A 57671-nucleotide genomic window follows, 5' to 3' on the forward strand; every position below is an offset into this window, starting at 1 on the left:
AACTTCGTGGACAGCCTGGAGCTGTTCCTGAAGGACCCGGAGACCGAGGGCATCATCATGATCGGCGAGATCGGCGGCGACGCCGAGGTCAAGGGCGCGGAGTTCATCCGCGACTCCGGGACCAGGAAGCCGGTCGTCGGCTTCATCGCCGGACGCACCGCGCCTCCGGGCCGCCGCATGGGCCACGCCGGCGCGGTGATCTCCGGCGGCAACGACACCGCCGACTTCAAGATCGAGTTCATGAAGTCCGTCGGCATCGCCGTCGCCGACAGCCCCGCGAGCCTGGGTTCCACCATGCTCAAGGTCTTCAAGGGCTGATAAAGCGTGGGCGGGACCCCATATTCCCGCCCACTGCCGAAGGACCGGCGGCCCCGTGTCTCCTCCCGGAGATCCGGGGCCGCTCGGAGCCCAGCGACAAGCAAAAAAACTCTCTGAGGGAACCGGGCAAACGCCCGAGGCAAACATATGTCCGCTAATCTGGAGAAGACCTCGTTCCTGTTCGGCTCGAACGCCGAATATGTCGCGGAGTTGTACGCGCGCTTCCTGAAGGACCCCTCCTCGGTGGATTCGAGCTGGAACGGCTTCTTCAGGGAGCTGGACGACGACTCCCGCGCCGTCCTGAACGAGCTGAACGGCCCGTCCTGGAGCCTGGAGGAGGGCACGCTCGCCAACGGCGCGCTCGACCCCGTCGCCGCCTCGCTGGAAAGCGTCGGCGCCCCGGCCGCCACCAACGGCAACGCCGGCCTCGTCGCCCACGCCCAGCAGGTCTATGGCGGCATCAGCCACCAGCAGCTGCGCGCCGCGACGCTCGACAGCATCCGCGCGCTGATGCTCATCCGCGTCTACCGCGTGCGCGGCCACATGAACGCGCATTTCGACCCGCTGGGTCTCGAGAAGCGCGAGCCGCACCCGGAACTCGATCCGGCGACCTACGGCTTCGGCCCGGGCGACATGGACCGCCCGATCTTCCTGAACTACTCGCTGGGCCTGGAGACGGCGTCGCTGCGCCAGATCCTGGAGATCCTGCAGAAGACCTACTGCGGGAACATCGGCGTCGAGTTCATGCACATCCAGGACCCGGAAGAGAAGGCCTGGATCCAGGAGCGCATCGAGGGCGGCCGCAACCACACCGACTTCACGGTCAACGGCAAGCGCGCCATCTACGAGCGCCTGATCGCCGCCGAGGGCTTCGAGAAGTTCCTGCAGCTCAAGTACACCGGCACCAAGCGCTTCGGCCTTGAGGGCGGCGAGTCGATGATCCCCGCGCTGGAGCAGATCCTGAAGCGCGGCGGCCAGCTCGGCCTCAAGGAGGTCGTCGTCGGCATGGCCCACCGCGGCCGTCTGAACGTGCTGACCAACTTCATGGGCAAGCCCTTCGCCGCGGTCTTCTCGGAGTTCCAGGGCAACCCGTCGAGCCCGCAGGACGTGCAGGGCTCGGGCGACGTGAAGTACCATCTGGGCACCTCGTCGGACCGCGACTTCAACGGCAACATCGTCCACCTGTCGCTGACCGCCAACCCGTCCCACCTGGAATGGGTGAACCCGGTCGTGCTGGGCAAGGTGCGCGCCAAGCAGGCGCAGCGCAACGACCTGGAGCGCGAGCAGGTCATGGGCGTGCTGATCCACGGCGACGCCGCCTTCGCCGGCCAGGGCATCGTGGCCGAGACGCTGGGCCTGTCGGAGCTGCGCGGCTACCGCACCGGCGGCACCGTGCACTTCATCATCAACAACCAGATCGGCTTCACCACGAACCCGACCTATTCGCGGTCCGGCGTCTACTGCTCGGACATGGCGAAGATGGTCCAGGCGCCGATCTTCCACGTCAACGGCGACGACCCCGAGTCCGTCGTCCACATCAGCCGCATCGCCGCCGAGTTCCGCCAGAAGTTCAAGCGGGACGTGGTGATCGACATGGTCTGCTACCGCCGCCACGGCCACAACGAGGGCGACGAGCCGGGCTTCACCCAGCCGCTGATGTACAAGAAGATCCGCGCCCACGGGACCACGCGGGAGCTGTACGGCAAGCAGCTCGTCGAGGAGAACGTCCTCACCCAGGCCGAGTCCGATCAGATGATCCAGGACTTCATGAAGAAGCTGGAGGGTGAGTTCGAGGCCGCCAACTCCTTCAAGCCGAACAAGGCCGACTGGCTGGAAGGCAAGTGGTCGGGCCTGGAGGCCGCGAAGACCGACGACGAGCGCAAGGGCAACACCGGCGTGGCGATCGACGTGCTGCGCGAGGTCGGCAACAAGCTCTGCGAGTATCCGAAGGACTTCGCGATCAACTCGAAGATCGCCCGCCAGCTCGAGGCCAAGAAGAAGTCGCTGGAGACCGGCGAGGGCATCGACTGGGCGACGGCCGAAGCGCTGGCCTACGGCACGCTGCTGGTCGAGGGCAACGGCGTCCGCCTGTCGGGCCAGGATTCCGGCCGCGGCACCTTCTCGCACCGCCACGCGGTGATGTACGACCAGAACAACGAGAACAAGTACATCCCGCTGAACCATCTGCGTCCCGACCAGGGCCCGTTCGAGGTCCATGACAGCCCGCTGTCCGAGGCCGCCGTGGTCGGCTTCGAATACGGCTATTCGCTGGCCGAGCCGCACAGCCTGACCCTGTGGGAGGCGCAGTTCGGCGACTTCGCCAACACCGCCCAGACCATCATCGACCAGTTCCTCTCGTCGGGCGAGTCGAAGTGGCTGCGCATGTCCGGCCTCGTGCTGCTGCTGCCGCACGGCTACGAGGGCCAGGGTCCGGAGCACTCCTCGGCCCGTCCGGAGCGCTTCCTGCAGATGTCCGCCGAGGACAACTGGCAGATCTGCAACCTGACGACCCCGGCGAACCTGTTCCACGCCTTCCGCCGCCAGATGCGCCGGCCCTTCCGCAAGCCGCTGGTGCTGTTCACGCCGAAGTCGCTGCTGCGCCACAAGCTGTGCATCTCCAGCCTGTCGGAGCTGGCTGAGGGCACGAACTTCCGCCGCGTGCTCGGCGAGACGGCCACCGACCTGCTGCCGAACGAGCAGATCCGCCGCATCGTCGTCTGCACCGGCAAGGTCTATTACGACCTGCTGCAGGAGCGCACCGCGCGCGGCATCAAGGACGTGGCGCTGGTCCGGCTGGAGCAGCTCTACCCGTTCCCCCGCTCCGCCCTGACCGAGGAGTTCGCCCGCTACCCGAACGCCGAGGTGGTGTGGTGCCAGGAGGAGCCGGAGAACCAGGGCTACTGGGCCTTCGTCGACCGCCGTCTGGAAGGCGCCCTCACCTCGATCGAGCACAAGGCCTCGCGCCCCAGCTACGTCGGCCGCCCGGCCTCCGCGTCGCCGGCCACCGGCCTGCTCAAGCGTCACAACCAGGAGCAGGCGAAGCTTCTGGAAGACGCGCTCGTCATCCGCTGACTCGACGCCCAGGCGTAGAACAAGAAAGTACGAGAGGAACTTATGGCTACCGAAATCAAGGTCCCCACCCTGGGCGAGTCCGTCTCCGAGGCGACCGTTGCCCGCTGGCTGAAGAAGGTCGGCGACGCGGTCGCCGCCGACGAGGCGCTGGTCGAGCTGGAGACCGACAAGGTCACGCTTGAGGTGAACGCCCCGTCCGCCGGCACGCTGGCGGAGATCGTCGCCGCCGACGGCGCCAACGTCGGCGTCGGCGCCCTGCTGGGCGTGCTGGGCGAGGCCGGTGCCGCCGTGGCCGCCCCGGCCAAGGCCGCCGCTCCCGCCGCCGCCCCGGCTCCGGCCGCCGCTCCGGCCCCGGCGGGCAACGCCGCCCTGGCCGACGCCGGCCCGGCCGCCCGCAAGATGGTCGCCGAGAAGGGCCTCGACGCCGCGCAGATCGCCGGCACGGGCAAGGACGGCCGCATCACCAAGGGCGACGTGATCGACCACGCCGCCAAGCCGGCCGCGGCCCCCGCCGCCGCTCCGGCCGCCGCCCCGCAGAAGTACCAGTGGACCGCCGGCACCGCGGGCGACCGTCCGCGCGCCGCGCAGGAGGAGCGGGTCCGCATGACCCGCCTGCGCCAGCGCATCGCCGAGCGTCTGAAGGAGGCCCAGAACAGCGCCGCCATGCTGACCACCTTCAACGAGGTGGACATGACCAACGTCATGGCGCTGCGCAACGAGTACAAGGACTTCTTCGAGAAGCGCCACAAGGTGCGTCTCGGCTTCATGTCCTTCTTCGTGAAGGCGGCCATCCAGGCGCTGAAGGAAATCCCGGCGGTCAACGCCGAGATCGACGGCACCGACCTCGTCTACAAGAACTACTACGACATCGGCGTCGCCGTCGGCACGCCGCAGGGTCTGGTGGTTCCGATCGTCCGCGACGCCGACAAGCTCGGCTTCGCCCAGATCGAGGGCAAGATCGGCGAGCTGGGCAAGAAGGGCCGCGACGGCAAGCTGTCGATGGACGAGCTGACCGGCGGCACCTTCACCATCTCCAACGGCGGCGTCTACGGCTCGCTGATGTCGACCCCGATCATCAACCCGCCGCAGTCGGCCATCCTGGGCATGCACAAGACCCAGGAGCGCCCGGTCGTCGTGAACGGGAAGATCGAAATCCGTCCGATGATGTATCTGGCCCTGTCCTACGACCACCGCATCATCGACGGCAAGGAGGCGGTGACCTTCCTCGTCCGCATCAAGGAGAACATCGAGGACCCGCGGCGCCTGCTGCTGGACGTCTGAGAAGCATGAAGGGACTGCGGGGGGCACCGTCCTCCCGCGCCCGACCAGCGGGGGCTGCGGTCCCCGGACCTCAAAAAAGGCGCCTCACGGCGCCTTTTTCTTTGCCGCCCGGACGCCGGACGCCCGTCCTAACAGGCCTCACACCAGCGCGGCGGCGATCCTCGCGGCGGTGTCCTCCGGCTTCATCACCCGCTCGGCGGGCAGGCGCAGGGTCATGGTGGTCCCGGCGCCGAGCGTGCTGTCGCAGGTCAGCGAGCCGCCGTGCAGCTCCATGAAGTTCTTGGAGATCGACAGCCCCAGCCCGGTGCCCTCGAACTGGCGGCTGGCGGAGTTGTCGGCCTGCCGGAAGGGCTGGAACAGATGCTCCATGAACGCCTTCGGAATGCCGATGCCGGTGTCGGCCACCGAGAGGGCGAGGGCGCCGTCCTCCTCGACGCGGGCGGCCAGCGTGACGCTGCCGCCGTCGGGCGTGAACTTCACCGCGTTGGACAACAGGTTCAGAAGCACCTGCTTGAAGGCGCGGCGGTCCACCCAGACGGCGGGAAGACCGCTCGTCACGCCGTTGCGCAGGTCCACCCCGCTGTCAGCGGCGCGGTCGCGGACCATGGTCAGGCACTGGGCCACCGCCTCACAGGGGTCGATCACCTCTTCGGACAGCTCGTAGCGGCCGGCCTCGATCTTCGACATGTCGAGCACGGCGTTGACGATGTCCAGCAGATGCTTGCCGCTGTCGTGGATGTCCTTGGCGCAGGACTTCTGGCGCTCGTTCAACGAGCCGAAGAACTCGCTGTCGAGGATTTCCGAGAAGCCGATGATGGCGTTCAGCGGCGTGCGCAGCTCGTGGCTCATGTTGGCCAGGAATTCCGACTTGGCGCGGTTGGCCATTTCCGCCTGGCTCTTGGAGGCGAGAAGCTCGGCCTCCTGCTGCCGGCGCTTGGTGACGTCGCGGATGACGCCGACGAAGACGCGCCGTGCTGCGCCATTCTCCTCCGGCCCGCCTTCGCCGTCCGGCCCGCCCAGCCGCAACGCGCTGACCGCCAGATTCATCGGGAAGGTGCTGCCGTCGCGGCGCAGCGCCAGAACCTCGCGGTCGTTGCCGATGATGCGCGAGCCGGCGTTCGGGCGATACTCGGCCATCGAACGGTCGTGGCCGGCGCGGAAGCCTTCCGGCAGCAGGATGTTGACGCTCTGCCCCACCACCTCCGCCTCGGCATAGCCGAACATGCGCTCCGCCGCGGGGTTGAAGGTCTCGATGATGCCGCGCGAGTCGATGGTGACCACCGCGTCCACCATGGAGTCCAGGATGCCGCGGGTGCGGCGGGAGGCGCGCTCCAGCCGGGTCTGGTCCTGCTCCCGCCGGGACTGCTGCCGCTCCACGTACCAGGTGAGCAGGGCGATCACCACGGACATGGCGAGGCCCATGGCGATCCACACCGCGCTGTCGCGCTTCCATTCGCCCAGCGCCTCGGCCTTCGGCAGGGTGGCGGCGACGGTGAAGGGATAGTCGGCGACGCGGCGGACGCTCGCGATGCTGGGGCGCCCGTCGGTGGGGAGCACGGTGTCCAGCGTCGCCGCGTCCCGCGTGCGCAGCGCGGCATCGACCTCCGGCCAGTCGGCCAGCGTGGCGAGGCGCCGTCGGCCCTCGTCCCACGGGCGGTGGATCAGCACCGTGCCGTCGGCCAGCGCCAGGGTCACCGTGCCCTCCAGCCCCAGCCGCAGCCCCTCGAACCCCGCCCCCAGCCGCAACGGGTTGATCATGGCGACCACCACCCCGGCGAAACTGCCGTCCGGGTGGGACCAGCGGCGGCTCATCGGAATGACGTAGGTGCCGGGGAAGGCCATGCTGGGGATCGGCACGCCGACGTGAAGCCCGCCGTCCGACGCGCCCTCGTCCCGGTGGGCGGCGAAATAGGGCCGGCTGGTCAGATCGAAGGCCGGCGGGCTGCTGTCGGCGGAGTGGTGCAGGACGCGGCCCTGCTCGTCGACCACGATCAGGCCGGAGATCGGGCCGATGGCGTCGCGGCGGTTGCGCAGCAGGGCGTTCACCGACGGCGCCGCCACGGTGCGGGCCTGCGGGTGGGTGTCCAGGACGGTGACCAGATCGGACAGCAGCAGGTCCACGCTGAACACCGTGCGGACGGCCTGTTCCTCCAGGATGCGGGCGAGGTTGCGGGTCGAGCGCTCGGCCCCCTGGACGGCCTCGGTGTGGCGCTGCCAGACGCCATAGCCGATCATCGCGTTCACCACGACGATGAAGGCGACGCCGGACGCCCTCATCAGGAAGCGCACCGACCCCAGAACCTCGAACAGCCGTTCTCCCAATCCAGAGGGCGGCAAGGTCGCGTCGCGAACCGGATTGCGGCTGGCCATGGCTGTAAACAATTCTCCGCACGCAGTGCAACAGGGCCGTTGAGGGACCGCCCGCGTGGCATTACCCAACGTAAGACGGTACCGCCCCCGGTCACCGCCAATCTCGCGCGAAAACCATAATGGAAGTTTAACCTTAATGCATCAATGAGCCCGATCAGCCGCACGAACGATTGTCGCTTTGCCTGACGGTCTCCGGGCGTTAAGAATTCGGACGGGTTGGAGACGGTTGCGCAAAGGAACAGGGACGATGGACAGCCAGAAAGACCGCAAGGCCGCGATCCTCGCCGCCACGCTGTCGTCGCTGTGGACGGACACCGAACCCGCCGTGCGCGAGCGCGTGACGGCCATCGCGCTCGGCGACGCCGACGCGATCTCCGACGTTTTCTACGCGATCCTGCTGGACCGTCCGGACAGCAACGCCTTCCTCAGCCACGCACTGGTCCAGGAACGGCTGCGCCCCTCGCTGGCGCGCTGGATCACGGCACTTTTCACCGCCTCCTCCGACGAGGCGATCGCGGCTGTGCTGGAGCAGAACTACCAGGTCGGGCTGATCCATGCCCGCATCAACATCCCGCTGACCCTGGTCAACGCCGGGGTGCGGATCATCAAGAAGGAGTTGTCCGCCCGCCTGCTGGCCGCCGACCTCAGCCGTGCCCAGACCGCCTCCGCCATCCTGTTCGTCGGCGAGTTGCTGGACACCGTGCTGGACAACATGCACGAGGCCTATCTGGGCGACCTGCTGGGCAACGTCCGCCACCAGCAGTCGTTGAAGATGTTCATGAGCGGTCCCAACTTGGCGCTCGAAGGCGAGCGGCTGAAATCGTCGCTGTTCGACTGGCTGCGCAACACGGTGGTGTCCTTCTACGCGCATGAGGACAGCAACCACGCCAGCCCGCCCGCCATCGAATCCTCCGATTTCGGCCTGTGGCTGAACCACAAGGCGGAGCTGACCTTCGGCCGGGTGACCGAGTTGGACCTCATCCGCGACCGCACCAACCGCATCAGCGCCAAGGTGTCCGCGGCGGTGGAGGGCGGCTGGGTCACCCCCGCCTTCGTCAAGGAGCTGAACAACGACGTCACGGAGATCGCCTACGTCCTCGGCACCATCATCGAGAAGGCGATGGAGATCGAAAGCGGGCGGGACCCGCTGACCCGCCTGCTGACACGGCGCTTCATGCCGGCGATCTTCCAGCGCGAGGTGGCCATCAGCCTGCGCCACGGCAAGCCCTTCGCCGTGCTGCTGATGGACGCCGACCATTTCAAGACGATCAACGACACGCTGGGCCATCAGGCGGGCGACTCCGTCCTGTCGGACATGGCCGAACTGCTGCACACCCACGTCCGGGCCGGCGATTTCGTCTTCCGCTACGGCGGGGAGGAGTTCCTCATCCTGCTGACCGAGATGGACGAGGCGGCGCTGCGCGTGAAGGCCGAGCGGCTGCGCCGGACGGTCGAGGAGCACCGATTCAGCGGGGCCGGGAACGGGCTGCGGGTCACCGCCTCGATCGGGGCGGCCCTGCACGAGGGGCACCCGGATTACGAACACACCGTCCGCCGCGCCGACGCCGCGCTCTACGAGGCCAAGCGCCAGGGCCGCAACCGCGTGGTGATCGCCTGACTGGTGATCGCCTGAGCGCATCTGCATCCCGGGATCGGGCGTTGCCCCGCGGGGACGCATCGGCTACGTAAGACCTTTCCCTGCCGAGACCCGCGAATTCCATGTCTGACGGACCGCTTTCGCTCTACCGGGCCCGCCGCGGCACCGGGACGCTGCGCCCCGACCCCGACCAGGAGTTGGCCGCCGAGAAGCTCCAGAGCCTGTACAAGGCGCTGACGGGCTACAGCCCCCAGCCCGCCGGGAAGGCCGGCGGAGCGAAGGCCGGCTGGCTGGAGCGGTTCGGGCTGGGCCGCCCGCGCTCCGAACCGGCGGAGGCGCCGCAAGGCCTCTACATGTACGGCGGCGTCGGGCGCGGCAAGTCGATGCTGATGGACCTGTTCTTCGACACCGCCCCGGTGGAGAAGAAGCGCCGCGTCCATTTCCACGAGTTCATGCTGGAGGTGCACGAGCGCATCCACCAGCACCGCCAGTCGGGCAAGAGCAAGGGCAAGGACGCCGACGACGCTCTGCCGGAACTGGCCCGCGCGCTCGCCGACGAGGCGTGGCTGCTCTGCTTCGACGAGTTCCACGTCACCAACGTCGTGGACGCGATGATCCTGGGCCGGCTGTTCACCAGCCTGTTCGACCTGGGCGTGGTGGTGGTCGCGACCTCAAACTGGCCGCCGGACATGCTCTACAAGGACGGGCTGCAGCGCGAGCTGTTCCTGCCCTTCATCGCGCTGCTCAAGGAAAAGCTCGACGTCCTGGCGCTGGAAGGGCCGACCGACTACCGGCTCGACCGGCTCCAGGGCAAGCCCGTCTATTTCTGGCCGCTCGGCCCGGAGAGCGACGCCAGGATCCGCCAGACCTTTGAGACGCTGACCGACGGCGCCCGGGGCGAACCGACCCATCTGTCGGTCCAGGGTCGGAAGGTGGAGATCGCCTGCGCCGCCAAATGCGTCGCGCTGGTGGATTTCTGGAGCCTGTGCGGCAAGCCGCTGGGCGCCGCCGACTACATCGCCATCGCGACGCATTTCCACACCGTGCTGATCCACGGCGTGCCGACGATGAAGGACGAGTTGCGCAACGAGGCCAAGCGCTTCATGACGCTGATCGACGCGCTCTACGAGCACAAGGTCAACCTCGTGGTGGCCGCCGAAGGCCCTCCGGAACGGCTGTACCCCGAGGGCACCCACGCCTTCGAGTTCGAACGCACGGTCAGCCGCCTGATGGAGATGCAGTCCGAAGATTACCTGCGCCAGCAGCACCTGACCTGAGGGGGCCGGGGCGCCGCGCCCCCGCCCGTGTTACCACGGCGATGCCGCCCTACTCCCGTTTCGCGCCGAAGATAAAGGGGCGCCCGACGTTGTATTGCTGAACGTCGGTCCAACGGCGAGGGAGAGGGCGAAGCATGCCTTGGCGGTCCCGGTGCGGTGCACTGACGCTGGCGCTTTTTCTGACGGCACCGATCCAGCCTGCCCCTGCCGCCGGGACGGGCAGCGTCGACTGCTGGCTGCTCGACGGGGACGCGCTGACCCAGGCGCGCGACAGCGGCTGGTGCAAGGACGCCTTCTCCCGGAATTCGCAGACCGGGGCGGCGCCCGCCGTCACGGTCACCGCGGCCCCCCTGCCCGCCCGCAAGCCCGACCCGCCCCCGAAGAAGCGGGTCGTCACCGTCCAGCGCAAGGCGAAGGCCCAGCCCGACTCCCAGGCCGCGGCCATCGTCCGCCCCGCCACCCGCGGCCACGCGGTCGCCGAGGCGGACTTCGGCACCCAGTTCAAGCGCGACTGGAACGCCCTGATGAAGAAGCTCTTCGAGCCCTGAGGACTTGCCGGGACAGGTGTGCAGACAGGGTCAGGTGCGGGCCTCGTCCAGCCACTTCCGCACCGCCGGCGGCTCGTAGGCGGCGAACGCGTCCAGGATGCCCGGCGCGGTGTCGCGGACGATCAGCATCTCGCGGTGCTTGGGCTGCATGAAGCGCTCCCCCGCCACATGGTCGAGAAAGCCGGCCAGCCCATCATAGAAACCGGAGGCGTTGAGCAGGCCGCAGGGTTTGTCGTGGCGGCCGAGCTGCGCCCAGGTCCACACCTCGAACAGCTCCTCCAGCGTGCCGATGCCGCCGGGCAGCGCGATGAAGCCGTCCGACAGCTCGGCCATCAGGGCCTTGCGCTCGTGCATGGTGGCGACGATCCGCAGTTCCTGGAGGCCCTGGTGGCCGACCTCCTTGTCCATCAGGAATTGCGGGATGATGCCGGTGACGGTGCCGCCGGCCGCCAGGACCGAGTCGGCGATCCGCCCCATCAGGCCGGTCCGCCCGCCGCCGTAGACGAGGCCGATGCCCCGCTCCGCCATGTGGCGGCCAAGCTGCTCCGCGGCCTCGCCATAGGCCGGGTTGGTGCCGGGGTTGGACCCGGCATAGACGCAAATCCGCATGTCGTTCCTCTGTGCGCGCCGTCCCTTGGGCGCGTGGTCGTAAGGGGCTTACCGGACGCGGGTGGCCGTGAAGCGCTGGCTGGGGTTCACGAACTCGTCCTGCGCCGCGATCAGTTGCAGTTCCCGCGTGCCCATCCGGCGGGTGGTCTGGAAGATAGCGTAGATGGCCGCCGCCGCCTGCTCCAGCGCTTCGGCCGGGTCGAAGGCCTTCAGGTAATGGGCCAGGAACAGGGCGGCCACCGCGTCGCCCGACCCGTTGGGCGGCGGGTCCAGCGGCAGGCGCGGGGTGGAGACCAGCCACGCGCCGTCGCGGTCGTCGGCCAGCATCTCGATATGGCCGGGGTCGGCCTCCTTGCGGGTCAGGCTGGTCACCAGGACCAGCCGCGGCCCACGCTCCCGCAGGGCGGCGGTGGCGGCCAGCGCGTCGTCCAGCGTCTCCACCGTCCGGCCGGTCAGATATTCCAGCTCGAACTGGTTGGGGGTCATCAGGTCGGCGGCGGGAACGGCATGGTCGCGGATGAACTCCGGCAGGCCGGGGCGCACGAAGAAGCCGCGCCCGACGTCGCCCATCACCGGGTCGCAGGTGTAGACGGCGCGCGGGTTGGCGGCCTTCAGCCGGGCCGCCGTTTCGACGATGACCCGGCCCAGCCCGACGTCGCCCATGTAGCCGGAGAGCAGCGCGTCGCAGGTGGGCAGGACGCCGCGCGCGGCGACTCCGTCCATCAGGTCGGCCACATGCTCCGCCGTGAAGACCTGCCCGGTCCATTCGCCGTAGCCGGTGTGGTTGGAAAACTGCACCGTGTTCACCGCGATGGCGTCGCAGCCCAGACGTTGCAGCGGGAACACCGCGGCCCGGTTGCCGACATAGCCGTACGCGACGTGGGACTGGATCGAAATGACGGTCTTCATGGGCGGACGATCCGAAAGGTTGGGCGCGCATCCTAAACCGTCCGTGCCACACGCTGGGGATGTTTCCATGCAGACCAGAGTTTCACGTCTTACGCGCCGCATGGACAGGGGGATCGGACGCGGCTAATCCTGCGGCAACGACACAAGACCGCCTGAGGGAATGCCATGGCCGCCACCGCCCGCCCGCGCCGCAGCGTGCTCTACATGCCCGGCTCCAACGCCCGCGCCCTGGAGAAGGGGCGTAGCCTGCCCGCCGACGGGCTGATTCTCGACCTGGAGGACGCCGTCGCCCCCGACGCCAAGGCGGAGGCCCGCGCCACCATCAAGGCGTCCATCGCCGCCGGTGGCTATGGCGGGCGGGAGCTGGTGGTCCGGACCAACGGGCTGAACACCCCCTGGGGCTACGACGACCTCGTGATGGCGGCCACCAGCGGCGCCGACGCGGTGCTGCTGCCGAAGGTGGAGAGCGCCGACATGGTCCGCCAGGCCGAGGCGGTGCTGCGCGCCAACGGCTCGCCCGACGGGCAGACCATCTGGTGCATGATGGAGACGCCGCTCGGCATGCTCAACGCCAAGGAGATCGCCGGGGCCGGCCCGAAGCTGGGCGGGCTGGTGATGGGCACCTCCGACCTCGCCAAGGATCTGCACGCGGCCCACACGCGCGACCGGCTGCCGATGCTGACCAGCCTTGGCCTCTGCCTGCTGGCCGCGCGGGCCTACGGCCTCGCCATTCTCGACGGGGTGCATCTCGACCTGAACGACGACGCCGGCTTCGCCGAGTCCTGCGCGCAGGGGCGGGAGCTTGGCTTCGACGGCAAGACGCTGATCCACCCCAAGACCATCGCGGCCTGCAACGCCGCCTTCGCGCCCGGCGCGGAGGAGGTCGCCCAGGCCCACCGCATCATCCAGGCCCATGCCGAGGCCGTTGCCCAGGGCAAGGGGGTGGTGCTGGTGGATGGGCGGCTGGTGGAGAACCTGCACGTCAAGAACGCCCGGCGCCTCGTCGCGATGGCCGAGGCGATCAACGCTCTTTCTTCGTAAAACCAGCACCCTACAGGGCACATGGCTTGTTAGGCATCAACACACATCTAAATACGGAGAATATAATTGAAATGGCAACCAAGAATATAAAGCGTAAAGAAAAATTATTAAAGACATTAAACCCGACATTAAACGAGGACGAAATAGCTTATGCAAATGATTTCTGCGGCCTGTATTATATGTACTACATAAATGAAGACGATGCAAAACTTCGTCGCGCTGTCGCTCTGATATGGATTAAGAAAATATCAAATACTTTATCAATGGAGTTTTCCTTAAAGTCGTATACATCAGTGTATTATGGATTCTGTCTTTACCGAAGATTCATGGTAAATGCAGGAGATATCGTCAGCTGCATCACCCTTGTTGGTTCCCAAGAAGAAGAGCAGAAACCAGAAGGACGGGCGGTGGGCGATAACTCCGCGACCTCAGGCTTGGTCACATTTGAAGTCCATGATGAAAAACTCCCCCCGACACACTTCGAAGCCGATTCAAACACCGTTTTTTATGAAGGTGCCATGATTTTCCGGTCTGTCGGCCGTCTTGATCCGATACGGAAAAGCTCAAGCCACGTCAGCGCCAAGAAGTTTGTTCTCGAGAAATTAAATAAAATAGGAACCTCTTCTAATGACGGAGATATTTTTGCCGAATTTGATAAATCAGGGCACTCATTTGAGAAGAATTTCAGTGAAATTTCCGGATACGAACGAAAAATATACAACTATCTGGTAAATTCATACACTAGATTTGGCGCACTTATCGTGGGACGATAAAAACCGTATCAATGATCATAATATCACCAAAGGAAAACCTCCAATATACAACAGCGTCAGATTTTCATTAAGAACAGCCGGCAACGGAAGCGGCGGGCTGAACACCCGCCGCTCCGGCTTCGTAATGCTGGATCAGGAATCGCGGCGCGCCTGGGCGTCCTTGACAAACTGCGACACCCGACCGATCTCGCGCGGGTCGGTCTCGACCGTCCGACGGCCGCTGGGGATCGGGCGCATGCCCTTGCGCGGGGTGCGTCCCGGGGACGGGTGCTGGGGCTCCGCGTCCTTCCTGCGCTTCAGGGCGTCCTGAAGGTTGGCCTGGATGATCTCGCGCCGCCGCTCGGCGCGGAACCGCTCCAGCCGCCCGTTCACCCGTTTCAAGGCCCGCGCGTAGACCTGCTTCTTGGCGGACAAGCCGCGCTCGCTGGCGTCGGCCGATTGCTGGCCGGTGCCGCTGGCCTTGCCCCGCCGTCCGCGGCGGCGCGAGGCGATGATGTCGCGCGCCCGGTCGCGCTCCCCGCGCAGCCAGCGGGCAAGCGTCAGGGTCTCATCGGGCGGCAGGCCCTCCAGCTCCGGGTAATGGCTGCGGCGGACCTGCTCGAATTCCTTCTCGGACAACAGCCGTCGTTCGGCCGTAAGTTCGACTCCCATCGTTGAACCTCTCTGCTTCGTGGTCCCGCTTCGGCTTACCCCCGTCCGGTCAACCGATCGGGACACGAAGCGTTCCCCAACACTGTCGGATGCGTCCCGCTGCCACTTACGGGTGCCGAAGGAATCGGAATCACGACCTCACCGGAACCAAGTCGCCCCCCATCGGTTTTCCGACATGTGGCAGAGGTGGAGGTTGAAGATGGCCTCGAAAGACAACGGCCAAAGCGAAGTCCAAACCGGGAGCGGTCGCACATCGAACCGCGGCTTCGCGTCGATGGACCGTGACCGGCAACGCCAGATCGCCAGCAAGGGCGGGGAAAGCGTGCCAGCCGACAAGCGCAGCTTCTCCAAGAACCCGGAACTCGCCGCGGAGGCGGGGCGGAAGGGGGGCCGGAGCGTACCGGCGTCCTCCCGCAGCTTCTCCAAGAACCCATCCCTGGCCGCCGAAGCGGGGCGGAAGGGTGGGCAGGCGAGCCATGGCGGACGCGGGGCCGCCCTGCGCCCGGGCGAAGGCGACTGACGGCATTAACGAGAAAAGCCCCTCTCCGGAACCGGAGAGGGGCTTTCTTTTCGCCGCCCGCTGGTCAGCGTCCTCCAGCCCGCCGGGCCGGAGGCGCAACCGGTCAGGAGGCCAGCTTGTCCAGCTCGCGCAGGATCGAGTCGCCCATGACGGTCGTGGAGCAGCGGGCCATGCCCGGCGCCATGATGTCCGCCGTGCGCATGCCGCCCGAAAGCACGTTCTGCACGGCCTTCTCCAGCATTTTCGCCTCCTCGTCCATGTTGAACGAGTAGCGCAGGCACATGGCGAAGGACAGCAGGGTCGCGCAGGGGTTGGCGAGGTCGCGGCCGGCGATGTCCGGGGCGGAGCCGTGCACCGGCTCGTAGAGAGCCTTGCGCTGGCCGTTGGCGTCCGGGGCGCCGAGCGAGGCCGACGGCAGCATGCCGAGCGAGCCGGTCATCATCGCCGCCTCGTCCGACAGGATGTCGCCGAACAGGTTGTCGGTGACGATCACGTCGAACTGCTTCGGGTTCTTCAGCAGCTGCATGGCGCCGTTGTCGGCGTACATGTGCTCCAGCGTGACGTCGGAGAACTCCTCCTGATGGAGCTTCGTGACTTCCTGGCGCCACAGGAGGCCCGACTCCATCACGTTGGCCTTCTCCATCGAATGGAGCTTGTTGCCGCGCTTGCGCGCCAGCTCGAAGGCGACGCGGGCGACGCGGCGGATCTCGCTGGTCGTGTAGACCTGGGTGTTGACGCCGCGGCGCTCGCCGTTGCCGATGTCGGTGATGCCGCGCGGCTCACCGAAATAGACGCCGCCGGTCAGCTCGCGGACGATCAGGATGTCCAGGCCCCTGATGACGTCGGCCTTCAGGGTCGAGGCGTCGACCAGGGCGTCGAACACCACCGCCGGGCGCAGGTTGGCGAACAGGTTCAGCTCCTTGCGGAGCGACAGCAGGCCGGCTTCCGGACGCTTGGTGTAGTCGGTGGGGTTGTCCCACTTCGGGCCGCCGACGGCGCCCAGCATCACCGCGTCCACCGCCAGCGCATCGGCCAGCGTCTCGTCCTTCAGGGGAACGCCGTAGGCGTCGATGGCCGCGCCGCCGACCAGCCCCTCGGTGACGTCGAAGGTGACGTTGCGCTTGCGGTCGAGCCAGTCGATGACCCGGCGCACCTGGCGCATGACCTCCGGACCGATCCCGTCGCCGGGCAAAAACAGAAGCTTCTTGTTGGCGGGCATGGCGCACGCACTCCCCATTGGAGACTTTATCAGTGTTGTCTAATCCGCGGACCGACAGGCCGGAAGGTGGGTCCCGCTCCGCCGGTCCGCAAGGCCGTCACGGCCTGATGCCATTGGGCCGCTGATAGGGTCGGGCCGGATCAGCCCCACAGCCAGGGCTGGCCGCCGCGCTGCTTGCCTTCATACTGGTCGATGAAGGCGGCCTGCTGCATGGTCAGCCCGATGTCGTCCAGCCCGTTCAGCAGACAATGCTTGCGGAAGGGGTCGACCTCGAAGCTGATCTTGCCGCCGTCCGGACCGGTGATCTCTTGGCGATCCAGATCCACCGAGACGATGGCGTTCGACCCGCGCGACGCGTCGTCGAGCAGCAGGTCCACCTGTTCCTTCGGCAGCTTGATCGGCAGGATGCCGTTCTTGAAGCAGTTGTTGAAGAAGATGTCCGCGAAGCTTGGCGCGATGATGCAGCGGATGCCGAAATCGGCCAGCGCCCACGGCGCATGCTCACGCGAGGAGCCGCAGCCGAAATTGTCGCCCGAAACGAGGATCTTGGCGCTGCGGTAGGCCGGCTTGTTGAGGACGAATTCCGCGACCTCGGCGCCGTCGGGGGTGTAGCGCATCTCGTCGAAAAGATGCTTGCCCAGCCCGGTCCGCTTGATGGTCTTCAGGAATTGCTTGGGAATGATCATGTCGGTGTCGACGTTGATCATCGGCAGCGGCGCCGCAACACCGGTGAGAACCGTAAACTTTTCCATCGCCAGAATCCTGTCGCGCAAAAGAGGCGCAAGCGTGTGCATGCGGAGTTCGGTGAATAGCAGACCCGTCCCGCCATTGCCAGAGGAAGCTTGCCGCAAACGCCGCTCGCAGCGCGCGATTCCGCATCCCGGAACACAGCCGGACGCAACGAAATTGCTCCCGAATTCCCTCCGCCACGGCCTTTGCGGGGGCCGGCCCGGCATGCCGTCCTTGCTGCGGAGCGTCCCCTCGCCTACCAAGGGGCCGACGCTTCCCTGGGTTCCGCGACCTCCATGACCTTGCTCCCCACCGCCCGCCGCCCGCGCACCGCGGCGCTCGCCTTTCTGCTGCTGGCCCCGCCGCTCTACGGCCTGCTCGGGCTGGCGCTCGGCATGGACGCCAACTGGGACCTGCGGAACTACCATTGGTACAACGCCTACGCCCTGCTGACCGGACGGCTGGGCATGGACATGCTGCCGGCGCAGATGCCCAGCTTCTACAACCCCCTGCTGGACGTGCCCTTCTATCTGCTTGCCAACCATCTGCCGGCGCGCGCGGCGGGATTCGTCTGGGGGACGCTGCACGGGCTGAACCTGGCGCTGGCCTTCCTGCTGGCCCACGCCACGCTGCGCGTCGGCGGCGCGGGGCAGCGGGTGGCCCTGGCCGCCCTGCTGGCGGTGATGGCCGGCTTCGGGGGCGGCACGCTGGGGCTGCTCGGCACCACCTTCCACGACAACATGGTCAGCCTGGGCGTGCTCGGCGCGCTGGTCGTGGTGGCGGGATCGCTGCCGCGGCTGGTCGACGGACCGGCGCCGGGCGCCGTCGCGCGGGTGGCCGCGGCGGGGATGATGGCCGGAGCAGCGATGGGCCTGAAGAACCCGACGGTGATCTACGCGGTCGGGCTCTGCCTCGCCTTCCTGGCGCTTCCCGCACGCCCCTGGCGGCGGCTGTGGCTGGCCGTCGTCTTCGGCGTCGGGGTGCTGGGCGGGCTGGCGCTGTGCGGCGGCTTCTGGATGGCCCATCTGTGGGTGGAGTACGGGAACCCCGTCTTCCCGCACATGAACCAGATCTTCAAGTCGCCCTTCGCCGCGCCGTCCGGCTACGTCAACGTCGGCTTCTTTCCGGACTCGCGGCTGGAGCGCCTGTTCTTCCCACTGGTCTTCCCCTTCGCACCGCTGAAGGTCGGCGAGGTTCCCTTCTTCGACCTGCGCGTCCTGGTGCTGTTCCTTCTCGTGCCCGTCGCCGCGGCGCTGGCGTTGCTCGGGCGGGTCTTCCAGCAGCCACCGGCGGGCCTCACCGGGAAAGCCGCCACCCGCTACCTGCTGACCGCCATGGCGGTGACCTACGCGCTGTGGGTGGGGATGTTCTGCATCTACCGCTACCTGGTGCCGCTGGAGATGCTGGCCCCGCTGGCCATCGTCATGGCGGCGGGCCTGCTGCCGGTGCCGCGCCGGGCGGCGCTTGTCCTGGCGGCGGCGCTCCTGCTGCTGGTCCAGGCCACCGCACGGCCCGCCGACTGGGGCCGCGTGCCGTGGAGCGAGCGCTGGGTCGAGGCCGCCGTTCCGCCCATCGCGGACCCGGACGACACGATGGTGCTGATGGCCGGCTACTGGGCGATCTCGCACGTCATCCCGGCCTTCCCGCCGCGCATCCCCTTCGTGCGCATCCAGTCCAACTTCCTCCAGCCGGACTCGGTCGGCAACGGCTATCTCGCCCTGATGCAGGACAAGGTGGGGGCGCACCGCGGGCGCTTCCTGATGCTCAGCACCATCCCCGACACGCCCGGCGCCGCGAGGGCCGCCGCCCTGCTCGGACTGCGGGTGGAACAGGACAATTGCCGGGTCATTCCCAACAATCTGGGCGAGCCGCTGAACCTCTGCGCCGTGCAGCAAACGGAGGTCCATAAAAGGTGAGTGGATTAAATCCGGCGACTGTGCTGTTTAACCCGACATCGGCACTGTTTCGAAGCGCATCGCCATGACCGTCTCCACCATCGATCGACCGGCCGGCCATCAGGCCGACACCCCCGCAGCGTCCCTGGCCCCGGCCCCGGGACCGGATACGGTTCCCGTGGTGGCTCCCGTGGTGGCGGTGCTGATCCCCTGCTACAACGAGGAGGCGGCGATCGCCGCGGTCGTGCGCGACTTCCGGGCGGCCCTGCCCGACGCCACGGTCTATGTCTACGACAACAACTCCTCCGACCGCACGGTGGAGGTCGCCCGCGCCGCCGGCGCGGTGGTCCGCCACGAGCCGCTGCAAGGCAAGGGCAACGTCATGCGCCGGATGTTCTCGGACATCGAGGCGGACATCTATGTGCTGGTGGACGGCGACGACACCTATCACGCCCCCTCCGCCCCGCTGATGGTCAAGCGGCTGTGGGACGACCAGCTCGACATGGTCAACGGCGCCCGCGTCACCGAGATCGTCAAGGCCTACCGGCCCGGCCACCGCCTGGGCAACAAGCTGCTGACCGGCATGGTCGCGCGCATCTTCGGCGACCGCATCGGCGACATGCTGTCGGGCTACCGCGTCTTCTCGCGCCGCTTCATCAAGTCCTTCCCGGCGCTCGCCAGCGGCTTCGAGACGGAGACCGAGCTGACCGTGCACGCGCTGGAGCTGAACATGCCCATCGCCGAGATCAAGACGCCCTACAAGGACCGCCCGCCCGGCTCGCACAGCAAGCTCAACACCATCCGCGACGGCATCCGCATCCTGCGCACCATCCTCAATCTGGTGAAGGAGGAGCGGCCGCTGCCCTTCTTCGCCGCCTTCGGCGCTCTGCTCGCCGCGGTGGCCGTCCTGCTCGCCTGGCCGGTGGTGACGACCTTCGTGCACACCGGCCTCGTGCCGCGCCTGCCCACCGCCGTGCTGTCCACCGGCCTGATGCTGCTCGCCTTCCTCAGCCTGACCTGTGGCCTGATCCTCGACACCGTCACGCTGGGCCGCCGCGAAGCCAAGCGCATGCATTATCTCTCCATCCCGGCGCCGGGCGTCCATCCGGTCCGCGGATCGACCGGGACCTGACCATGGGCGGTCTTCCCGGCGCCCTGCCCGACAGCCGGCTCAGCCGGCTGGTCGTGCAATTCGGCAAGTTCGGCCTCGTCGGCGTGATCGGTCTGGTGGTGGACACGGCGGTGGTCTACGCACTGGTGTTCGGCCTCGGGCTGGAGTTCTTCGCCGCCCGCATCCCGGCCTATCTGGCTTCCGCCACCACGACCTTCGCGCTGAACCGCGCCTTCACCTTCCGCGGGGCGGCCGACGCGCCGCTCTACCGGCAATGGGCGACCTTCCTGGCGGCCAACGCCTTCGGGGGAGTGGTGAATTACGGCGTGTCGGTCGGGCTGGAGGCCGCCCTGCCGCTGGCCGAGGCCCATCCGGTGCTGGCCGTCGCCGCCGGCTCGCTGTCCGGCATGGTGCTGAACTTCGCCGCCTCCAAGCATCTGGTCTTCAAGGGCGCCTGACGGCTGTCCTTCTCCATCCGGACATCTCCCAAAGTCTCATTGTGCGCCGCCGCGGACACCCGAAGTCCATGGAATGGGGCGCATCCGATGGGAATGGCCCCGACACCGACCTGCCTTGGCAAGGAGCCGGGAGGGAGCCATGAACAACAGCGACGTGCTGTGGGCCTGGGTGGCGGGAGTCACCGTGTCCGTGGCCTTGCTGGTCGGGCTGTCCCGCGCGGACGGTCCGCCCACCCACGCCGGGGAGGGGCATTTCGCGCTGCCGGACATGGCGATGGGCGCTGCGGGTTGGGATTACGAGGCGTGGGAGCGGACCGGCGGAACCCCGCCGCGGCCCGAGTCAGAGGACACCCTCGCCCGGATGCTCGACCTGTTGGAAGGCATCCCCCCGGCATCGGGCGCCACCCTGCCCGACGGGGACACGGCCGACACCGGCGGCGCCGAAACCCAGTGACCCCGTGAACTGTTTGCCACGGCCCCCCGTGCGGCCATGGACTCCGCGGGCCCGGTCGCCATATAACGGCGGTCATGACGCGCGAATTCCTGAAGATGCACGGGCTCGGCAACGACTTTGTCGTGATCGACGCCCGCAACACGCCGTACACGCCGGCCGAGGCCGAGGTGCGTGCCATCGCCGACCGCAAGACCGGGGTGGGCTGCGACCAGTTCATCGTGATCGAGCCGGCGAAAACGAACGGCACGGCGGGCTTCATGCGCATCCGCAACGCCGACGGCGGCGAGGTGTCGGCCTGCGGCAACGCCTCGCGCTGCGTCGGCTGGCTGCTGATGGAGGAGGCGGGGGCGGAGCGCGTCGCCTTCGAGACCAACGCCGGCGTCCTGCGGGCCAGCCGCGCCGACAACGGGCGCATCACCGTGGACATGGGTCCGGCCAATCTGGACTGGTCGCAGATCCCGCTGGCGGAACCGGCCGACACGCTGCGCCTCGACGCGGTGTCGCACGGCGGCTTCGCCGGCCCCACCGCGGTCAGCATGGGCAACCCGCACGCCGTCTTCTTCGTGGACGACGCCGAGGCGGTGCCGCTGGCCGAGGTCGGCCCGGTGTTCGAGAATCACCCGGCCTTCCCCGAGCGCACCAACGTCGAGTTCGTCCAGGTGCTCTCCCCCACCACCGTCCGCATGCGCGTGTGGGAGCGCGGGGCCGGCGTCACCCAGGCCTGCGGGACCGGCGCCTGCGCCACCGCGGTCGCGGCGATCCGCCGCGGGCTGACCAACCGCAAGGTCGACGTGATCCTCGACGGCGGCACCCTGACCATCGAATGGCTGGAGGACGGCCGCGTCCTGATGACCGGCCCGGTCGCCCTCAGCTACACCGGGCGGCTGTCTGCGGAGTTGGCGGCCCCCTGAATGGCCGCCCGTTAGGCTGAAAGAGCATGAGCGACACTGTGACCAACGAGCCGGAGATCGTCACCTTCGGCTGCCGCCTGAACACCTACGAATCCGAGGTGATGCGCACCCACGCCCGCAACGCAGGGCTGGAGGACGTCGTCATCGTCAACACCTGCGCGGTGACCTCGGAGGCCGAACGGCAGGCCCGCCAGACCATCCGCAAGCTGCGCCGCGAGCGGCCCAACGCCCGCATCGTGGTGACCGGCTGCGCCGCCCAGATCGACCCGCAGCGCTACGGCGCCATGCCGGAGGTCGATCAGGTGCTGGGCAACCAGGAGAAGCTCCAGCCCGAGAGCTGGGGTCTGGCGCCGGCGGAGAAGGTGCTGGTCAACGACATCATGTCGGTCAAGGAAACCGCCGGCCATCTGATCGGCGGGTTCGAGGACCGGGCGCGCGCCTTCGTCCAGGTCCAGCAGGGCTGCGACCACCGCTGCACCTTCTGCATCATCCCCTACGGCCGCGGCCCGTCGCGCTCCGTCCCCATCGGGGCGGTGGTGGAGCAGGTGCAGGCGCTGGTGAAGGCCGGCTACAACGAGGTTGTGCTGTCCGGCGTAGACATCACCAGCTTCGGCCCCGACCTGCCGGGCACGCCGACGCTGGGGCAGATGGTGCGCCGCCTGCTCGCCCTGGTGCCGGAGCTGCCGCGGCTGCGCCTGTCCTCGCTCGACTGCATCGAGATCGACGACGATCTCTGGCGGCTGATCGAGACGGAACCGCGGTTGATGCCGCACCTCCACCTGTCGCTCCAGGCCGGCGACGACATGATCCTGAAGCGCATGAAGCGCCGCCACAGCCGCGCCGACGCCATCGCCTTCTGCGAGCGCGTGCGCTCCCTGCGCCCCGACATGGTGTTCGGCGCCGACTTCATCGCCGGCTTCCCCACGGAAACCGACGAGATGTTCGAGAACACGCTGCGGCTGGTCGAGGAATGCGGCCTGACCTGGCTGCACGTCTTCCCCTACAGCCCGCGCCCCGGCACCCCGGCTGCCCGCATGCCGCAGGTCGACGGCGGCCTCCGCAAGGAGCGCGCGGCCCGTCTGCGCGCGCGCGGCGCCGAGGCGGAGGCCCGCACCCTGGCTTCGCTGGTCGGGCGCGAGGTGTCCGTGCTGGTCGAGAAGGACGATCTCGGCCGCACCCAGCATTTCGCCGAAATCCGCCTGGGCACGCCCCGGCCCCCCGGCTCCGTCCTGCGCGCCACGGTCACCGGCGTGGCCGGCGGCGCGCTGACCGGCACCCCCCTTTGAGAACAGTGGACACGCCATGATCCTGCGTTGGTTCGGCCGCAAGAAGCCCGAAGAGCAAGCCCGCAAGGACGAGACGGCCGCCCCGCTCCCGGAAGCGGTCCCCGCCGAGCCTGCGCCCGCGGAGCCGGTCGCCGAAGAGCTGGTCCAAGAGACGCCGGTCCAGAAGCCGCCTGTCCCGGAACCGGTCGCCGAGGAACCGCCCCTGGTGCCCGAGCCAGTGCCGGAACCCGAATTGCCGCCCCCACCCGCGGTCGAGACCCCGCCCCCGCCGCCCATCGCCCCGCCGTCCGGGCCGGAGGAGCGCGAGGACGCGCCGGAGATCGTCCGCAACGACCTCCCCGCGGCCCTGACCGCCGAGGAGGAGAAGCCCAAGAAGGGCTGGTTCGCCCGGTTGAAGGACGGCCTGTCCAAGTCCTCGTCCAAGCTGACCGAGGGCATCTCCGGCATCTTCACCAAGCGCAAGCTCGACGACGAGGCGCTGGAGGAGCTGGAGGAGCTGCTCATCACCGCCGACCTCGGCCCGACCACGGCGGCCAAGGTGACGGCGGAACTGGCCCGCACCCGCTTCGGCAAGGAGGTCAGCCCCGAGGAGGTCAAGGCCACGCTCGCCGCCGAGGTCGCGAAGATCGTCGGCCCGGTCGCCAAGCCGCTGGAGATCGACGCCACGCTGAAGCCCCACGTCATCCTGGTGGTCGGCGTCAACGGCACCGGCAAGACGACGACCATCGGCAAGCTGGCCCGCCAGTTCCGCGCCGAGGGCAAGACGGTCATGCTGGCCGCCGGCGACACCTTCCGCGCCGCCGCGGTCAGCCAGCTGAAGATCTGGGGCGAGCGCACCGGCTGCCCGGTGATCTCGCGCGACACCGGCGCCGACGCTGCCGGCCTCGCCTTCGACGCGCTGGAGGAGGCGCGGCGCCAGGGCGTGGACATCCTGCTGATCGACACCGCCGGCCGCCTGCAGAACAAGGCCGGCCTGATGGAGGAGCTGCGCAAGATCGTCCGCGTCATCAAGAAGGTGGACGAGAGCGCCCCGCACACCACCCTGCTGACGCTGGACGCCACCACCGGCCAGAACGCGCACAATCAGGTGGAGGTGTTCCGCGACATGGTGAACGTCTCCGGCCTGATCCTGACCAAGCTGGACGGCTCGGCGCGCGGCGGCGTGCTGGTCTCGCTGGCCGAGCGCTTCAAGCTGCCGGTGCACGCCATCGGCATCGGCGAGGGCGTCTACGACCTGCGCCCGTTCGACGCCGACCAGTTCGCCAAGTCGCTGATGGGGCTGCCGTCGCAGTAACGGCGCCCCGGCGCGGGCCGGCGGCGGGACGAGAAAAGGGCTTCCGGCCGCCACGCCCAAGCCCTATCTGAAGACTATGACGGCTGCCAAGACCTCCCCCTCCCCCGTGCCCCCCGGTCCTGTCGAGCGCTTCACCGACGCGGACGCCGCCCTGGCCCTCGTCCGGGATCTCTACGACCGCAACACCGCCTATCTGCGCGACCGCTTCGCCGCCTTCACCCGCGGCGAGGACGGCGGACGGCGGGAGCAGGCCCATTACCCCTACGTCCGCCTCTCCACCGCCTCGGCGGCCACGGTGGACACGCGGCTGGCCTACGGCTTCGTCGAGGGGCCGGGCACCTATTCCACGACGCTGACCCGCCCCGACCTGTTCGACCGCTATTACCGCGAACAGCTCTCGCTCCTGCTGCGCAACCACCATGTTCCGCTGGAGGTCGGGGTCAGCGACGAGGCCATCCCCATCCATTTCGCCTTCCCCCAGGGCATGCATGTCGAGGGCGACCTGACGCCGGAGCGGCTGGCCGGCCTGCCCGACCTGTTCGACCTGCCCGACCTCGCCCGCATGGACGACACCATCGTCAACGGCACCTACGAGGAGTCGCTGGACGCGGTGAAGCCGCTCGCGCTGTTCACCGCGCCGCGGGTTGATTTCTCGCTGCACCGGCTGCGCCACTACACGGCGACGGCGCCGGAGGATTTCCAGAACTTCGTCCTGTTCACGAACTACCAGTTCTACGTGGACGAGTTCATCCGCATGGCCCGCGAGATCATGGAGCCCGCCGCCGATCCCGAGCTGGCCGCCTACCGCAGCCAGTACGACCGCTTCGTCGAGCCCGGCGGCGTCATCGTCCAGAACGCCAATCTGGGGGGCAGCACCGGCGAGGCGCCGACGAACGGCGCGCGGCTGCTCCGCCTGCCGCAGATGCCCGCCTACCACCTGACCCGCCCGGACGGCAACGGCATCACGCTGGTCAACATCGGCGTCGGTCCGTCCAACGCCAAGACGATCACCGACCACATCGCCGTGCTGCGCCCGCACGCCTGGATCATGCTGGGCCACTGCGCCGGGCTGCGCAGCACGCAGCGGCTGGGCGACTATGTGCTGGCCCACGGCTATGTCCGCGACGACCATGTGCTGGACGCCGACCTGCCGACCTGGGTGCCCGTCCCGGCGCTGGCCGAGGTGCAGCGCGCCCTGGAAACCGCGGTGGAACGGGTGACCGGCCTGTCCGGCTACGCGCTGAAGAGCATCATGCGCACCGGCACCGTGGCGACCATCGACAACCGCAACTGGGAGCTGCGCGACCACCGCGAGCCGCTGATGCGCTTTAGCCAAAGCCGCGCCGTCGCGCTGGACATGGAAAGCGCCACCATCGCCGCCAACGGCTTCCGCTTCCGCGTTCCCTACGGCACGCTGCTCTGCGTTTCCGACAAGCCGATGCACGGCCAGTTGAAGCTGCCGGGCATGGCCGACCGCTTCTACCGCGAACGGGTGGACCAGCACCTGAAGATCGGCGTGCTGGCCATGGAGCTTCTGCGCGAGCACGGCATGGAAACCCTGCATTCCCGCAAGCTGCGCAGCTTTGCCGAGGCGGCCTTCCAGTAAGCCACCCTCCGTAAACTATTTTGCCTCACCCGAAAGTGCAGGCGCCAATGGGCGCCTGCGCCTTATCTTAGGGTGCTCGGCAACGAAGGGAATTCAACCATTATGGCCGTGCGTGCAGGTTGGAGCGTCATCGCCGCCCTTTCTCTCGGGCTGGCGGCAGGACCGGTGCTGGCCCAAAGCGCACCGGAAGCGGACCCCATCCCGACCAAGGACACCGCTCCGCCGGCAGAAACCGCCCCCCGGTCCGGCCCGTCCATCGGCGCCTGGGTCGACAACGACCTGTTCGGCGGCGGAACGGACCGTTATTACACGAACGGTGTCCAGTTCTACTACGTCTCCGGCGACCGCCCGACCTACGGCAACATCGACTGGCTGGCCAACCTCGTCCCCTGGATCGGGGAGCATGGGGTGCGGCGCTACGGCATCGCCTTTGGCCAGAACATGTACACCCCCAGCGACATCACCAAGCCGATCCCCGACCCCACCGACCGCCCCTACGCCGGCTGGCTGTACGGCCGCCTGTCGGTGATCTCGGAAGAGACGCGGCAGGTGGACCGCATCGACCTGGACTTCGGCATGGTCGGCCCGGCCTCGCTGGCGGAGCAGACCCAGAAGGCGGTGCACCGCATCGTCCCCGGCGCCCGCTGGCCGGAGGGCTGGGATTACCAGCTCAAGAACGAGCCGGGCATCATCCTCAGCTACGAGCATGTCTGGCGCGCCGAGCGCCCGGCCCGCATCGGCCCCTTCGAGGCGGACTTCAGCCCCCACGTCGCCGGCAGCGTCGGCAACGTCCTGACCTTCGGCGGGGCCGGCGTCACGATGCGGCTGGGCGGCAACATGGCGCCGCCGGTCGGCGCGCTGATCCTCCGCCCGACCGCCAGCATCCCCTACCAGGACAGCGTGGCCGCGGGAGAGCCGCGTCCGCCCTTCTCCTGGTACGTCTACGCCGGGGCGGAGGGGCGCGCGATCGCCCGCAACATCTTCCTGGACGGCAACAGTTTCCGCGACAGCCGGTCGGTGGACAAGCACAACTTCGTCGCCGCCTTCCAGCTCGGCGTGGCGCTGCGCTACGGCCCGTTCGGCATTTCTTACGCCCAGAATTTCCTGTCGCCGGAGTTCGAGGGGCAGAAATCCTACACCAACTACGGCTCGATCCGCGCCTCCTACCGGTTCTGACCGGACGCGGGGAGCGCGCCCCCGCTTCCCTCTTTATCCCAGGCCCGGTTCGGTCTATGTGAGGATCATGAACCAATACGCCCGACTGCTGATCGAAGCCGGCCCGCTGGCGGCCTTCTTCATCGCCAATTCCCAGGCCGGCATCATGATCGGCACCGCCGTGTTCATGGTGGCGACCAGCATTTCCGTCCTGATCTCCTGGCGGTTCGAACGCAAGGTGCCGGTGATGCCGGTGGTCGGGGCGGGTTTCGTCCTGCTGTTCGGCGGGCTGACCCTGTGGCTTCAGGACGACCTGTTCATCAAGATCAAGCCGACGCTGGTCAATCTGCTGTTCGCCGCGGTCCTGTTCACGGCGCATCTGACACGGCGCAACGTGCTGAAGCACGTCCTGGGTTCGGTGCTGAACCTGTCCGACGCGGGGTGGCGCACGCTGGCGATCCGCTGGGCGTGGTTCTTCCTGCTGCTGGCCGCGCTGAACGAGGTGGTGTGGCGCACCATGACCACCGACGCCTGGGTGAACTTCAAGGTGTTCGGCATCATGCCGCTGACCCTGCTGTTCAGCGCCCTCCAGGCCCCGCTGATCCTGCGCCACCAGATGCCGGAGGAGCCGCCGGCCGAGAAGTCCTCCTCCGCCTCCTGACCGCACTCTCATTCCTACGGAGCGCACCCGCCATGTCCCACGATTACCCGCGCGACCTGATCGGCTACGGGTCCCGTCCGCCGCACCCCTACTGGCCGGGCGGGGCGCGGGTGGCGGTGCAGTTCGTCATCAACTACGAGGAGGGCGGGGAGAACTGCGTCCTGCACGGCGACGCCGCGTCGGAGGCCTTCCTGTCGGAGATCGTCGGCGCCCAGCCCATCGTCGGCATGCGGCACATGAACATGGAGTCGATCTACGAATACGGCTCCCGCGCCGGCTTCTGGCGGCTGCACCGGATGTTCACCGAGCGCGGCCTGCCGGTGACCGTCTACGGCGTCGCCATGGCGCTGGAGCGCAACCCGGACGCCGTCCGCGCCATGCAGGACGCCGGCTGGGAGATCGCCACCCACGGCTACCGCTGGATCGACTACCAGCATCTGCCGGAGGAGGTGGAGCGCGAGCACATGCTGCGCGCCATCGACATCCACACCCGCGTGACCGGCTCCCGCCCGCTCGGCTGGTATCTCGGGCGGTGCAGCCCCAACACCTGGAAGCTGGTGTCGGAGGAAGGCGGCTTCCTCTACAACGCCGACAGCTACGCCGACGACCTGCCCTACTGGGACGACCGCTTCGGCCGGCCGCAACTGATCGTGCCCTACACGCTCGACGCCAACGACATGCGCTTCGCGACCAACCAGGGCTTCAACACCGGCGAGCAGTTCTTCACCTACCTGAAGGACAGCTTCGACGTGCTCTACGCCGAAGGCGAGGACCAGCCGAAGATGATGTCGATCGGGCTGCACTGCCGTCTGGTCGGGCGCCCGGGACGCGCCGCGGCGCTGGCCCGCTTCCTCGACTATGTGCGGGGCCACGACAAGGCGTGGGTCGCCACCCGGCTGGACATCGCCCGCCACTGGATGGCCGAGCATCCCTATCGACCGGCCCCCTGATCCGGGACGAAGCGCCCCGGGCGCGTGTCCGCGCCCAACTTTCTCACGCCAATTCGTCGCATCGGCGTTTGAACGAACGTCGAAATACAGTAGAAGGTCTTTGGATCGCGGCGCGGCCCTTTCGGGGCCGCGGTCCCGTGACTGCCGATTCCTTGCGATCTTCAACTGGGTGCGCACGCCGCCGTGACGTTCAAGGATGAGATGAAGGCCGCCGGCCAGACGGCGGATACCCCCGCCGCCGTGACGGAGCCCGGGGATGACATCGCCCGCCTTCTGCGCGCCCTCAACGACGATCTGAAGGCCGATCCGGCGGAAGACGACGACGATCTCCTGTCTCCGGACACCGGACGGAAGGCGGAGCGGCACCTGCCCATCGGCAAGATCGCCGCGGCGCTCGCCGCCGCCATCGGCATCGGAGCGGTCGTCGTGATGCTGGACCAGGGCGGGGAGGCGCCGTCCGCGCCCCCAGCGCCACTCATCACCGCCGTCCCCAGCGCCCCGGCCCCCGGCGGCGCCTCGCCCGGCACCGTGACTCCGGCAAAACCGGAAGCGTTGATCACCCGCACGGCGCCCGCTCCTGCACCGTCCCAGCAGACGCCGATGCAGACGCAAACCATCGTCGCACCGCCCACGGTGGTCACGCCACCCATGGCGCTGCCGCAGATTCCGCCGCCGGCGCTGAAAGTGCCGGAACCGCCGGTCCTGCCGTCGCCCGCTCCCGCCGCCGCCAAGCCGGCCGAACCCGCGCCGCACCCCGTGGAAACGGTGGAGAGCGCGAAGCCCCCGGCGCATCCGCCGGCTTCGACCATCGCCCCGCCCCCGGCCGAGCCTGCCAAGGCGCCCGCTCCCGTGAAGTCCGCGGAAACGGCGGAGCTTCAGGCCATGCTGTCGGCCCCGCCCCCGCCGGGCGCCGGCCAGCGTCCAGCCGCCGCCCGCCCGGCGCCGCAGCCCGCCAAGCCGACGCCCAGGACCGCCTCAACGGCGCCCGCCACGGCGCCCTCTACGGCGCCATCGTCGGGCGTGCTGACACCGCCGGCGTCCGCCAGCGCTCCGGACGGGCGCTACACCGTGCAGGTCGGGTCCTTCCAGCAGGCCGACAACGCCGAAGGGCTGGTCCGCCGCCTGCGCGGTCTCGGCTTCAACGCCTACGCGCTGGACTGGACCGACGCCGAGCAGCGGTCCTGGCACGTCGTCCGCGTCGGCGGCTACGCCGACACCGCCGCCGCCCGTCAGGCCGCCGCGTCGCTGAAGGGCAAGGTGGAAGCGCAGCCCATCGTCGTCTCGACGCGCTGACCGCAGGCAACGGCGGCGCCGCGACAAACTGTCGCTTCCCTCTATTCCGCTTCTTTCCTTTCGGAACGCCCGCCCGCAATTTCGGCATTGCAGGCGGGCTGCGTCTTGATCTGTCCTTCTCCTTGCCGCTAACATGGGATTGAACAGGCACGCATATTAGAACAAGCGCAGCCGCAAGAAGCCGGCGCATCAGACCGGCGAACCGGAGGAAACCCTGGTATGAAGCCGACGATCCTGGTCGCCGACGACGAGCCCAGCATCGTCCTGTCCCTGCAGGTCCTGCTGCAGAAGGCGGGCTTTGCCGTGCGCATCGCCCGCAATGGCGAGGAAGCCCTTGAATCGGTTGCGGAAAGCACGCCCGATCTGATCCTGCTGGACGCCATGATGCCGCGGCGCGACGGGTTCGACGTCTGCCAGTCGCTGCGGGCCAACCCCGCCTACCAGTCGCTGCCCATCATCATGCTGACGGCCAAGAGCCGCGACGTGGAGCGTCAGAAGGGCATGGCGCTGGGCGCCACCGACTACATCACCAAGCCCTTCTCGACCCGCGACCTCGTCACCACCGTCCGCAAGTACCTGACCCCCGAGAGCAACCGGGACAGCGCGCCGGGCGGAACCGCGGAGCCTCAGCCATGAGCGCCCCGGCGACCGCCGGAAGTGCCGGAACCGCCGCTCCGGCAGCCACCCCGGCGGAGCCGCGCCGGATCATCCCCCTGGCCTTCCGCGCCGCGGGTGTCGGCCTGCCCCTTCTGTCGGCGGGGGCCGCGGTCGGCTTCAGCGCCAACAACGACCCCAACGCCTTCGTCACCTACGCCGTCACCATGACCGCCGCCGTCACCGCCGCGGTCTGGGGCCTGTGGAGTCTGGTCGACCGGCGTCTGCTGCGCGCCTCGGAGACGCTGAGCCGCGAGGCCGGGCTGATCGCCCATGGCACCGCGGACGGCAAGACCGGAGCGCGCATTCCGCTGGCCCGCTACGGCGACCTCGCCCCGGTGGCCAAGGCGGTCAACGAGCTGTCGGACAAGCTGGCCGCCGCCCGCCGCGACACCGCCCGCACCGTCGCGGAGTCGACCGCCAAGGCGGAGGAGCAGAAGACCCGGCTGGCCGCCGTCCTGCGCGACCTGCATGAAGGCGTCCTGGTCTGCAACCTCAAGCACCAGATCCTGCTCTACAACCAGACGGCGCTCGACATCCTGCATCTGGCCGGCGACCTCGGGCTGGGCCGTTCGCTGCTGCATTTCGTGGTGGCGGAGCCGGTCATCCACACGCTGGAGCGGCTGACGCTCCGCGTGCGCGAGGGACGGCACGTCAACCACGAGCACGGCACCACCGCCCAGTTCGTCGGCGCCACCACCGACGGGCGCACCCTGCTAGCCGGGCGCATGAGCGCCATCCTGCAGGACCCGCCGGAGGGGTCGGACGAGCCGCCGACCATCACCGGTTACGTCATCACGCTGTCGGACGCGACCAGCGAACTGGCCGCGCTCGGCCAGCGCGACGCCTTGCTGCGCGAGGCGACGGAGGGCTTCTGCGCCCCCATCGCCAACCTGCGCGCCGTGCTGGAGACGCTGGACGACACGCCGGAGCTGGGGCCGGAGGAGCGCGCCGCCTTCCAGGCCGCGCTGATGGAGTCGTCCAACACCCTGTCGGAGCGGCTGGCCCGCGTCACCAACGAATACCGCAGCGTCGTCACCGGCTCCTGGCCGATGAGCGACATCCACTCCACCAACCTCATCAACCTGATCCGCCACCGGGTCGGGCCGGAGGCGCAGTACGGCGTGACGCTGACCGGCCTGCCGCAATGGGTGCACGGCGACAGCTACAGCCTCGTCATCCTGTTCGGCTATCTGATCGAGTACGTCTACGCGCTGACCGGGGTTCCCGCCTACGACCTGTCGGTGGAGCCGGGGGACAGCTGGGTCTATCTGGACATCACTTGGCGCGGCCCGTCGGTGCCCAGCGGCATCGTGGACAGCTGGCTCGACCACCCGCTGCCCGACGCGCTGGGCGGGCTGACGGTCGGCGACGTCCTCCAGCACCACAAGAGCACGATGTGGAGCGAGCCGGTGAAAGGGCCGGGGGCGGAAGGCGAGCTGCTGTCGCGCCTGCGCGTGCCGCTGCCGCCCGCGCTGAAGCCGCCCTCCGCCCACATCGCGGCGCGCGGCGGGGCGCGGCCGGAATTCTTCGACTTCAACCTGCTGCACCAGCCGCTGGCCACCAGCGAACTTGGCCGCACGCCGCTCGACCAACTCCATTACGTGGTCTTCGACACCGAGACGACGGGCCTGTCGCCCAGCACCGGCGACGAGATCATCCAGATCGCCGCCGTGCGCGTCGTCGGCGGGCGCATCCTGACCGGCGAGACCTTCAACACGCTGGTCAACCCGAAGCGGACCATCCCGCCGGAATCGATCCCCTTCCACGGCATCACCGACGCGATGGTCGCCGACAAGCCGACCATCGACAAGGTGCTGCCGCAGTTCCGCGGCTTCGTGTCGGGCGCGGTGCTGATCGCCCACAACGCCGCCTTCGACCTGAAATTCCTGAAGATGAAGGAGCGGGCCTCGGGCGTGCGGTTCGACAGCCCGGTGCTCGACACCATGCTGCTGTCGCGGATGCTGCTCGGCGAAGGCGGCGACCACACGCTGGACGGCATCGCCGAGCGGCTGGGGATCGAGGTGGTGGACCGCCACACGGCGCTGGGTGACAGCCTCGTCACCGCCGCGGTCTTCCTGCGCATGGTCGAGATGCTCAAGGAACGCGACGTCCGCACGCTCGACGACGCCATCCGCGGCGCCAACATCATCGTCGAGTTGGCGGCGCGGGAGCGCGCCTTTTGACCGGGGGTCCTGCCCCGCAACCCGCACCCCCTCCACCGCGCCGGGCGGGCGCCGACCGCCTGATCGCGCTGTTCCTGTTCGGCGTGGTCGCCTTCAACCCGCCGCTGCTGCGCGTCTTCGGCGCCGGGGACACGCTGTTCGGCCTGCCCCTGCTGTACGTGTACGCCCTGGGGGTGTGGGGCGGGGTGATCGCGCTGTCGGCGGTGCTTCTGGAACGCAGGGGGCGTTGAGATGCCCTGGCCCACCATCGTCGCCGCCAGCTTCGCCTACCTGCTCCTCCTCTTCGCCATCGCCTGGTGGGCGGACCGGCGGGCCGATGGCGGGCGCAGCGTCATCGCGTCGCCGTACGTGTACGCGCTCTCGCTGGCGGTCTACTGCACGACCTGGACCTTCTACGGCTCGGTCGGGCGGGCGGCGTCGCTGGGCATCGGCTTCCTGCCGATCTATCTCGGCCCGACCCTGCTGATGCTGCTGGGGCCGCTGGTGCTGCGCAAGATCCTGCGCATCGCCAAGGCGCAGCGCATCACCTCCATCGCCGACTTCATCGCGTCGCGCTACGGGCGCAGCCAGGGGCTGGGCGGGCTGGTGGCGCTGACCGCGGTGATCGGGGTGACGCCCTACATCGCCCTGCAGCTCAAGGCCGTGGCGGTCAGCTTCGACGTGCTGTGGGGCACCGACCCGTCCGGCGCCACCGGCGGCCTGTCCCTGCCCGTCGTCCTGGACAACGCCTTCTACGTGGCGGTGGTCATGGCGGCCTTCGCCATCATCTTCGGCACGCGCCACATCGACGCGGCGGAGCATCACGAGGGCATGGTGGCGGCCATCGCCTTCGAATCGGTGGTCAAGCTGGTGGCCTTCCTGGCGGTCGGCGCGGCGGTGGTCTGGGGGCTGCACGACGGCCCGACCGAGCTGTTCGCCAAGGCGGCGGAGCATCCGGAGATCCGCACCCTCTTCACCTCCGCCCCGGCGCTGGCGGACGGGTCGTGGCTGACCATGACGCTGCTGTCGATGGCGGCGGTGCTCTGCCTGCCCCGCCAGTTCCAGGTGACGGTGATCGAGAATGTGGACGAGCGGCACCTGACCCGCGCCCTGTGGCTGTTCCCGCTCTACATGCTGCTCATCAACCTGTTCGTCCTCCCGGTGGCGGTGGCCGGGCTGATGCGGTTTCCCGACCGGGCGGTGGACCCGGACATGTTCGTCGTGGCGCTGCCGCTGGCCGCCGGGAACGAGTGGCTGGCCCTGCTCGCCTTCATCGGCGGGCTGTCGGCGGCCACCGGCATGATCGTGGTCGAGGCCATCGCGCTGTCCACCATGGTGTGCAACGACATCGTGATGCCGCTGCTGCTGCGCGCCCGCAGCGCCCGGCTGGAGCGGCTGCATGACCTGTCGCCGCTGCTGCTGACCATCCGGCGCGCCGCCATCCTGGCGATCCTGCTGCTCGGCTACCTCTATTTCCGCATCGCCGGCTCGGCCTACGCGCTGAGCGCCATCGGCCTGATCTCCTTCACGGCGGTGGCGCAGTTCGCCCCGGCGCTGATCGGCGGCGTCTATTGGGCGGGGGCGACGCGGCGCGGCGCGCTGGCCGGCCTCGGCACCGGCATCCTGATCTGGGCCTACACGCTGCTGCTGCCCAGCTTCGCGCGGTCCGGCTGGCTGCCCGCCTCCTTCATCGACCAGGGGCCGTGGGGCGTCGCCCTGCTGCGGCCCTACGCCCTGTTCGGGCTGGACGGCATGGACCCGCTGACCCACGCCCTGTTCTGGAGCATGCTGCTCAACATCGGCCTCTACGTCGTGGTCTCCCTGCTCGACCGGCCCGGCCTGGGCGAGCGGGCGCAGGCCACCGCCTTCGTCGAGGTGTTCCAGCACCGCGACACCCCCCTGCCCGCCGGCGTCTGGCGCGGCACCGCCACGGTCGGCGACCTGCAACGGATCGTCGCGCGCTTCCTCGGTCCGCAGCGCGCGGAGGCCGCCTTCGCCCAGTATGTCCGCCGCAACGGGCCGCTGGAGCCGGACCGCCGGGCCGGGGCAGAGCTGGTGCGCTTCGCCGAACGGCTGCTCGCCGGTGCGATCGGCGCCGCCTCGGCGCGGGTGGCGCTGGCCTCGGCGGTGGAGGGCGGCGAGGTCAGCTACCCCGAGCTGATGCGGATGCTCGACGAGACCAGCCACGTCATCGAGTACAGCCGCCAGCTCGAACACAGGACGGCGGAGCTGCAGCGCGCGTCGGCCGCGCTCCGCGCCGCCAACGAGCGGCTGACGGAGCTGGACCGGCTGAAAGACGAGTTCCTGTCCACCGTGACTCACGAGCTGCGCACGCCGCTGACCTCCATCCGCGCCCTGACCGAGGTCCTGCACGACAACCCCGACATCGAGTTGGAGCAGCGGCAGGAGTTCCTCGGCCTCGTCATCACCGAGAGCGAGCGGCTGACCCGCCTGATCAACCAGGTCCTCGACATGGCGAAGATCGAGGCCGGAGAAATCGACTGGCAGGTCCGCCCGATGGACCTCGGGGCCGCGCTGGAGCAGGCGGCGGCGGCCACCGCCCGGCTGTTCCACGAGCGCGGCATCGCGCTGGCCGTCACCATCCCGCACGGCCTGCCGCCGGTGCGCGGCGACCATGACCGGCTGGTCCAGGTGGCGGTGAACCTGCTCTCCAACGCCGCGAAATTCACCCCGGCGGGCGGCCGGGCCGCGCTGGCCGTCGCGGCGGAGGGCGACGCCCTGCGCGTGTCCGTCACCGACAGCGGCCCCGGCATCGCCGCGGAGCATCAGGCCATCGTCTTCGACCGCTTCCGGCAGGTCGGCGACACCATGACCGACAAGCCGCAGGGCACCGGTCTGGGGCTGGCCATCAGCAAGCGCATCGTCGAGCATCTCGGCGGCCGCATCCGGGTCGACAGCGTCCCCGGCCAGGGCGCCACCTTCGCCTTCACCGTTCCTTTGGCGACAGCGGCAACAGCCGTGTCACAAAACGATCAACTTGCGAAAGAACCGGACCACACCGCCGGAACGCGCTCCGGTTGACACAGGTCAGTCCAGTTGCCTTAACGAATCCTTATACGTGTTTCAGGCAGGTTTTTTACCAAATGCCGGACATGATCAGTCTTCCGGACGGGGCGTTGCCCGGTCGGGTTGCAAGGAGACGGGCGGTGACTTTGATCAAGTGGAGCGACGAGGGGGGAACGGTGCGGCTGGGCCTGCCCAGCGACCTCGACCTCGCCATGGCGCAGCCCCTGCTGGACAGCCTGCGCGCCGGCTTCGCCGCGTCCCAAACCGTCATCGCCGAGGCCTTGGCCGTGGAACGGGTCAGCACCGCCTGCGTCCAGGCGCTTCTGGTCGCCTCCCGGCACGCCGCCGAACAGAACCGTACGTTCGCCATCGCCCAGCCGTCCGAGGTCCTGGCGGAAGCCTGCGAGGATCTGGGGCTGGACGGCTGGTTGAAGCAATGGAGCCAAGCGTGAAGAAGAAGGTACTCACCGTCGACGATTCGCGGACCATGCGGGACATGGTCTCCTTCACGCTGAAGGGCGCCGGCTACGACGTGGTGGAGGCCGCCGACGGCCAGCAGGCGCTGGGCGTCATCGGCGCCAACAAGGTGGACCTCGTCATCACCGACCTGAACATGCCGGTGATGGACGGGCTGACCCTGATCCGCCGCCTGCGCGCCACCCCGGCGCACCGCACGCTGCCCATCCTGATGCTGACCACCGAGGCCGACGAGAAGAAGAAGTCCGAAGGCCGCGCGGTGGGGGCGACCGGCTGGATCGTGAAGCCCTTCAACCCGGAGAAGCTGATCTCCGTCGTGCAGAAGGTGTGCGGCTGACGCCGCGTCCTGGCTTGTGAGGGGGCGCCCGTGGAAGACCTGAGCCGGTTCAAGCAAACCTATTTCGACGAAAGCGCGGAGCTGCTGGAGGTCGCCGAGTCCGGCCTGCTGCGGCTGACGCCGGGCGAGGTCGATTCCGACGAGGTCAACGCCATCTTCCGCGCCGTCCATTCCATCAAAGGCGGTGGCGGCGCCTTCGGCTTCACCGAACTGGTCGCCTTCGCGCACGAGTTCGAGACGGTGATGGACGGGGTGCGCAACAACACCGTCCCCGTCACGACGGAGCTTGTGGACACGCTGATCCGCGCCAACGACCTGCTGGGCCAGATGCTGGCCTACGCGCGCGAGGGCGACCCCGCCCCGGCGGGGACCACCGACGGCACCGTGGCCGCCCTGCGCCGCCATCTTTCGGGCGGGGCTCCGCAGGTCCAGGCTCCGGCGGCCGCTCCCGCCGCTCCGCCGCCCGCTCCCGTCTACGCTGACGACGAGGACGACGAGGCCGGGCTGTTCGGCGACGCCATGGCCGCCATCGCCGCCGCCCGTGCGGAGGAGGACCCGGTTCCCCCCGGCAAGCTGCGCTGGACCATCGTCTTCCGGCCGCGCTCCGACCTGCTGATGTCGGGCAACGAACCGGCCTTCATGCTGCGCGCGCTGCGCCGGCTGGGCGACGCCACCGTCGAGTGCCACACCAACGCCCTGCCCAACCTCCAGAACCTGGAGGCGGAGCTTCTCCACCTCTCCTGGACGGTCACACTGATCGCCGATCCGGACATCGATCTGGACAAGATCAACGACGTCTTCGAGTTCGTGGCCGACGACTGCGACATCCGCATCACCGCGGAGGCCCCGCCGCCCGCCGCCCCCGAGGCGCCGCCCGTCACCGATCCGGTGCCCGTCGCCACGGCCACCCCGCCGGCGGTGGTCGCGGCGGTCCCGGAGACTCCCAAGGCCGAAGCCCCGAAGGCCGAGGCCGCCCGCCCGCGCCCCAACGGCGGCGGGGCGGAGCATGCCGGGCTGACCAGCCACACCATCCGCGTCGATCTCGACAAGATCGACCGGCTGGTCAACATGGTCGGCGAGATGGTCATCACCCAGGCGATGATCGCCGAGCATGTGCGGGAGCTGCCGCCCGGCGAGTTCCAGGAGCTTCTGGAGGGGCTGGAGCAACTGGCCCAGCACACCCGCGAGCTGCGCGAGAGCGTGATGTCGATCCGCGCCCAGCCGGTGTCGAGCGTCTTCTCCCGCATGCCGCGGCTGGTCCGCGAATGCGCCGCCACCACCGGCAAGGAGGTCCAGCTCGTCACCAGCGGCGAGACGACGGAGGTGGACAAGACGGTGGTGGAGAACCTCGTCGATCCGCTGACCCACATGATCCGCAACTCCATCGACCACGGGCTGGAGGGGCCGGAGGAGCGGGAGCGGGTCGGCAAGCCGCGCGCCGGCACCGTGCACCTGTCGGCGCAGCACCGCTCGGGCCGCATCGTCATCGAGATCACCGACGACGGGCGCGGCATCAACCGGCCAAAGGTGCTGTCCAAGGCCATCGAGAAGGGGCTCGTCCAGCCGGGCGCCGCCCTGTCGGACGAGGAAATCGACAACCTGATCTTCCTGCCCGGCTTCTCCACCGCCGATCAGGTGTCCAACCTGTCGGGACGCGGTGTCGGCATGGACGTGGTGCGGCGGAACATCACCTCGCTCGGCGGGCGCATCGGCGTCTACTCCACGCCGGGCGAGGGCTCGCGCTTCGTGCTGTCGCTGCCGCTGACCCTGGCGGTGCTCGACGGCATGGTGATCTCGGTCGGCGAGGAGCGCTTCGTCCTGCCGCTGACCAACATCGTGGAGAGCCTGCGCCCCAAGGCGGCGGACCTGCACGGGCTGGTCGGCAAATGCGACGTGATGATGGCCCGCGGCGAGTATGTGCGGCTGGTCTATCTGCACCAGCTGTTCGGCATCCCCGGCGCCGTCGCCGATCCCACCCGCGCGCTGGTCGTGCTGGTGGAGACGGAGGACGGCTCCCGCCTCGGCCTCGTCGTGGACGAGGTGCTGGGCCAGCAGCAGGTCGTCATCAAGAGCCTGGAAGCGAACTTCCGCCGCCTCGACGGCGTGGCCGCCGCGACCATCCTGGGCGACGGGCGCGTCGCCCTGATCCTGGACGTCGCCGGCCTGCGCGAGATGAGCCGGCACATGGATTCCAGGGCGCCGCGTTCGCCGTCTTCGCCGGCGGCCGCGCTGCCCGCACCCGCACTCGAACCGGTCTGAGGCCACAGCGATGAGCAGTTCCACCGCGCTCGCCACCGTCGGCGGTAGCCGCACCGACGCCCGCAACGACGTCATGGCGGTCAACGCCGCCGAGGAGCAGTACGTCACCTTCACCGTCGGCAGCGAGGAGTACGGCGTCAACATCCTGTCGGTCCGCGAAATCCGCGGCTGGACGCCGGAAAGCCGCCTGCCGAACCTGCCGGACTATGTGCGCGGCGTCATCAACCTGCGCGGCATCATCATCCCCATCTTCGACCTGCGCGCCCGCTTCGGCGGCGGCGCCACGTCGGTCACCAAGCGCCACGTCGTGGTGGTGATCCAGGTGGGGGAACGCACCCGCGGCATCCTGGTCGACGCCATCTCCGACATCCTGGCGATCGGCCACGACGCCATCAAGCCGCCGCCCGACGTGGACGGGGGCATGGTCGACGCCGAGTATCTCAGCGGCCTCTACACCGCCGACGACCGCATGGTCACGCTGCTGAGCGTCGAGAAGCTGTTCTCGGTGGAGAACAGCGAGCTGGACTCGGCGACCAAGGCCCTGCCGGCGCTGGAGCGGGCGTCCTGAACAGCGCCCCACGGAGGTGCCCACACAGGTGCCGACAGGGGTGCGTCATGTCGCGGCTTTTCACACGGGTTTGTTTCAAATAAGGGCTAACGCCGGTACGACGCGGCGGGCAAGGGGGATGGCATGGCGAAAGGGGTCGGTTCGTTCGTCGGGGCGATGGGAATCTCGAAGCGGCTGTGGCTGGCCTTCGCGCTCCTGCTCACCCTGCTGGCCGCCCAGGTCGCCGCCAGCCTGCTGAGCATCCGCAGCCTGAACGGCAGCGTCGACGCGGTGCTCACCGGCGGCGAGATCGCCACCTTCGCCAAGGATCTCTCGGCCCGCCTCGCCAACCAGCGCATCCACGGACGCGACTATCTGGTGTCCGGCGACCCCGCCGCGCTCAACCGCCAGCGCGCGCTGCGCACCGAGTTCGATCAGGCGCTGGCCGCCCACGGCGCGGCCATCCAGCGCTCCAGCCAGGCGGCGGCCTTCGCCGAGCTGGCGCGGCTGCACAGCGAATACCACACCCAGTTCGAGGCGATCCGCGTCGTCCGCGACCGCTACGACGCCGCCATCCGCCAGACCATGGACCCGCTGGGCACCCAGATCACCGCGACGCTGGAGCGCATCGTCGAAGGCGCCCAGGCCACCGGCGACAAGGACGCCGCCCTGGTCGGGGAGGAGATGGAGAAGCACTGGGTGCTGAGCCGCCTCTTCGCCAACCGGGCGCTCGGCATGCGCGACGCCGCCGCCGCGGGGCCGATGGAAAAGAACCTGGACGAGATGCTGGAGCATGTGCGCGAGGCGCAGGCCCTGCTGACCGAACCCGGCGTGGCGGCGATGCTGCGCGAGGTGGCGGAACGGGCGCCGGGCTACCGCACCGCCTTCCGCGACGCCGTCGCCGCCGACAAGGAGATCGACCGCCTGCGCGCCCAGGTCGTCGCCAAGGTCGTCACCGCCCTGACCGCGACGCTGGAGTCCATCGCCGCCGCCATCCAGGCCGAGCAGAAGGGGATCGAGACCCGCGCCGAGGCCGAGGTGGAGAACAGCGTCCTGCTGGCCCTGGTTCTGGGCGGCCTGTCGCTGCTGCTGGGCATCGGCGCCGCGCAGGTCATCGCCCGTTCGATCACCGGCCCGGTCCAGGGCATCCGCAAGGTGATGACCGACCTCAGCGACGGCCATCTGTCGGTGACCGTCCCCCACACCGACGGGCGCGACGAGCTGGGCGCGATGGCCCGCGCCGTCGCCGCCTTCAAGGAGGACGCGGTGACCGCCGTGCGGGCGGGGATCGCGCTCGATCGCGTGTCGTCCTGCATCATGACGGTGGGCGAGGACGGGACCGTCACTTATTGCAACGCCGCCGCGCTGGCGATGTTCAAGGCCGCCGAGAGCGACCTGCGCCAAGCCCTGCCCGCCTTCGACGCCGCCGGGCTGATCGGGACGACTCTGGACGCGCTCGACACCGAGGCTCCGCGCCTGCGCAGCAGCCTGAGCGGCCTCGCCAGCCCCTTCAAGGGCATGGTGAAGGCGGGCCGCCGCAGCTTCGAGATCACCGCCAGCCCGGTCGCCGGGCGCCACGGCGAGAAGCTGGGCCTCGTCGTCGAATGGCGCGACCTGACCGCCGAGCTGTCCATCGAGGCGGAGATCGCCGCCATGGTGGACAGCGCCGTGCGCGGCGATTTCAGCCAGCGGATCGCGCTCGACGGCAAGACCGGCTTCTTCCGGCTGGTCAGCGAGGGCATGAACCGGCTGGCCGGCAACGTCTCCGGCGTGACCGAGGATCTGGCCGCCATGCTGGAATCGCTGTCCCAGGGCGACCTGTCGCGGCGCATCGACAAGCCGTACGAGGGCGTGTTCCTGCGCCTGAAGGACGATTTCAACGGCACGGCGGAAAAGCTGTCGGAGATCGTCCGCCGCATCAACGGCGCCGCCGAATCCATCGCCGCCGCCAGCCGCGAGATCGCCGACGGCAGCCTCGACCTGTCCGAGCGCACCGAGCAGCAGGCCTCCTCGCTGGAGGAGACGGCGGCGAGCATGGAGGAGCTGGCGGCCACCGTCCGCTCCAACGCCGACAACGCCCAGCAGGTCAACGCCTTCGCCAACGACGCCCGCCGTGCCGCCGAGAAGGGCGGCCAGGTCGCCGCCAGCGCCGTGGAGGCGATGCGTGGGATCGAGCGCTCGTCGCAGAAGATTTCCGACATCATCGGGGTGATCGACGAGATTGCCTTCCAGACCAACCTGCTGGCGCTGAATGCGGCGGTCGAGGCGGCGCGGGCCGGCGACGCCGGGCGCGGCTTCGCCGTGGTGGCGCAGGAGGTGCGCAACCTCGCCCAGCGCTCCGCCCAGGCGTCCAAGGAGATCAAGACGCTGATCCTCGACAGCGGGGCGCAGGTCAAGGACGGAGTGGAGCTGGTCCGCTCCGCCGGCTCCTCGTTGACCGACATCGTGGCGGGCATCGCGCGGGTCGCCGACCTCGTGTCGGAGATCGCCCGCGCCACCGCCGAGCAGGCGTCCGGCCTGGACGAGGTCAACACCGCCGTCGCCCAGATGGACGAGATGACCCAGAAGAACGCGGCACTGGTCGAGGAAAGCACCGCCGCCGCCCGCTCGCTGGAGGAGCAGGCCGGGCAGCTCCGCCAGCAGATGGCCTTCTTCTCCCTGGATGCCGGCCAGCCCCACGGCGCGCGCGAACTGGCCCGCGGGCGGGCGGCATGACGACCGCCCCCAGCCCTTCTCCCGACTCAGCCGACCGCGGCGCCATCCCCGCGGCGACCTCCGGCCGGCGGGAGTTCCCGTTCGAGCGGCGGCACTTCGACTTCATCGCCCGCATGCTCTACCAGCTCGCCGGGATCGCGCTGGCCCCGCACAAGATCGAGATGGTCTATTCCCGCCTCGCCCGGCGGCTGCGCGACCTGCGCCTGACCGATTTCGACAGCTACTGCGCCCTGCTGGAGAGCGAGGAGGGGGCGAACGAGGTCGGCTTCCTGGTCAACGCCCTGACCACCAACCTGACCAGCTTCTTCCGCGAATCGCACCATTTCGACTTCCTGGCGAAGACCGCGGTGCCGGAGATGCGCGCCCGCCACGCCGGGGAGTCCTCCCACCCGCGGCTGCGCATCTGGTCCGCCGGCTGCTCCTCCGGGCAGGAGCCCTACACCATCGCCATGGTCCTGGCCTCCAGCTTCGGGCCGGAGCTGCGGCGCTGGGACGCGAAGATCCTGGCGACCGACATCGACACCCACATGGTCGACACCGCCCGGCGCGGCGTCTATCCCGCCGATCTGGCGAACAGCATCCCGGCCCCCCTGCGCGACCGCTTCACCCGGCGCCAGCGCGAGGGCGGCGAGCCGATGGTGGCGATGGAAGAGGAGCTGAAGCGGCTGATCACCTTCAAGCCGCTGAACCTGCTGGAGCACTGGCCCATGAAGGGGCCGTTCGACGCGATCTTCTGCCGCAACGTGCTGATCTATTTCGACCGCGTCGGGCGGACCCAGGTCATCGGCAACTTCGCCCGCATGCTGGAGCCCGGCGGCTATCTGTTCCTCGGCCATTCGGAAAGCCTGTACGGCGTGTCGGACCGCTTCCGCCAGACCGGCCCCACCATCTACCGGAGGCTGTGACGCATGACCGCATTCGCAAGCCGCCGCGCGGCGGAGGCCCGGCAGACCGGCGGCTACTTCCACCCGCAGTTCCGCGCCCACACGATGAAGGTCTTCCTCGGCCATCATCTGGTCAGCGACCGCTCCGACGTGATGATGGTGACGACGCTGGGCTCCTGCGTGGCCGCCTGCGTCCACGACCCGGCGACGGCGATCGGCGGCATGAACCATTTCCTGCTGCCCGAGGTGCCGGAGTCCGAGGACGCCGGCACCGGGGCGGCGGCGCGCTACGGCTCGGTCGCCATGGAACGGCTGATCAACGATCTGCTGGCCCGCGGCGCCCAGCGCGGGCGGCTGGAGGTCAAGCTGTTCGGCGGCGCCCGCGTCATCGATTCCAGCTTCGACGTCGGCCAGCGCAACGCCGCCTTCGCGCTCGACTACGTCCGGCGGGAGGGGCTGAAGCTGATGGGCCAGGACCTCGGCGGCGCCTCGGCCCGGCGCATCCACTACTTTCCCCACACCGGCCGGGCCATGCGCAAGATGCTGCGGCCCGAGGCCCTGTCGGAGACGGCGAACCAGGAACTGCATTTCCGCTCCACCCTGCGGCACCAGCCGATCGAGGGCGACGTGGAACTGTTCGGGGAGGACTGAGCCATGACACGATCCATCCGCGTCGTGATCGTGGACGACAGCAGCCTGATGCGGGAGATGCTGAAGGCCGTCATCTCGGACGAGCCCGGCATCGAGGTGGTCGGCGTCGCCCGCGACCCCTACGAGGCGCGCGACGTCATCAAGCGGACCAACCCGGACGTCGTCACGCTGGACGTCGAGATGCCGCGGATGGACGGGCTGTCCTTCCTGGAAAAGATCATGACGCTGCGCCCGACGCCGGTCGTCATGGTCTCCTCCCTGACCCAGGAAGGGTCGGAGGCGACGATCCGCGCGCTGGAGATCGGCGCGGTGGACTGCGTGGCCAAGCCCGACGGCTCCGAGGGCCACGGCTTCGAGGCGATGGCCCACGAGCTGGTCGGCAAGATCCGCATCGCCGCCACCGCCCGCCTGTCGATGCGGCGGCCCAAGCCCTCGGCCTCTCCCCTCCAGACGCCGCACCGCGCCGGGTCGGGCACCCGCTTCATCGCCATCGGCGCCTCGACCGGCGGGGTGGAGCGCATCCGCGACGTGCTGGCGGTCATGCCCGCCGACTGCCCGCCCATCGTCATCACCCAGCACATGGGTCCCAGCTACGTCCCCAGCTTCGCCGCCCGGCTCGACCGCATCTCGCCGCCGTCGGTGGCGGTCGCCACCCAGGGCGCCCGGCTGGTCCAGGGCAAGGTCTACATCGCCCCCGGCGACCGGCATCTGGTGGTGATCCGCGACGCCCAGGGCTATTCCTGCCACATCCAGGACGGGCCGGCGGTCAGCGGCCACCGCCCGTCGGTGGACGTGTTGTTCTCCTCCGTCGCCAAGGCGGCGGGGGCGAACGCGGTGGGGGTGATCCTGTCCGGCATGGGCCGCGACGGGGCGTCGGGCATGCTGGCGATGCGCGACGCGGGGGCCTATACCATCGGCGAACAGGAATCGAGCTGCGTCGTCTACGGCATGCCGCGCGCCGCCCGGGAAGCCGGGGCGGTCGCCGTCGAACTGCCGCTGGCGCAGATACCGGCCGAGATGCTGCGCGCGTTCGACGCCATCGGCGAACACCGCACGCGCGCGAACTGAGGAGCAGCACCATGTCTTTCTACGGCCGCGCGCCCCGCCTGGAAGCCGGACCGGAACCGGAGAAGCCGGACCTTCCCGACGACGACGCTCCCGTGCACAGCCTGCCCGAGATCGGCGCGAAGATCCCGGTGACCGGCGAGCTTCTGGCGACTTGGATGGGCTACGCCGACATCCAGCGCCGCACGCTGGAGGCGGTGCAGAACGAGCTGACCCGCACCTCCTCGACGGTCGAGGACGCCACGCTTGACCTCTCCCACCGCTTCCGCGAACTGGCCGAGAAGGCCATGCAGCAGTCGGAGCGGGTGGAGCAGATCGTCGGCATGGCCGGCTCCGTCTCCATCGACGGGGAGCGGGTGCCGATGGACCAGCTGGTCACCGGCATGCAGCAGATGATCGCGGACATGATCTCCAACATCGTCACGCTGTCGCGCCACGCCATGAGCATGGTGTATCTGCTGGACGACGTGCAGAAGGACGTGGCGGAGCTGGAGAAGTCGATCGGCGACATCGACGCCATCAACCGCCAGACCAACTTCCTGGCGCTGAACGCCACCATCGAGGCGAGCCGCGCCGGCGAGGCCGGCCGCACCTTCGCGGTGGTCGCGCAGGAGGTGCGCCACCTCTCCCGCAACACCGGCGCGCTGGCCGACCGCATGCGCTCCAAGGTCACCGCGGTGGTCAAGGGCGTGCGCAACGGCCACGACATCCTGCGCCAGATCGCCGACACCGACATGTCCCCGCAGATGCTCGCCAAGGAGCGGGTGGACAAGACCATGGACAGCCTCGTCGACCAGACCAACCACTTCCAGGCGGTGCTGGAGACGGCGGCGACCGTGTCGTCGGACATGTCCGCCACCATCAGCCGCATGGTCACCGGGATGCAGTTCCAGGACCTGACCAAGCAGCGGCTGGAGGCCATCAACGACAGCCTCGCCATCATGGCGGAGGGGCTGAACGAGCTGGAAAACCGCACCCGCGTCGAAATGCCCGCTTCCTTGGGGCCGCAGGTTCCGCAGGAATGGCTCGACGAACTGCTGGGCCGCTTCAAGCTGAGCGAGATGCGCCAGCGCTTCGTGCGCCGTCTGCTGCTGGAAGGGACGGCGCTGGACGAGCATGGCGTCCTTGACGTCGATGCCGGCCAGGACGACAGTTCCGGCGGCGACATCGAACTTTTCTGAAATCAAGGGATTCTCTGGAATCCCCAACCAGTCTTGCTCCATTCTGGCGTGGTCCGCAAAGGCCAGCCGCCGCAATGCCCCTTCAGGAACACCCTTCAGGAACACCGGACCGATGGACTACGGAATTGAGGACAAGGAGCAGGAGACCCTGGTTCGGTTGCGCGGTCGCCTGACCTTCAACGACCACGCCAAGCTGCGCGCCCTGATCCGGGAGATGCTGCAGAACAAGGCCAAACGTCAGGTGCTCGACCTCTCCACGCTGGAATTCGTCGATTCGGCGGGAATCGGCATGCTGCTGATCGCGCGGGAGGAAATGGCGAACGCGGACAAGCAGCTCGTCCTGCGCTCCGCCGCCGGGCAGGTCAAGCGCGTGCTGACGGTGGCCCAGCTCAACAAGATCGTCACGATCGAGGACTGAACCCTTTGGTCCCGTCCCCCACCCATGTCGCCGCCCTGCAAGGCCTGGGCGTGCCGGCCGACCGGCTGGACCGGTTGTCGGCGGCGCTTCGGCTTCCGCCCCGGCGACCCGGCTCTCCGATGGGGAAGGCGTTGGGCGCCTCCGTGTTGCTTCTGGTGGGCGACGCCGGCGCCGTGGAGGCGCCGGAGTTCTGGCAGCGGCCCTATGGCGCCTGGATCGAGCTCGCCGGCCTGTCCGACGACCAGATCGTCGAGGCCGCGCGCCGCGCCGCCCGCGCCGACCTGTTCGCCTGCGTGACGACGGTGACCGCCAACCGCCTGCATCTGGCCGGCCGCATCCTGACCGGGCTGGTCGCCCTGCACCCCATGCCGGATGCCCAGCGCGACGACATGGAGCTGGCGCTGCACGAGGCGATCAGCAACGCGGTGGTCCACGGCAACCTTCAGGTCGAAGGCATGAAGGGGCTGAGCGTGGAGGCGCTGGAGCGCTTCTCCCACGATCTGGCGGCGCGCATGGCCGACCCCGCCTTCGCCGAGCGCCGGATCGAAGTCGCCGCCTGGCTGGAGAGCGCTTGCGCGGTGGTGGAGGTCGCCGACGAGGGAACCGGCTTCGCCCGGCCGGAGCGCATCGACTACGGCGCCTCGGGCCGCGGGCTCGACCTGATCGCCGCCATCGTCGAGGAGCTTCAGCTTCTCGACGGCGGGCGCCGCATCCGCATGAGGTTCCCCCTCTGATGGACGACGCCATCGCCGCCTGCCGCATCCTGGTGGTGGATGACACCGACTTCAACCGCACGCTGATCGGCGCCCTGCTCGGCGAAGCCGGCTTCCAGAACGTCGCCTACGCCAGGGACGGCTTCGACGCGCTGGCCCAGATCACCGCGGAGGCGCCGGACCTGCTGATCCTCGACATCATGATGCCGGGGATGGACGGATTCGAGGTGTGCCGCCGCCTGCGCGCCGACCACGCCTACGCCGACCTCCCGGTGCTGGTGCAGACCGCCCTGTCCTCCAGCGACGACCGCAACCGCGCTTTCGCCGCCGGCACCACCGACCTGATCTCCAAGCCGCTGGACCGGACCGAGCTGGTCGCCCGCGTGCGCATCCACCTGCAGAACCGGGTGCTGATCCGCGACCTGCAGACCTACCGGGCGCGGGTCGAGGGGGAGCTGGCGATGGCCCGTTCCATGTACGACCATCTGCTGCCCTCTCCGACGCTGTGCGCCGCGCTGACGGACAGCGCCGGGGTGACGCTGCGCTCGCACACGGCGCTGTCCTCCGACCTCGGCGGCGACCTTTGGGGGGTGCTGCCGCTGGCGGGCGGGCGGTTCGGGCTGTTCCTGCTCGACATGGCCGGGCGCGGCGTGTCGGCGGCGCTGAACGCCTTCCGCATGCACACGCTGATCCATGAGCTGGCGCCCCAGTTTGGCGAGCGGCCCGGCGCCTTCCTGACCGAACTCAACGAGCGGGCGGTCTGCCTCCTGGAGCTTGGGCAGCACGCCACGGTGATCTACGGCGTTGTGGACGCCGCGGCGGAGCGCTTCACCTACGCGGCGGCGGCGGCGGCGCCACCGGTACTGCTCCCCCCGAACAACGCGGCGCTGGTCTTCGGCGAGGGGGCCGACGAATCGGTGGGCGTCGCCGCGGGCACCTGCTTCGAGGAGCGCAGCCTGCCCTTCCCGCCGGACTCGGCGTTGGTCCTGCACTCGACCGCCGTGTTGGAGGCGCTGGGCGGGCGCGACGGCGGTCTCGCCGACCTGCTGCGGAGCGCCGCCGTCCGGAACACCGCGGCTGGCGGCGGCGAGGATGGCGATGCCTTCGCGGCGGTAACTGCGGCGCTCGCCGCCGCCCAGGGCGACGTGCCGCTCGACGACCACACGCTGGTCTGGATCGGACGCGGGGGGGCGCGATGAACGAGCTGCCGGAGGTTCCGGGGCTGGAAACGGCCCGCGTCCTGGTGGTGGACGACAACCGCGTGAACCGCCATCTGCTCCAGGCCCTGCTGGAACGCGGCGGCGTCACCCGCATCGAGATGGCGGAGGACGGCAACGACGCTCTGGCCCGGCTGGGCACCTTCCGGCCCGACCTGATCCTGCTCGACCTGATGATGCCGAACCTGGACGGGTTCGAGATGTGCCGTCGCCTGCGCGCGATCCCCCTCTGGAAGGATCTGCCGGTCCTCGTGCAATCCAGCCTGAACCGGGCGGAAGACCGCGCCAAGGCCTTCGCCGCCGGGGCCACCGACTATGTGACCAAGCCGATCAACGCGGTCGAGCTGCTGGCCCGCGTGCGCATCCACCTGCAGAACCGCGCGCTGCTCCACGACCTCCAGTGTTTCCGCGATCGGACGGAAAGCGAACTGTCGCTCGCCCGCAAAATGCAGGAACGGCTGATGCCGTCGCCGGAGCGGCTGGCCGAGGCGGAAGCCGCGGCGGGGGTGGACATCGCCGCCCATTTCGCCCCTTCGTCGGAGCTGGGCGGCGATTTCTGGGACCTGCGGCACGACGCCGGTGAGCGGGGACCAAGCCGGACCATGCTCTACATGGTCGATTTCTCCGGTCACGGCGTCGGCGCGGCGCTGAACACCTTCCGACTGCACGCCATCTGCCAGCAGATGGACGTGTCCGGCCTGACTCCGGCCGAGTTCCTGGCCACCGTCAACCGGCGGCTGTGCGCGCTGCTTCCCAACGGGCAGTTCGCCACCATGCTGGCCGGGGTGGTCGAGCCGGCGGAAAACCGCTTTGTCTACGCCTCGGCCGGGTCCACGCGCCCGATGGTCTGGGCGCCCGGCGATTCCGCGCCTTTGCTGGGCGACAGCGCCGGCCTGCCGCTCGGTCTGCTGGCCTCGGCGGAGTATGAGGAGCGCTCCCTCCCCCTGCCCCCCGGCGGGCGCCTGTTCCTCTATTCGGACGGAGCCATCGAAATCCCGGTCGGCAACGACGTCTTGGACGAGCCGGGCCTTGCCGCCCTGGTCGCCGAGCGGATGGGCGAGACGGACGGCGGTCGCCTCCTGGACGGGTTGCTGGAGCGACTGCGCGCCATCGGTCCCATCGACGACGACCTGACCGCCCTGCTGCTGACCCGCAAGGGCTGACCGGCCCATGGAGCCGACGGGCGCATGACCGCCACCCCCCACCACGCGGTCCAGGCCTTCCGCGCCGTTTTGGACACCAACATTCTTATCGGCTACGCCTTGCTGGGATCTGAGGTGCCTCGCCGCAGCCTGGCCATCCAACGCAGCGTCGAGGCGGTGCGCCTGCGGGGCGCCGCCTTCGTGTCCGACGCCACCCTGACGGAACTGTGCACGGTGCTGTTGCGCCCCAACTTCGACCGCTACCGCCCGGCGGCGGAGCGGATCGCGTTCCTGACGGCCTTCGCCGCGGAGGCCCGGCGGGTCGAGCCCGTCCCGGTGGAGCGGTTGTGCCGCGACCCCGACGACGACATGTTCCTGGCCGTAGCGCTGGCCGCCGACGCCGACTGGCTGGTGACGGTGGACCGGCAGCTTCTGTCGGTGCGTCAGGTTGGGCGCACGCGCATCCTGCGCCCCGAGCGGTTCCTCGACGCGATCGGCTGAGGCCAGCGCCGACCGGCGCTGCGGCATAAAAAGTTTCCACTCGACTTCCGGCCTTCGTTCTCTAGAATGAAAAGAGAACACTTCGCAAACTAGCGGTGAACGGATCGCGGGTGACCGGATGAGCACGCAACCTCTCCTGTTCGACAGCCTGCCCGAGACGGAGCGGGCGCGCAAACCGGCGCGCCGGTCCCGTGCCGCCAGCGTGGCGGCGCCGGTGGCCGTCGACGTGGTGCGGGAGGACGTTCCGTCACCGTCGGCGCCGCCACCGATGACCCTCGCGCTCGTCCCGCCGCCGCCCGTCCCGATGGCGCCGCGCGCCGACTTCGACCCCGCCGCCTTGACCAACGCAGAGCTGCGGGCGCTGGCGCAGGCTTTGCCCGATCAGAAGCTGGCCCATCTGCTGATCGAAGCCGCACGCGAGTTGAAGCGCCGCGCCGCTCCGGGGGCCTGGGAAGAGGAGGGAGAAGAGGACGGTCCGTCCGAGCCGAACCCCCTGCTGCTGCGCGCCGCCCGGCAGGCGGTCGGCGAATTGTCTGGCGAGGACGGCTGACCACGTCATGAACACTGACCGATTCACAGAATACGCGTCAGGAAACAAAATAATCCCTCCGCAATAGATCGTTTCGTACCCCAACTTTGTGCGGTTTCCTCCCCCCGATTCGGGAATGATTGCGCGACAAGACACGCATTTATGTGCAATGATGTGTCCGCAGCCTGACCAAAGGCCGCGCCTGCGTTTCCCTGGCGCGCCGCCGACGGTCCGAGCCCAAGAGGAACGACCCGCGGGGAGGGTGATTTGGACTGGATGACCTGGCTCCAGGATTGGGGCGATGCCTTCTATCCCCTGGCCTTCATATGGGCCTTCTTCGAAGGCGAGACCTTCGTGATTTTCGGTGGGATGGGCGCGCATCTGGGGATCATCAACCTTTACTGGCTGGTGGCCGCCGTCTGGATCGGCAGCTTCATGGGCGACCAGTGCTATTTCTGGATCGGCCGCAAATGGGGCGGCAAGGCTCTGGCCCGCTTTCCGGCGGCGGAGGCCCGAGCCTCCCGCGTCCTGCATTGGCTGGAGGTCTACGGGGTCGGCTTCATCCTGGCCTTCCGCTTCCTCTACGGGGTGCGCAACATCGCCTCGGTCGCCGTCGGCACGTCCCGAATGCCCTGGCGCAAGTTCCTGTTCTGGAACTTCATCGCCGCCGGCATCTGGGCCTGGAGCTTCGCCGGGGCCGGCTATCTGTTCGGCGAGGCCGCCGCCGCCATCGGCGAGAACGGCCCGAAGATCCTCCTGCTCATCGCGCTGGGCATCGGCGTCACGCTCTTCGCCGTGAAGAGCGTGCTGTGGGTCCGCCGCCGCTACGCCGCGTCCGAGACGCAGGCGTAACGGCGCCTCTCCCCGGAAGCATCAGGCAAAAGGGCCGCCGCGGACCACCGCGGCGGCCTTTCCTGTTTCTGGGCTTTACGCCCGGCGGGCGATCCACACGGCGGTCAGGTCGTCACGCAGCGGCAGGCTCGTGCGGGCGTAGAAGCGCTCCAGCAGCGGCCCCAGCGGGCGGGCGCGGTTGGCGGCCATGGCCCCGCGCAGCAGGCCGGGCACCCCGTCCTGGCCGAGCGGCTCGTTGTCCGGGCCGCTGCATTCGATCAGCGCGTCGCTGTAGAGGAACAGGCAGCCGCCGCGCGGCAGGCGCAGGCTGCGGTCGGCATAGACGGCACGGCGCGACGCGCCCAGCACCAGCCCCGCCGAATCGAGCAGCCGAAGCTCCCCGGCGATCCCCACCACCGGATTCGGCGCCCCGGCCGAGGCGTAGGTCAGCGTGTCGGTGTGCAGGTCCAGGATGCCGAAGAAGGCGGTGGCGAACTGCCCGACCGGCAGCACCTCCTTCAGCGCCTGGTTCAGCCCGGCCAGCCATTCCGAGGGCGGCACATGCTGCATGGGGAAGCGGTCGATCAGCGTGTGCAGACGGAAGGTGTTGATGGCGGCGGTGATGCCGTGCCCGGCGAAATCGACCATCAGGAAGGCGACGCGGTGACTGTCCAGCGGATAAACGTTCCAGAAATCGCCGCCCAGCTCCGACGAGGTTTCGAAATGGGCGTCCAGCACCAGCTCGTACCGCTCAGCGACCGCCTTCAGCTCCTTCGGCTCGGGCAGCAGGGAGAGCTGCATCGCCTTGGCGTGCTTCAGCTCCCGCTCCACCCGCCCACGGAAATTGGCGAGGTCGGTGAACAGCTTGCGCTTTTCGAGCTGGTGGCGGACGCGGGCGACGCACTCGCCGGGCTTGATCGGCTTGGAGATGAAGTCGCTGCCGCCGGCCTCGAAGCAGCGGACCTGCTCCTCGTCGCTGTCCAGTGCGGTCTGGAACAGGATCGGCAGTTCCTCGTGGGTCAGCCGCTCGCGCAGGCGCCGGCACATCTCCAGCCCGTCCATCACCGGCATGCTGACGTCGAGCAGGACCAGATCGGGGCGGAAGCTCTCCACCTTGCGCAGTCCTTCCACGCCGTTCTCGGCGACCTCGATCTGGGTCAGCCCGGCACGACGGATCATCAGGGCCAGCGACTTCCTGTTGAACTCGTTGTCGTCAACGATCAGGACACGGCTGGCGGCGAGCGAAATGGGCATGCGCGGACCCGCCCGGCCGTCACAGGTCGAATTGCAGCAGGGTGCAGCGCCCGCCGTCGGTCACGCGGATGCGCCGGGCCAGCGCCCGCATGAACACGAAGCCGCGGCCGGAATGGGCGCCGCTCTCGGTGTCTTCCGGCAGGGCGGCCGCGTCGAACCCATTGCCTTGGTCCACCACCGCGATGGACAGGCTGTCAGCGCTCCAGCGCGCGAAAATGTCGATCCGCCGCTGCCGCACAGCGCCGTCGCCCAGCCGTTCGCGCAGCAGCCGGCTGAACAGGCGGTAGCCCTCCGGCTGTTCCTTCGTCGCGCTGGGAATGCCCAGATTGCCGTGGACGATGGCGTTGGCGACGGCCTCGTGCAGGCACAGTTCGACGTTGCCGCGCCGCTCCGGCGTCAGCACACCGCGCCGGGTCAGTTCGTCGCAAACCAGAACCGCGCATTGCAGGCCATAGGCCGTGCCGGTGGTCAGCGACAGGTAGAATCCCCGCTCCACCGGCGGGGCGCCCAGCCAGTCGGCGTCGATGGCGCCGGTCCCCTCTTCCCGCTCCGTCAGTTCCACCGTCAGGAAGCGGTCGAGCCCGAAGGCGCCGCGCAGGATGTCCCGGTCGGCCTGGGCCAGCAGCACCGCGGCGGCGGCACCGCCAACCGCTTCGTTCACGCCGAAGCGCGCCGCGACCCGCGCGGCGATCTCCGCCGGAACGCGATCCCGCACCACGCTGAAAGGTCGTACGGCGCCGGCTGGACCGGGAGGAAGGCAGGCGGGGGAACCGTCCATCGCCCGCTCACCGTTCAATCGTGACGACTTCGCCGATCCGCGCCAAGTCGATGGAGCGCAGAACATCGCCTTTCAGCTTGCGGAGAACCAGCTTGATGTTGCGCTGCTCCGACTCGTCCTGAAGGATCAGCAGCATGCCGATCCCAGCGGAGTCGATGAAGGTCAGCCCGTCCATGTCGAGGACGAAACGGCGCGTGCCCTCCCCGTTCAGCAGTTCCACGATGTCGGGGAGGCTGTCGTGGTCGGTGAATTCCAACCGGCCGCTCAACAGCACCTCGATGGCTTCGGAGGAACGGCGGACCTGGAAATTCATGACATCCTCTTGTGTTGCACCGCGCAAGCGGCTCCCGCGAACAGTAGTGCAAGGCCGACAACCCCTCAAGCAACAAGTATACATCTCGCAAATTTTGTCGATCATAGAGGGAATTTTCACGACACTCACACCATAGACGGACGGCAATGGTTGATAGTACAACCGCATGACCGGTGAAGGCGGCGCCATGCCGCCGGTCTGCCCCGGTCATGCGCCCCCGCAGCGGGATATCCCTTCATGACGGTGTTCGAGCAGGCGTGGAAGACGGTGCCGACGGTGTCGGCGAAGTTCCTGCTGATTTTGATTCCCATCCTGATGCTGACCACGCTGGGCTTCTCCTCGATCTTCTTCTACGGCAAGTACAAGGACCTGCGCGGCGCCCTGCGCGACCGGATCGAGGCCATCGCGGAGATCAACGCCGTCGCCTTGTCCTCCAGCCTGTGGGCGGTCGACGTTCCGGCCGTCCGCAACATCATCCAGGCGATCTCCGTCAACCGCGAGCTTCTGTGCATCGAGGTGGCCGACGAGCTGGCCGACGGCCGTTTCGCGTGGCCCGACGCCGACTGCCGCCCCGTCGCCGGGCGCGAGACGGTGCGCCGTCCGATCCAGATGCAGAACCGCCGGCTCGGCACGCTGACGCTCCATTTCAGCTACGCCCCGGTGGACGAGCAGATCCGGCAGGAGATGGTCAACACGCTGTGGCTCCTGCTGCTGATGCTCGTCGGCACGTTGATCACCGCGCTGACCGCCCACCGGCTGACCATCGGCGTGCCGCTGGGCCGGCTGATCGCGTCGATCCGTACGGCGGAGCAGGAGCATCTGCGCCGGCGCGTGCAGTGGTCGTCGGCCGACGAGCTGGGACGGGTGATCGCCGCCTATAACGGCATGCTGGCCCGGCTGGACGAGGAGGAGGCCGCCCTGCGCCAGAGCGAGGAGCGGCTGGGGCTGGCCATCGCCGCCACCCGCTCCTCGGTCTGGGATTACGATCTGCGGACCGGCCAGTACTGGTGGTCGAAGGAGTTCCCCGCGCTGCTCGGCTACGGCCCGGCGGAGCTGGCGATGACCGCGCAGACCTGGGAGTCTTTGATCCATCCGGAGGAGCGGCAGCGGGTCATCGCGGAATCCCGCAGCCGCGTGCGCGACAAGGACAGCGCCCACGCCACCGTCTACCGGATGCGCCGCCGCGACGGCGGCTGGCGCTGGATCGAGGACCGCGCGACCGCCCTGCGCGACGGCGAGGGAACGGCGGTCCGCCTGACCGGCACGATGTCCGACGTGACCGAGCGCATGCAGGCCCAACGGGATCTGGCGCGCGAGCGGAACGTCCTTCAGATCACGCTCGACAACACCGACCAGGGCATCATCATGGTGGACCGCAACCTGCGGGTCGTCATGTCCAACCGCCGCGCGGCGGAGCTTCTCGACGTGCCGGCGGCCTTCCTGGCCGGCAACCCGCTGTTTCCCGAGATCATTCGGCTCCAGCGTGCCCAGGGCGCCTTCGAGGATTTCAGCATCGACCCCGACCTGGAGCTGGACGAGACCGCCGTGGTCCCCGACCAGCCCTTCGCCTTCAAGCGGCGGCGCCCCGACGGCACGATCATCGAGGTGCGGTCCAACCCCCTGCCGGAGGGCGGCTTCGTCCGCACCTTCACCGACGTGACGGTGGAAGCGCGCTCCGCCGAGGAGGTGTTCCACGCCATGGAGGCGCTGGAGACCGCCTACGCCGACCTCAAGGAGACGCAGGACAGCCTCGTCCAGGCGGAGAAGATGGCCTCGCTCGCCCTGCTGGTGGCCGGCGTCGCGCACGAGATCAACACGCCGGTGGGCATCGCCTACAGCTGCTCCACCCATCTGGCGTCGAAGACGCGGACGCTGACCGAGGCTTTCGCGAAGGGCGCCCTGAAGAAGTCCGACCTGACCGCCTATGTGGCGGCGGCGGGGGAATCCTCGCGCCTGATCGAGCAGAACCTGACCCGCGCGGCGGAGCTGATCCAGAGCTTCAAGCGCGTCGCCGTGGACCAGACCAGCCAGGAACGCCGCCGCTTCGACCTGCGCTCCTACCTGGACGAGATCATCACCTCCTTGGGGCCGCGCCTGCGCAAGAGCCCGCACCGGATGACCGTCGCCTGCCCGGACGGCATCACCATGGACGGCTACCCCGGCGCGCTCAGCCAGGTCATCACCAATCTGGTCATCAACGCGCTGACCCACGCTTTCCCCGACGGCCGCGAGGGCGCCATGGCGCTGACCGTGGAGGAACTGCCGGACGGCGAATTGGACATCCGCTTCTCCGACGACGGTGTCGGCATCGCCCCGGCCAATCTGCCCAAGGTGTTCGAACCCTTCTTCACGACCAAACGCGGCACCGGGGGCAGCGGCCTCGGCCTTCACATCGTCTTCAACTTGGTGACTCAATCCCTGGGCGGCCGGATCTCGGTGGACAGCCCGGCTCCCAACGCCCTCACAGGCGGGGGCACCAGCTTCCTCCTGCGGGTTCCCGTGACGGCGCCCCGGATGGCCGGCCCCCCGGAGAGCGCAGCATGACCAACGAACCGATCATGCCCGGCGCCGACGACGAGATCCTGTTCGCCGACGAAGAGGGCGAGCATGGGGACGAGACCCCGCCTTGGCCCGTCCTGGTGGTGGACGACGAGGACGATGTCCATTCCATGACCGCCCTCCTGCTGGACGATGTGGAATTCCAGGGGCGCCGGCTGGAGCTGATCGGGTGCCGCTCCGCCGCCGAGGCCCGCGCCGTGCTGCGCACCCGCCGGGACATCGCCGTCATCCTGCTGGACGTGGTGATGGAGGAGGAGGACGCCGGGCTGACGCTGGTTCGCTGGATTCGCGGCGCTCTGGGCAACCTCGACGTCCGCATCATCCTGCGCACCGGCCAGCCGGGGCAGGCGCCGCAGCGCGACGTGATCGTCGGCTGCGACATCAACGATTACAAGTCGAAGGCCGACCTGTCGGCGGAGGGGCTGTTCACCGCGGTGATCGCAGCGCTGCGTGCCTACGACCACATCCGCTTCATCGAGACCAAGGTGGCCGAACGCACGCACGAGCTGCGGCAGGGCCGCGAGCAGATGCGCGCCATCCTGGAGTCGAGCCCGGTCGGCGTCTGCGCCTACACCCACGACGGCGTCCTCGTGATGTGCAACGACCGGCTGGTCCATCTGCTGGGCGTGCCAAAGGAGCGGCTGCTCGGCGTCTCCATCGCCGACCTGTTCATCGAGCCGGACAACACCGAGGCGCACGAGACGCACTGGACCTTCTTCCGCCGCTCGCTGCGCGACGCCGAGGTGCGGGTGCGGCGGGCCGACGGCTCCGTCTTCTGGGCGCTGGTGTCGGTGGACCCGACTCTGCTCGACGGTCGCCCGGTCCATCTTGCCTGGGTCTACGACATCACGCGGCGCAAGCTGGCCGAGCGCCGGATGGAACAGGCCAAGGAGCAGGCCGAGCAGACGACCACCGCCAAGTCCGCCTTCCTCGCCACCATGAGCCACGAGATCCGCACCCCGATGAACGGCGTGCTGGGCATGCTGGAGCTGTTGGAGCGCACGCCGCTGGACGGCGGGCAGCGCGACACCGTGGCGACCATGCGGGAATCGGCGACCTCGCTGCTGCGGATCATCGACGACATCCTCGACTTCTCGAAGATCGAAGCCGGCAAAATGGACCTGGAGCAGGTGCCCGTCTCCATCCCCGCCCTGGTCGAAGGGGTGGCCGAGACGCTGGCCCCGGCGGCGCGGGCCAAGGGGCTGGCGCTGCTGACCTATGTGGACCCGGCGCTCCCGCCGGCGCTGACCGGCGATCCGGTGCGGCTGCGCCAGATCCTGTTCAACCTGTGCGGCAACGCCATCAAGTTCACCGAGCGCGGGCGGATCGTGGTGCAGGCCACCCTGGCCGCCAGGACGGACGGCAACAGCCAGGGCGGCACCCGGCTGCGCATCGAGGTGGCGGACACCGGCATCGGCATTTCCGAGACGGCGCGCCGCCAGCTCTTTCAGCCCTTCACCCAGGCG

At 69.0% G+C, this 57671-nt stretch carries 51 protein-coding genes and 1 pseudogene (1 of these 52 running past the window's edge); 43 read left to right on the plus strand and 9 right to left on the minus strand.

Going from position 1 to position 57671, the window contains the following annotated elements:
- The 3 genes and pseudogenes from FHW79_RS24895 to odhB all read left to right on the plus strand — a co-directional run.
- Positions 1-318 (plus strand): annotated as a pseudogene (locus FHW79_RS24895) (succinate--CoA ligase subunit alpha); the annotation flags it as partial.
- 147 nt (positions 319-465) lie between these two features.
- Positions 466-3390, plus strand: a complete 2925-nt coding sequence (locus FHW79_RS24900) for a 2-oxoglutarate dehydrogenase E1 component (RefSeq protein ID WP_183181388.1) — start codon at positions 466-468, stop codon at positions 3388-3390.
- 42 nt (positions 3391-3432) lie between these two features.
- On the plus strand, positions 3433-4671 hold the full coding sequence (gene odhB / locus FHW79_RS24905; protein ID WP_183181389.1) for a 2-oxoglutarate dehydrogenase complex dihydrolipoyllysine-residue succinyltransferase: 1239 nt from the start codon (positions 3433-3435) through the stop codon (positions 4669-4671).
- A gap of 138 nt (positions 4672-4809) precedes the next feature.
- Here the strand turns inward: odhB and FHW79_RS24910 are convergent, their stop codons facing one another.
- Entirely contained in the window at positions 4810-7041 is a 2232-nt protein-coding gene (locus tag FHW79_RS24910) for an ATP-binding protein (protein ID WP_183181390.1), read from the minus strand.
- A 247-nt stretch (positions 7042-7288) separates the two neighbouring features.
- Between FHW79_RS24910 and FHW79_RS24915 the strand changes: the two genes are divergently transcribed.
- The 3 genes from FHW79_RS24915 (at position 7289) to FHW79_RS24925 (ending at position 10463) form a co-directional block, all read left to right on the plus strand.
- Positions 7289-8659, plus strand: coding sequence for a diguanylate cyclase (locus FHW79_RS24915; RefSeq protein WP_183181391.1), 1371 nt, complete (start codon positions 7289-7291; stop codon positions 8657-8659).
- 101 nt (positions 8660-8760) lie between these two features.
- Positions 8761-9915, plus strand: a complete 1155-nt coding sequence (zapE, locus tag FHW79_RS24920; protein WP_183181392.1) for a cell division protein ZapE — start codon at positions 8761-8763, stop codon at positions 9913-9915.
- Between the two features lie 134 nt (positions 9916-10049).
- Entirely contained in the window at positions 10050-10463 is a 414-nt protein-coding gene (locus tag FHW79_RS24925) for a hypothetical protein (RefSeq protein WP_183181393.1), read from the plus strand.
- Between the two features lie 30 nt (positions 10464-10493).
- Here the strand turns inward: FHW79_RS24925 and FHW79_RS24930 are convergent, their stop codons facing one another.
- Both FHW79_RS24930 and pdxY read right to left on the minus strand, forming a co-directional pair.
- On the minus strand, positions 10494-11072 hold the full coding sequence (locus tag FHW79_RS24930; protein WP_183181394.1) for a TIGR00730 family Rossman fold protein: 579 nt from the start codon (positions 11070-11072) through the stop codon (positions 10494-10496).
- A 48-nt stretch (positions 11073-11120) separates the two neighbouring features.
- Positions 11121-11981, minus strand: a complete 861-nt coding sequence (gene pdxY, locus FHW79_RS24935; protein ID WP_183181395.1) for a pyridoxal kinase PdxY — start codon at positions 11979-11981, stop codon at positions 11121-11123.
- Positions 11982-12146: 165 nt separating this feature from the next.
- Here pdxY and FHW79_RS24940 point away from each other — a divergent pair, with 165 nt between their 5' ends.
- The gene (locus tag FHW79_RS24940) at positions 12147-13022 is read left to right on the plus strand and encodes a CoA ester lyase (protein ID WP_183181396.1); all 876 of its coding nucleotides are present in this window, start codon (positions 12147-12149) and stop codon (positions 13020-13022) included.
- Between the two features lie 71 nt (positions 13023-13093).
- Positions 13094-13795 carry a hypothetical protein gene (locus FHW79_RS24945; RefSeq protein WP_183181397.1) on the plus strand — a complete coding sequence of 234 codons (702 nt, stop codon included), beginning with the start codon at positions 13094-13096 and terminating at the stop codon, positions 13793-13795.
- Positions 13796-13927: 132 nt separating this feature from the next.
- Here the strand turns inward: FHW79_RS24945 and FHW79_RS24950 are convergent, their stop codons facing one another.
- Entirely contained in the window at positions 13928-14446 is a 519-nt protein-coding gene (locus tag FHW79_RS24950) for a hypothetical protein (RefSeq protein WP_183181398.1), read from the minus strand.
- Positions 14447-14645: 199 nt separating this feature from the next.
- Here FHW79_RS24950 and FHW79_RS24955 point away from each other — a divergent pair, with 199 nt between their 5' ends.
- Positions 14646-14966 carry a general stress protein gene (locus FHW79_RS24955; protein ID WP_183181399.1) on the plus strand — a complete coding sequence of 107 codons (321 nt, stop codon included), beginning with the start codon at positions 14646-14648 and terminating at the stop codon, positions 14964-14966.
- 103 nt (positions 14967-15069) lie between these two features.
- On the opposite strand, the gene leuB is transcribed toward FHW79_RS24955, so the two are convergent.
- Both leuB and leuD read right to left on the minus strand, forming a co-directional pair.
- A complete protein-coding gene (gene leuB, locus FHW79_RS24960; protein ID WP_183181400.1) occupies positions 15070-16185 on the minus strand; it encodes a 3-isopropylmalate dehydrogenase in 1116 nt (371 codons plus the stop codon).
- Positions 16186-16325: 140 nt separating this feature from the next.
- Positions 16326-16937 (minus strand): 3-isopropylmalate dehydratase small subunit, encoded by a 612-nt coding sequence (leuD, locus tag FHW79_RS24965; protein ID WP_038529660.1) that lies wholly within the window; start codon positions 16935-16937, stop codon positions 16326-16328.
- A 273-nt stretch (positions 16938-17210) separates the two neighbouring features.
- Between leuD and FHW79_RS24970 the strand changes: the two genes are divergently transcribed.
- The 32 genes from FHW79_RS24970 (at position 17211) to FHW79_RS25125 (ending at position 51322) form a co-directional block, all read left to right on the plus strand.
- A complete protein-coding gene (locus FHW79_RS24970) occupies positions 17211-18830 on the plus strand; it encodes a hypothetical protein (protein WP_183181401.1) in 1620 nt (539 codons plus the stop codon).
- Between the two features lie 64 nt (positions 18831-18894).
- A complete protein-coding gene (locus FHW79_RS24975; protein ID WP_183181402.1) occupies positions 18895-19941 on the plus strand; it encodes a glycosyltransferase family 2 protein in 1047 nt (348 codons plus the stop codon).
- A 2-nt stretch (positions 19942-19943) separates the two neighbouring features.
- Complete coding sequence (locus tag FHW79_RS24980) at positions 19944-20378, plus strand: GtrA family protein (protein ID WP_183181403.1); 435 nt, start codon at positions 19944-19946, stop codon at positions 20376-20378.
- Between the two features lie 139 nt (positions 20379-20517).
- Positions 20518-20832, plus strand: coding sequence for a hypothetical protein (locus FHW79_RS24985; protein WP_183181404.1), 315 nt, complete (start codon positions 20518-20520; stop codon positions 20830-20832).
- A 74-nt stretch (positions 20833-20906) separates the two neighbouring features.
- Positions 20907-21743 carry a diaminopimelate epimerase gene (dapF, locus tag FHW79_RS24990; protein ID WP_183181405.1) on the plus strand — a complete coding sequence of 279 codons (837 nt, stop codon included), beginning with the start codon at positions 20907-20909 and terminating at the stop codon, positions 21741-21743.
- Between the two features lie 26 nt (positions 21744-21769).
- A complete protein-coding gene (gene mtaB / locus FHW79_RS24995) occupies positions 21770-23029 on the plus strand; it encodes a tRNA (N(6)-L-threonylcarbamoyladenosine(37)-C(2))-methylthiotransferase MtaB (RefSeq protein WP_038529670.1) in 1260 nt (419 codons plus the stop codon).
- 16 nt (positions 23030-23045) lie between these two features.
- Positions 23046-24323 (plus strand): signal recognition particle-docking protein FtsY, encoded by a 1278-nt coding sequence (ftsY, locus tag FHW79_RS25000; RefSeq protein ID WP_183181406.1) that lies wholly within the window; start codon positions 23046-23048, stop codon positions 24321-24323.
- Positions 24324-24399: 76 nt separating this feature from the next.
- The gene (locus tag FHW79_RS25005; protein ID WP_183181407.1) at positions 24400-25929 is read left to right on the plus strand and encodes an AMP nucleosidase; all 1530 of its coding nucleotides are present in this window, start codon (positions 24400-24402) and stop codon (positions 25927-25929) included.
- A 102-nt stretch (positions 25930-26031) separates the two neighbouring features.
- Positions 26032-27105 (plus strand): lipid A deacylase LpxR family protein, encoded by a 1074-nt coding sequence (locus FHW79_RS25010; RefSeq protein ID WP_183181408.1) that lies wholly within the window; start codon positions 26032-26034, stop codon positions 27103-27105.
- Positions 27106-27172: 67 nt separating this feature from the next.
- Complete coding sequence (locus tag FHW79_RS25015) at positions 27173-27745, plus strand: septation protein A (RefSeq protein ID WP_183181409.1); 573 nt, start codon at positions 27173-27175, stop codon at positions 27743-27745.
- Between the two features lie 32 nt (positions 27746-27777).
- On the plus strand, positions 27778-28695 hold the full coding sequence (puuE, locus tag FHW79_RS25020; RefSeq protein WP_183181410.1) for an allantoinase PuuE: 918 nt from the start codon (positions 27778-27780) through the stop codon (positions 28693-28695).
- Between the two features lie 183 nt (positions 28696-28878).
- On the plus strand, positions 28879-29988 hold the full coding sequence (locus FHW79_RS33560; RefSeq protein ID WP_183181411.1) for an SPOR domain-containing protein: 1110 nt from the start codon (positions 28879-28881) through the stop codon (positions 29986-29988).
- Positions 29989-30207: 219 nt separating this feature from the next.
- Positions 30208-30624, plus strand: a complete 417-nt coding sequence (locus FHW79_RS25030) for a response regulator (RefSeq protein WP_183181412.1) — start codon at positions 30208-30210, stop codon at positions 30622-30624.
- Entirely contained in the window at positions 30621-32828 is a 2208-nt protein-coding gene (locus FHW79_RS25035) for an exonuclease domain-containing protein (RefSeq protein ID WP_183181413.1), read from the plus strand. Before FHW79_RS25030 ends, FHW79_RS25035 begins: the two co-directional genes overlap by 4 nt.
- Positions 32825-33058: a hypothetical protein gene (locus FHW79_RS25040; protein WP_145677281.1), complete on the plus strand. Its 234-nt coding sequence runs from the start codon at positions 32825-32827 to the stop codon at positions 33056-33058. Before FHW79_RS25035 ends, FHW79_RS25040 begins: the two co-directional genes overlap by 4 nt.
- 1 nt (position 33059) lies before the next feature.
- Positions 33060-35849, plus strand: a complete 2790-nt coding sequence (locus FHW79_RS25045; RefSeq protein WP_183181414.1) for a sensor histidine kinase — start codon at positions 33060-33062, stop codon at positions 35847-35849.
- A 125-nt stretch (positions 35850-35974) separates the two neighbouring features.
- Positions 35975-36286 carry an STAS domain-containing protein gene (locus FHW79_RS25050; RefSeq protein ID WP_183181415.1) on the plus strand — a complete coding sequence of 104 codons (312 nt, stop codon included), beginning with the start codon at positions 35975-35977 and terminating at the stop codon, positions 36284-36286.
- On the plus strand, positions 36271-36648 hold the full coding sequence (locus FHW79_RS25055; RefSeq protein WP_014241666.1) for a response regulator: 378 nt from the start codon (positions 36271-36273) through the stop codon (positions 36646-36648). The genes FHW79_RS25050 and FHW79_RS25055 overlap by 16 nt, the downstream gene beginning before the upstream one ends.
- A 30-nt stretch (positions 36649-36678) precedes the next feature.
- Positions 36679-38907 carry a chemotaxis protein CheA gene (locus FHW79_RS25060; RefSeq protein ID WP_183181416.1) on the plus strand — a complete coding sequence of 743 codons (2229 nt, stop codon included), beginning with the start codon at positions 36679-36681 and terminating at the stop codon, positions 38905-38907.
- Between the two features lie 10 nt (positions 38908-38917).
- The gene (locus FHW79_RS25065) at positions 38918-39475 is read left to right on the plus strand and encodes a chemotaxis protein CheW (protein ID WP_014241669.1); all 558 of its coding nucleotides are present in this window, start codon (positions 38918-38920) and stop codon (positions 39473-39475) included.
- A gap of 123 nt (positions 39476-39598) precedes the next feature.
- Positions 39599-42169 carry a methyl-accepting chemotaxis protein gene (locus FHW79_RS33360; protein ID WP_183181417.1) on the plus strand — a complete coding sequence of 857 codons (2571 nt, stop codon included), beginning with the start codon at positions 39599-39601 and terminating at the stop codon, positions 42167-42169.
- Positions 42166-43074 (plus strand): protein-glutamate O-methyltransferase, encoded by a 909-nt coding sequence (locus FHW79_RS25075; protein WP_183181418.1) that lies wholly within the window; start codon positions 42166-42168, stop codon positions 43072-43074. The genes FHW79_RS33360 and FHW79_RS25075 overlap by 4 nt, the downstream gene beginning before the upstream one ends.
- A 3-nt stretch (positions 43075-43077) precedes the next feature.
- Positions 43078-43704 carry a chemotaxis protein gene (locus tag FHW79_RS25080; protein WP_183181419.1) on the plus strand — a complete coding sequence of 209 codons (627 nt, stop codon included), beginning with the start codon at positions 43078-43080 and terminating at the stop codon, positions 43702-43704.
- 3 nt (positions 43705-43707) lie between these two features.
- Complete coding sequence (locus FHW79_RS25085; protein ID WP_183181420.1) at positions 43708-44772, plus strand: chemotaxis response regulator protein-glutamate methylesterase; 1065 nt, start codon at positions 43708-43710, stop codon at positions 44770-44772.
- Positions 44773-44783: 11 nt separating this feature from the next.
- Positions 44784-45950: a methyl-accepting chemotaxis protein gene (locus FHW79_RS25090; protein WP_183181421.1), complete on the plus strand. Its 1167-nt coding sequence runs from the start codon at positions 44784-44786 to the stop codon at positions 45948-45950.
- Between the two features lie 112 nt (positions 45951-46062).
- On the plus strand, positions 46063-46368 hold the full coding sequence (locus FHW79_RS25095) for an STAS domain-containing protein (RefSeq protein WP_014241675.1): 306 nt from the start codon (positions 46063-46065) through the stop codon (positions 46366-46368).
- A 5-nt stretch (positions 46369-46373) separates the two neighbouring features.
- On the plus strand, positions 46374-47102 hold the full coding sequence (locus FHW79_RS25100) for an ATP-binding protein (protein WP_183181422.1): 729 nt from the start codon (positions 46374-46376) through the stop codon (positions 47100-47102).
- Entirely contained in the window at positions 47102-48280 is a 1179-nt protein-coding gene (locus FHW79_RS25105; protein ID WP_183181423.1) for a response regulator, read from the plus strand. Before FHW79_RS25100 ends, FHW79_RS25105 begins: the two co-directional genes overlap by 1 nt.
- Entirely contained in the window at positions 48277-49461 is a 1185-nt protein-coding gene (locus FHW79_RS25110; protein ID WP_183181424.1) for a fused response regulator/phosphatase, read from the plus strand. Before FHW79_RS25105 ends, FHW79_RS25110 begins: the two co-directional genes overlap by 4 nt.
- Before the next feature lie 24 nt (positions 49462-49485).
- Positions 49486-49941, plus strand: a complete 456-nt coding sequence (locus FHW79_RS25115) for a putative toxin-antitoxin system toxin component, PIN family (RefSeq protein ID WP_183181425.1) — start codon at positions 49486-49488, stop codon at positions 49939-49941.
- A 118-nt stretch (positions 49942-50059) separates the two neighbouring features.
- Positions 50060-50491, plus strand: coding sequence for a hypothetical protein (locus tag FHW79_RS25120; protein WP_183181426.1), 432 nt, complete (start codon positions 50060-50062; stop codon positions 50489-50491).
- 255 nt (positions 50492-50746) lie between these two features.
- Entirely contained in the window at positions 50747-51322 is a 576-nt protein-coding gene (locus FHW79_RS25125) for a DedA family protein (protein WP_247884606.1), read from the plus strand.
- Between the two features lie 75 nt (positions 51323-51397).
- Here the strand turns inward: FHW79_RS25125 and FHW79_RS25130 are convergent, their stop codons facing one another.
- The 3 genes from FHW79_RS25130 to FHW79_RS25140 are packed head-to-tail and all read right to left on the minus strand — an operon-like array spanning position 51398 to position 53646.
- A complete protein-coding gene (locus tag FHW79_RS25130; protein ID WP_183181427.1) occupies positions 51398-52555 on the minus strand; it encodes a fused response regulator/phosphatase in 1158 nt (385 codons plus the stop codon).
- Between the two features lie 19 nt (positions 52556-52574).
- Positions 52575-53333, minus strand: coding sequence for an ATP-binding protein (locus FHW79_RS25135; RefSeq protein WP_183181428.1), 759 nt, complete (start codon positions 53331-53333; stop codon positions 52575-52577).
- 7 nt (positions 53334-53340) lie between these two features.
- Complete coding sequence (locus tag FHW79_RS25140; RefSeq protein ID WP_183181429.1) at positions 53341-53646, minus strand: STAS domain-containing protein; 306 nt, start codon at positions 53644-53646, stop codon at positions 53341-53343.
- Between the two features lie 237 nt (positions 53647-53883).
- On the opposite strand from FHW79_RS25140, the gene FHW79_RS25145 reads away from it, so the two are divergent.
- On the plus strand, positions 53884-56190 hold the full coding sequence (locus FHW79_RS25145; RefSeq protein ID WP_183181430.1) for a PAS-domain containing protein: 2307 nt from the start codon (positions 53884-53886) through the stop codon (positions 56188-56190).
- Positions 56187-57671, plus strand: partial view of an ATP-binding protein gene (locus FHW79_RS25150; protein WP_183181431.1) — the 5' portion only. 1476 nt of this gene lie beyond the right edge of the window; 1485 of the gene's 2961 nt are visible here — the first part of the coding sequence; it begins with the start codon at positions 56187-56189; the stop codon falls past the right edge of the window. Before FHW79_RS25145 ends, FHW79_RS25150 begins: the two co-directional genes overlap by 4 nt.

The organism is Azospirillum sp. OGB3 (assembly GCF_014192915.1).
Lineage (GTDB): Bacteria > Pseudomonadota > Alphaproteobacteria > Azospirillales > Azospirillaceae > Azospirillum.

Excerpts from the sequence above, each read along its gene's own strand:
- FHW79_RS24900 (WP_183181388.1), top strand. The coding sequence starts at position 466 with ATGTCCGCTAATCTGGAGAAGACCTCGTTCCTGTTCGGCTCGAACGCC.
- odhB (WP_183181389.1), top strand. The coding sequence starts at position 3,433 with ATGGCTACCGAAATCAAGGTCCCCACCCTGGGCGAGTCCGTCTCCGAG.
- FHW79_RS24910 (WP_183181390.1), bottom strand. The coding sequence starts at position 7,041 with ATGGCCAGCCGCAATCCGGTTCGCGACGCGACCTTGCCGCCCTCTGGA.
- FHW79_RS24915 (WP_183181391.1), top strand. The coding sequence starts at position 7,289 with ATGGACAGCCAGAAAGACCGCAAGGCCGCGATCCTCGCCGCCACGCTG.
- zapE (WP_183181392.1), top strand. The coding sequence starts at position 8,761 with ATGTCTGACGGACCGCTTTCGCTCTACCGGGCCCGCCGCGGCACCGGG.
- FHW79_RS24925 (WP_183181393.1), top strand. The coding sequence starts at position 10,050 with ATGCCTTGGCGGTCCCGGTGCGGTGCACTGACGCTGGCGCTTTTTCTG.
- FHW79_RS24930 (WP_183181394.1), bottom strand. The coding sequence starts at position 11,072 with ATGCGGATTTGCGTCTATGCCGGGTCCAACCCCGGCACCAACCCGGCC.
- pdxY (WP_183181395.1), bottom strand. The coding sequence starts at position 11,981 with ATGAAGACCGTCATTTCGATCCAGTCCCACGTCGCGTACGGCTATGTC.
- FHW79_RS24940 (WP_183181396.1), top strand. The coding sequence starts at position 12,147 with ATGGCCGCCACCGCCCGCCCGCGCCGCAGCGTGCTCTACATGCCCGGC.
- FHW79_RS24945 (WP_183181397.1), top strand. The coding sequence starts at position 13,094 with ATGGCAACCAAGAATATAAAGCGTAAAGAAAAATTATTAAAGACATTA.
- FHW79_RS24950 (WP_183181398.1), bottom strand. The coding sequence starts at position 14,446 with ATGGGAGTCGAACTTACGGCCGAACGACGGCTGTTGTCCGAGAAGGAA.
- FHW79_RS24955 (WP_183181399.1), top strand. The coding sequence starts at position 14,646 with ATGGCCTCGAAAGACAACGGCCAAAGCGAAGTCCAAACCGGGAGCGGT.
- leuB (WP_183181400.1), bottom strand. The coding sequence starts at position 16,185 with ATGCCCGCCAACAAGAAGCTTCTGTTTTTGCCCGGCGACGGGATCGGT.
- leuD (WP_038529660.1), bottom strand. The coding sequence starts at position 16,937 with ATGGAAAAGTTTACGGTTCTCACCGGTGTTGCGGCGCCGCTGCCGATG.
- FHW79_RS24970 (WP_183181401.1), top strand. The coding sequence starts at position 17,211 with ATGACCTTGCTCCCCACCGCCCGCCGCCCGCGCACCGCGGCGCTCGCC.
- FHW79_RS24975 (WP_183181402.1), top strand. The coding sequence starts at position 18,895 with ATGACCGTCTCCACCATCGATCGACCGGCCGGCCATCAGGCCGACACC.
- FHW79_RS24980 (WP_183181403.1), top strand. The coding sequence starts at position 19,944 with ATGGGCGGTCTTCCCGGCGCCCTGCCCGACAGCCGGCTCAGCCGGCTG.
- FHW79_RS24985 (WP_183181404.1), top strand. The coding sequence starts at position 20,518 with ATGAACAACAGCGACGTGCTGTGGGCCTGGGTGGCGGGAGTCACCGTG.
- dapF (WP_183181405.1), top strand. The coding sequence starts at position 20,907 with ATGACGCGCGAATTCCTGAAGATGCACGGGCTCGGCAACGACTTTGTC.
- mtaB (WP_038529670.1), top strand. The coding sequence starts at position 21,770 with ATGAGCGACACTGTGACCAACGAGCCGGAGATCGTCACCTTCGGCTGC.
- ftsY (WP_183181406.1), top strand. The coding sequence starts at position 23,046 with ATGATCCTGCGTTGGTTCGGCCGCAAGAAGCCCGAAGAGCAAGCCCGC.
- FHW79_RS25005 (WP_183181407.1), top strand. The coding sequence starts at position 24,400 with ATGACGGCTGCCAAGACCTCCCCCTCCCCCGTGCCCCCCGGTCCTGTC.
- FHW79_RS25010 (WP_183181408.1), top strand. The coding sequence starts at position 26,032 with ATGGCCGTGCGTGCAGGTTGGAGCGTCATCGCCGCCCTTTCTCTCGGG.
- FHW79_RS25015 (WP_183181409.1), top strand. The coding sequence starts at position 27,173 with ATGAACCAATACGCCCGACTGCTGATCGAAGCCGGCCCGCTGGCGGCC.
- puuE (WP_183181410.1), top strand. The coding sequence starts at position 27,778 with ATGTCCCACGATTACCCGCGCGACCTGATCGGCTACGGGTCCCGTCCG.
- FHW79_RS25030 (WP_183181412.1), top strand. The coding sequence starts at position 30,208 with ATGAAGCCGACGATCCTGGTCGCCGACGACGAGCCCAGCATCGTCCTG.
- FHW79_RS25035 (WP_183181413.1), top strand. The coding sequence starts at position 30,621 with ATGAGCGCCCCGGCGACCGCCGGAAGTGCCGGAACCGCCGCTCCGGCA.
- FHW79_RS25045 (WP_183181414.1), top strand. The coding sequence starts at position 33,060 with ATGCCCTGGCCCACCATCGTCGCCGCCAGCTTCGCCTACCTGCTCCTC.
- FHW79_RS25055 (WP_014241666.1), top strand. The coding sequence starts at position 36,271 with ATGGAGCCAAGCGTGAAGAAGAAGGTACTCACCGTCGACGATTCGCGG.
- FHW79_RS25065 (WP_014241669.1), top strand. The coding sequence starts at position 38,918 with ATGAGCAGTTCCACCGCGCTCGCCACCGTCGGCGGTAGCCGCACCGAC.
- FHW79_RS33360 (WP_183181417.1), top strand. The coding sequence starts at position 39,599 with ATGGCGAAAGGGGTCGGTTCGTTCGTCGGGGCGATGGGAATCTCGAAG.
- FHW79_RS25075 (WP_183181418.1), top strand. The coding sequence starts at position 42,166 with ATGACGACCGCCCCCAGCCCTTCTCCCGACTCAGCCGACCGCGGCGCC.
- FHW79_RS25080 (WP_183181419.1), top strand. The coding sequence starts at position 43,078 with ATGACCGCATTCGCAAGCCGCCGCGCGGCGGAGGCCCGGCAGACCGGC.
- FHW79_RS25085 (WP_183181420.1), top strand. The coding sequence starts at position 43,708 with ATGACACGATCCATCCGCGTCGTGATCGTGGACGACAGCAGCCTGATG.
- FHW79_RS25090 (WP_183181421.1), top strand. The coding sequence starts at position 44,784 with ATGTCTTTCTACGGCCGCGCGCCCCGCCTGGAAGCCGGACCGGAACCG.
- FHW79_RS25095 (WP_014241675.1), top strand. The coding sequence starts at position 46,063 with ATGGACTACGGAATTGAGGACAAGGAGCAGGAGACCCTGGTTCGGTTG.
- FHW79_RS25105 (WP_183181423.1), top strand. The coding sequence starts at position 47,102 with ATGGACGACGCCATCGCCGCCTGCCGCATCCTGGTGGTGGATGACACC.
- FHW79_RS25110 (WP_183181424.1), top strand. The coding sequence starts at position 48,277 with ATGAACGAGCTGCCGGAGGTTCCGGGGCTGGAAACGGCCCGCGTCCTG.
- FHW79_RS25115 (WP_183181425.1), top strand. The coding sequence starts at position 49,486 with ATGACCGCCACCCCCCACCACGCGGTCCAGGCCTTCCGCGCCGTTTTG.
- FHW79_RS25120 (WP_183181426.1), top strand. The coding sequence starts at position 50,060 with ATGAGCACGCAACCTCTCCTGTTCGACAGCCTGCCCGAGACGGAGCGG.
- FHW79_RS25125 (WP_247884606.1), top strand. The coding sequence starts at position 50,747 with ATGACCTGGCTCCAGGATTGGGGCGATGCCTTCTATCCCCTGGCCTTC.
- FHW79_RS25130 (WP_183181427.1), bottom strand. The coding sequence starts at position 52,555 with ATGCCCATTTCGCTCGCCGCCAGCCGTGTCCTGATCGTTGACGACAAC.
- FHW79_RS25135 (WP_183181428.1), bottom strand. The coding sequence starts at position 53,333 with ATGGACGGTTCCCCCGCCTGCCTTCCTCCCGGTCCAGCCGGCGCCGTA.
- FHW79_RS25140 (WP_183181429.1), bottom strand. The coding sequence starts at position 53,646 with ATGAATTTCCAGGTCCGCCGTTCCTCCGAAGCCATCGAGGTGCTGTTG.
- FHW79_RS25145 (WP_183181430.1), top strand. The coding sequence starts at position 53,884 with ATGACGGTGTTCGAGCAGGCGTGGAAGACGGTGCCGACGGTGTCGGCG.